The sequence below is a fragment of the Vibrio sp. B183 genome (assembly GCF_000740665.1).
GTDB classification, from domain to species: Bacteria; Pseudomonadota; Gammaproteobacteria; order Enterobacterales; family Vibrionaceae; genus Vibrio; species Vibrio coralliilyticus.
Window position 1 is genome coordinate 57,672 of sequence record NZ_JPQB01000012.1, and the last position, 57,671, is coordinate 115,342.

Annotated in this window: 54 protein-coding genes and 4 tRNA genes (2 of these 58 cut by a window edge); 21 read left to right on the forward strand and 37 right to left on the reverse strand. The window is 45.4% G+C overall.

Annotated elements, in window-relative coordinates; translation table 11 throughout:
- The 4 genes from IX95_RS13190 to treC all read left to right on the forward strand — a co-directional run.
- Positions 1 to 292: the 3' portion of an MliC family protein gene (locus IX95_RS13190; RefSeq protein WP_038160950.1), read on the forward strand. The gene continues 47 nt to the left of window position 1, outside the view; the window shows 292 of its 339 coding nt (coding positions 48-339); the start codon falls outside the window, past its left edge; the stop codon is at positions 290 to 292.
- Between the two features lie 51 nt (positions 293 to 343).
- Positions 344 to 1,291 (forward strand): trehalose operon repressor TreR, encoded by a 948-nt coding sequence (gene treR, locus IX95_RS13195; RefSeq protein ID WP_038160797.1) that lies wholly within the window; start codon positions 344 to 346, stop codon positions 1,289 to 1,291.
- Between the two features lie 194 nt (positions 1,292 to 1,485).
- Positions 1,486 to 2,910, forward strand: a complete 1,425-nt coding sequence (gene treB / locus IX95_RS13200; protein ID WP_038160799.1) for a PTS trehalose transporter subunit IIBC — start codon at positions 1,486 to 1,488, stop codon at positions 2,908 to 2,910.
- Positions 2,911 to 2,995: 85 nt separating this feature from the next.
- Entirely contained in the window at positions 2,996 to 4,675 is a 1,680-nt protein-coding gene (gene treC, locus IX95_RS13205) for an alpha,alpha-phosphotrehalase (protein ID WP_038160801.1), read from the forward strand.
- Between the two features lie 114 nt (positions 4,676 to 4,789).
- Here the strand turns inward: treC and IX95_RS13210 are convergent.
- The 4 genes from IX95_RS13210 to IX95_RS13225 all read right to left on the reverse strand — a co-directional run bounded on the left by IX95_RS13210 (position 4,790) and on the right by IX95_RS13225 (position 5,296).
- Positions 4,790 to 4,874 (reverse strand) — tRNA-Tyr (locus IX95_RS13210).
- A 56-nt stretch (positions 4,875 to 4,930) separates the two neighbouring features.
- Positions 4,931 to 5,015 (reverse strand) — tRNA-Tyr (locus IX95_RS13215).
- A 56-nt stretch (positions 5,016 to 5,071) separates the two neighbouring features.
- Positions 5,072 to 5,156 (reverse strand) — tRNA-Tyr (locus IX95_RS13220).
- Positions 5,157 to 5,211: 55 nt separating this feature from the next.
- Positions 5,212 to 5,296: transfer RNA gene (locus IX95_RS13225), tRNA-Tyr, on the reverse strand.
- Positions 5,297 to 5,564: 268 nt separating this feature from the next.
- Here IX95_RS13225 and IX95_RS13230 point away from each other — a divergent pair.
- Positions 5,565 to 6,629 (forward strand): efflux RND transporter periplasmic adaptor subunit, encoded by a 1,065-nt coding sequence (locus tag IX95_RS13230; RefSeq protein WP_038160804.1) that lies wholly within the window; start codon positions 5,565 to 5,567, stop codon positions 6,627 to 6,629.
- Positions 6,629 to 9,739: a vibriobactin export RND transporter permease subunit VexH gene (gene vexH, locus IX95_RS13235; RefSeq protein ID WP_038160808.1), complete on the forward strand. Its 3,111-nt coding sequence runs from the start codon at positions 6,629 to 6,631 to the stop codon at positions 9,737 to 9,739. Before IX95_RS13230 ends, vexH begins: the two co-directional genes overlap by 1 nt.
- Before the next feature lie 59 nt (positions 9,740 to 9,798).
- Here the strand turns inward: vexH and IX95_RS13240 are convergent, their stop codons facing one another.
- The gene (locus IX95_RS13240; RefSeq protein ID WP_006957346.1) at positions 9,799 to 10,398 is read right to left on the reverse strand and encodes a YitT family protein; all 600 of its coding nucleotides are present in this window, start codon (positions 10,396 to 10,398) and stop codon (positions 9,799 to 9,801) included.
- A gap of 366 nt (positions 10,399 to 10,764) precedes the next feature.
- On the opposite strand from IX95_RS13240, the gene glyA reads away from it, so the two are divergent.
- Together glyA and IX95_RS13250 are read left to right on the forward strand one after the other, a co-directional pair.
- Positions 10,765 to 12,015 (forward strand): serine hydroxymethyltransferase, encoded by a 1,251-nt coding sequence (gene glyA / locus IX95_RS13245; RefSeq protein WP_038160812.1) that lies wholly within the window; start codon positions 10,765 to 10,767, stop codon positions 12,013 to 12,015.
- 281 nt (positions 12,016 to 12,296) lie between these two features.
- Positions 12,297 to 12,863: a hypothetical protein gene (locus IX95_RS13250; RefSeq protein ID WP_006957348.1), complete on the forward strand. Its 567-nt coding sequence runs from the start codon at positions 12,297 to 12,299 to the stop codon at positions 12,861 to 12,863.
- A 71-nt stretch (positions 12,864 to 12,934) separates the two neighbouring features.
- Here the strand turns inward: IX95_RS13250 and IX95_RS13255 are convergent, their stop codons facing one another.
- The 13 genes from IX95_RS13255 to leuS form a co-directional block, all read right to left on the reverse strand.
- The gene (locus IX95_RS13255; protein WP_019277808.1) at positions 12,935 to 13,261 is read right to left on the reverse strand and encodes a hypothetical protein; all 327 of its coding nucleotides are present in this window, start codon (positions 13,259 to 13,261) and stop codon (positions 12,935 to 12,937) included.
- A 133-nt stretch (positions 13,262 to 13,394) separates the two neighbouring features.
- Complete coding sequence (gene lipA / locus IX95_RS13260; RefSeq protein WP_006957350.1) at positions 13,395 to 14,360, reverse strand: lipoyl synthase; 966 nt, start codon at positions 14,358 to 14,360, stop codon at positions 13,395 to 13,397.
- A gap of 24 nt (positions 14,361 to 14,384) precedes the next feature.
- Positions 14,385 to 15,038: a lipoyl(octanoyl) transferase LipB gene (gene lipB, locus IX95_RS13265; RefSeq protein ID WP_006957351.1), complete on the reverse strand. Its 654-nt coding sequence runs from the start codon at positions 15,036 to 15,038 to the stop codon at positions 14,385 to 14,387.
- Positions 15,039 to 15,216: 178 nt separating this feature from the next.
- Positions 15,217 to 15,495 (reverse strand): DUF493 family protein YbeD, encoded by a 279-nt coding sequence (gene ybeD / locus IX95_RS13270; protein WP_006957352.1) that lies wholly within the window; start codon positions 15,493 to 15,495, stop codon positions 15,217 to 15,219.
- A gap of 143 nt (positions 15,496 to 15,638) precedes the next feature.
- A complete protein-coding gene (locus IX95_RS13275; protein ID WP_006957353.1) occupies positions 15,639 to 16,817 on the reverse strand; it encodes a serine hydrolase in 1,179 nt (392 codons plus the stop codon).
- 89 nt (positions 16,818 to 16,906) lie between these two features.
- On the reverse strand, positions 16,907 to 17,689 hold the full coding sequence (locus IX95_RS13280; protein WP_038160817.1) for a septal ring lytic transglycosylase RlpA family protein: 783 nt from the start codon (positions 17,687 to 17,689) through the stop codon (positions 16,907 to 16,909).
- Positions 17,690 to 18,811 carry a rod shape-determining protein RodA gene (gene rodA / locus IX95_RS13285; RefSeq protein ID WP_038160820.1) on the reverse strand — a complete coding sequence of 374 codons (1,122 nt, stop codon included), beginning with the start codon at positions 18,809 to 18,811 and terminating at the stop codon, positions 17,690 to 17,692.
- A complete protein-coding gene (gene mrdA / locus IX95_RS13290; protein ID WP_038160822.1) occupies positions 18,811 to 20,694 on the reverse strand; it encodes a penicillin-binding protein 2 in 1,884 nt (627 codons plus the stop codon). Before mrdA ends, rodA begins: the two co-directional genes overlap by 1 nt.
- Positions 20,695 to 20,700: 6 nt before the next feature.
- On the reverse strand, positions 20,701 to 21,171 hold the full coding sequence (rlmH, locus tag IX95_RS13295; protein ID WP_006957357.1) for a 23S rRNA (pseudouridine(1915)-N(3))-methyltransferase RlmH: 471 nt from the start codon (positions 21,169 to 21,171) through the stop codon (positions 20,701 to 20,703).
- 3 nt (positions 21,172 to 21,174) lie between these two features.
- Complete coding sequence (gene rsfS, locus IX95_RS13300) at positions 21,175 to 21,492, reverse strand: ribosome silencing factor (RefSeq protein ID WP_006957358.1); 318 nt, start codon at positions 21,490 to 21,492, stop codon at positions 21,175 to 21,177.
- A gap of 60 nt (positions 21,493 to 21,552) precedes the next feature.
- Complete coding sequence (holA, locus tag IX95_RS13305; protein ID WP_038160825.1) at positions 21,553 to 22,566, reverse strand: DNA polymerase III subunit delta; 1,014 nt, start codon at positions 22,564 to 22,566, stop codon at positions 21,553 to 21,555.
- Positions 22,567 to 22,572: 6 nt separating this feature from the next.
- On the reverse strand, positions 22,573 to 23,205 hold the full coding sequence (locus IX95_RS13310; RefSeq protein ID WP_038160828.1) for an LPS-assembly lipoprotein LptE: 633 nt from the start codon (positions 23,203 to 23,205) through the stop codon (positions 22,573 to 22,575).
- Between the two features lie 144 nt (positions 23,206 to 23,349).
- Positions 23,350 to 25,923: a leucine--tRNA ligase gene (leuS, locus tag IX95_RS13315; protein WP_038160831.1), complete on the reverse strand. Its 2,574-nt coding sequence runs from the start codon at positions 25,921 to 25,923 to the stop codon at positions 23,350 to 23,352.
- A gap of 138 nt (positions 25,924 to 26,061) precedes the next feature.
- Between leuS and IX95_RS13320 the strand changes: the two genes are divergently transcribed.
- Positions 26,062 to 26,532 (forward strand): zinc ribbon-containing protein, encoded by a 471-nt coding sequence (locus IX95_RS13320; RefSeq protein ID WP_006957362.1) that lies wholly within the window; start codon positions 26,062 to 26,064, stop codon positions 26,530 to 26,532.
- Positions 26,533 to 26,600: 68 nt separating this feature from the next.
- Here IX95_RS13320 and lnt read toward each other — a convergent pair whose 3' ends face one another.
- The 5 genes from lnt to miaB form a co-directional block, all read right to left on the reverse strand.
- Positions 26,601 to 28,109, reverse strand: a complete 1,509-nt coding sequence (gene lnt / locus IX95_RS13325) for an apolipoprotein N-acyltransferase (RefSeq protein WP_038160833.1) — start codon at positions 28,107 to 28,109, stop codon at positions 26,601 to 26,603.
- A gap of 38 nt (positions 28,110 to 28,147) precedes the next feature.
- On the reverse strand, positions 28,148 to 29,047 hold the full coding sequence (gene corC / locus IX95_RS13330) for a CNNM family magnesium/cobalt transport protein CorC (RefSeq protein ID WP_006957364.1): 900 nt from the start codon (positions 29,045 to 29,047) through the stop codon (positions 28,148 to 28,150).
- 100 nt (positions 29,048 to 29,147) lie between these two features.
- Positions 29,148 to 29,618 (reverse strand): rRNA maturation RNase YbeY, encoded by a 471-nt coding sequence (gene ybeY, locus IX95_RS13335; RefSeq protein ID WP_038160837.1) that lies wholly within the window; start codon positions 29,616 to 29,618, stop codon positions 29,148 to 29,150.
- Positions 29,615 to 30,712, reverse strand: a complete 1,098-nt coding sequence (locus IX95_RS13340; protein ID WP_038160840.1) for a PhoH family protein — start codon at positions 30,710 to 30,712, stop codon at positions 29,615 to 29,617. Before IX95_RS13340 ends, ybeY begins: the two co-directional genes overlap by 4 nt.
- A 108-nt stretch (positions 30,713 to 30,820) precedes the next feature.
- Positions 30,821 to 32,245, reverse strand: coding sequence for a tRNA (N6-isopentenyl adenosine(37)-C2)-methylthiotransferase MiaB (gene miaB, locus IX95_RS13345; protein ID WP_038160843.1), 1,425 nt, complete (start codon positions 32,243 to 32,245; stop codon positions 30,821 to 30,823).
- A 288-nt stretch (positions 32,246 to 32,533) separates the two neighbouring features.
- Between miaB and IX95_RS13350 the strand changes: the two genes are divergently transcribed.
- The gene (locus IX95_RS13350; RefSeq protein WP_038160846.1) at positions 32,534 to 33,688 is read left to right on the forward strand and encodes a 2-octaprenyl-3-methyl-6-methoxy-1,4-benzoquinol hydroxylase; all 1,155 of its coding nucleotides are present in this window, start codon (positions 32,534 to 32,536) and stop codon (positions 33,686 to 33,688) included.
- A gap of 67 nt (positions 33,689 to 33,755) precedes the next feature.
- Here IX95_RS13350 and crr read toward each other — a convergent pair whose 3' ends face one another.
- The 5 genes from crr to cysZ form a co-directional block, all read right to left on the reverse strand.
- Positions 33,756 to 34,265 (reverse strand): PTS glucose transporter subunit IIA, encoded by a 510-nt coding sequence (gene crr, locus IX95_RS13355; RefSeq protein WP_006957369.1) that lies wholly within the window; start codon positions 34,263 to 34,265, stop codon positions 33,756 to 33,758.
- 105 nt (positions 34,266 to 34,370) lie between these two features.
- Complete coding sequence (gene ptsI / locus IX95_RS13360) at positions 34,371 to 36,095, reverse strand: phosphoenolpyruvate-protein phosphotransferase PtsI (protein WP_038160849.1); 1,725 nt, start codon at positions 36,093 to 36,095, stop codon at positions 34,371 to 34,373.
- Positions 36,096 to 36,232: 137 nt separating this feature from the next.
- Positions 36,233 to 36,490: an HPr family phosphocarrier protein gene (locus IX95_RS13365; RefSeq protein ID WP_006957371.1), complete on the reverse strand. Its 258-nt coding sequence runs from the start codon at positions 36,488 to 36,490 to the stop codon at positions 36,233 to 36,235.
- A 299-nt stretch (positions 36,491 to 36,789) separates the two neighbouring features.
- Positions 36,790 to 37,758, reverse strand: a complete 969-nt coding sequence (gene cysK, locus IX95_RS13370) for a cysteine synthase A (protein WP_006957372.1) — start codon at positions 37,756 to 37,758, stop codon at positions 36,790 to 36,792.
- Between the two features lie 198 nt (positions 37,759 to 37,956).
- Positions 37,957 to 38,694 (reverse strand): sulfate transporter CysZ, encoded by a 738-nt coding sequence (gene cysZ / locus IX95_RS13375; protein ID WP_038160852.1) that lies wholly within the window; start codon positions 38,692 to 38,694, stop codon positions 37,957 to 37,959.
- A 208-nt stretch (positions 38,695 to 38,902) separates the two neighbouring features.
- On the opposite strand from cysZ, the gene zipA reads away from it, so the two are divergent.
- The 4 genes from zipA to IX95_RS13395 all read left to right on the forward strand — a co-directional run bounded on the left by zipA (position 38,903) and on the right by IX95_RS13395 (position 44,482).
- Positions 38,903 to 39,829, forward strand: coding sequence for a cell division protein ZipA (gene zipA / locus IX95_RS13380; protein ID WP_038160855.1), 927 nt, complete (start codon positions 38,903 to 38,905; stop codon positions 39,827 to 39,829).
- Positions 39,830 to 39,987: 158 nt separating this feature from the next.
- Positions 39,988 to 41,997, forward strand: coding sequence for an NAD-dependent DNA ligase LigA (ligA, locus tag IX95_RS13385; RefSeq protein ID WP_038160858.1), 2,010 nt, complete (start codon positions 39,988 to 39,990; stop codon positions 41,995 to 41,997).
- 496 nt (positions 41,998 to 42,493) lie between these two features.
- Entirely contained in the window at positions 42,494 to 43,549 is a 1,056-nt protein-coding gene (locus IX95_RS13390; RefSeq protein ID WP_038160862.1) for a porin, read from the forward strand.
- Between the two features lie 132 nt (positions 43,550 to 43,681).
- Complete coding sequence (locus IX95_RS13395) at positions 43,682 to 44,482, forward strand: VvgS protein (protein ID WP_038160865.1); 801 nt, start codon at positions 43,682 to 43,684, stop codon at positions 44,480 to 44,482.
- A gap of 544 nt (positions 44,483 to 45,026) precedes the next feature.
- Here IX95_RS13395 and IX95_RS13400 read toward each other — a convergent pair.
- The 5 genes from IX95_RS13400 to IX95_RS13420 form a co-directional block, all read right to left on the reverse strand.
- Positions 45,027 to 45,479, reverse strand: coding sequence for an NfeD family protein (locus tag IX95_RS13400; RefSeq protein ID WP_006957378.1), 453 nt, complete (start codon positions 45,477 to 45,479; stop codon positions 45,027 to 45,029).
- Between the two features lie 8 nt (positions 45,480 to 45,487).
- Positions 45,488 to 46,411: an SPFH domain-containing protein gene (locus IX95_RS13405; RefSeq protein ID WP_019274732.1), complete on the reverse strand. Its 924-nt coding sequence runs from the start codon at positions 46,409 to 46,411 to the stop codon at positions 45,488 to 45,490.
- Between the two features lie 139 nt (positions 46,412 to 46,550).
- A complete protein-coding gene (locus IX95_RS13410; RefSeq protein ID WP_038160870.1) occupies positions 46,551 to 47,405 on the reverse strand; it encodes a co-chaperone YbbN in 855 nt (284 codons plus the stop codon).
- 302 nt (positions 47,406 to 47,707) lie between these two features.
- The gene (locus IX95_RS13415) at positions 47,708 to 48,535 is read right to left on the reverse strand and encodes an SDR family oxidoreductase (RefSeq protein ID WP_038160874.1); all 828 of its coding nucleotides are present in this window, start codon (positions 48,533 to 48,535) and stop codon (positions 47,708 to 47,710) included.
- A 45-nt stretch (positions 48,536 to 48,580) separates the two neighbouring features.
- Positions 48,581 to 49,495, reverse strand: a complete 915-nt coding sequence (locus tag IX95_RS13420; RefSeq protein WP_038160877.1) for a TIGR01777 family oxidoreductase — start codon at positions 49,493 to 49,495, stop codon at positions 48,581 to 48,583.
- Between the two features lie 231 nt (positions 49,496 to 49,726).
- Between IX95_RS13420 and IX95_RS13425 the strand changes: the two genes are divergently transcribed.
- From IX95_RS13425 to yfcE, 5 genes are read left to right on the forward strand one after another with little or no spacing between them, the layout of a single operon-like run.
- On the forward strand, positions 49,727 to 50,461 hold the full coding sequence (locus IX95_RS13425) for a DUF1538 domain-containing protein (RefSeq protein WP_021457029.1): 735 nt from the start codon (positions 49,727 to 49,729) through the stop codon (positions 50,459 to 50,461).
- Positions 50,458 to 51,252 (forward strand): DUF1538 domain-containing protein, encoded by a 795-nt coding sequence (locus IX95_RS13430; protein ID WP_019274737.1) that lies wholly within the window; start codon positions 50,458 to 50,460, stop codon positions 51,250 to 51,252. The genes IX95_RS13425 and IX95_RS13430 overlap by 4 nt, the downstream gene beginning before the upstream one ends.
- Positions 51,242 to 51,592 carry a P-II family nitrogen regulator gene (locus IX95_RS13435; protein WP_019274738.1) on the forward strand — a complete coding sequence of 117 codons (351 nt, stop codon included), beginning with the start codon at positions 51,242 to 51,244 and terminating at the stop codon, positions 51,590 to 51,592. Before IX95_RS13430 ends, IX95_RS13435 begins: the two co-directional genes overlap by 11 nt.
- A complete protein-coding gene (locus IX95_RS13440) occupies positions 51,589 to 51,993 on the forward strand; it encodes a CBS domain-containing protein (protein ID WP_021457030.1) in 405 nt (134 codons plus the stop codon). The genes IX95_RS13435 and IX95_RS13440 overlap by 4 nt, the downstream gene beginning before the upstream one ends.
- A 50-nt stretch (positions 51,994 to 52,043) precedes the next feature.
- Entirely contained in the window at positions 52,044 to 52,589 is a 546-nt protein-coding gene (yfcE, locus tag IX95_RS13445) for a phosphodiesterase (protein WP_038160880.1), read from the forward strand.
- 26 nt (positions 52,590 to 52,615) lie between these two features.
- Here the strand turns inward: yfcE and IX95_RS13450 are convergent, their stop codons facing one another.
- Genes IX95_RS13450 through IX95_RS13465 form a run of 4 tightly spaced genes read right to left on the reverse strand, consistent with a single transcriptional unit; the run spans position 52,616 to position 55,086 of the window.
- On the reverse strand, positions 52,616 to 52,894 hold the full coding sequence (locus IX95_RS13450) for a SelT/SelW/SelH family protein (protein WP_019274741.1): 279 nt from the start codon (positions 52,892 to 52,894) through the stop codon (positions 52,616 to 52,618).
- A gap of 6 nt (positions 52,895 to 52,900) precedes the next feature.
- Positions 52,901 to 53,656 (reverse strand): sulfite exporter TauE/SafE family protein, encoded by a 756-nt coding sequence (locus IX95_RS13455; protein ID WP_038160883.1) that lies wholly within the window; start codon positions 53,654 to 53,656, stop codon positions 52,901 to 52,903.
- A 49-nt stretch (positions 53,657 to 53,705) separates the two neighbouring features.
- The gene (locus IX95_RS13460; protein ID WP_006957388.1) at positions 53,706 to 54,221 is read right to left on the reverse strand and encodes a regulatory protein ToxS; all 516 of its coding nucleotides are present in this window, start codon (positions 54,219 to 54,221) and stop codon (positions 53,706 to 53,708) included.
- A 10-nt stretch (positions 54,222 to 54,231) separates the two neighbouring features.
- On the reverse strand, positions 54,232 to 55,086 hold the full coding sequence (locus tag IX95_RS13465) for a winged helix-turn-helix domain-containing protein (RefSeq protein WP_038160885.1): 855 nt from the start codon (positions 55,084 to 55,086) through the stop codon (positions 54,232 to 54,234).
- Between the two features lie 252 nt (positions 55,087 to 55,338).
- On the opposite strand from IX95_RS13465, the gene htpG reads away from it, so the two are divergent.
- Both htpG and adk read left to right on the forward strand, forming a co-directional pair.
- Positions 55,339 to 57,243 carry a molecular chaperone HtpG gene (gene htpG, locus IX95_RS13470; RefSeq protein WP_006957390.1) on the forward strand — a complete coding sequence of 635 codons (1,905 nt, stop codon included), beginning with the start codon at positions 55,339 to 55,341 and terminating at the stop codon, positions 57,241 to 57,243.
- 317 nt (positions 57,244 to 57,560) lie between these two features.
- Positions 57,561 to 57,671: the 5' portion of an adenylate kinase gene (gene adk / locus IX95_RS13475; RefSeq protein ID WP_006957391.1), read on the forward strand. Its footprint extends 534 nt past the window's final position; only the first 111 of its 645 coding nucleotides appear in the window; its start codon is at positions 57,561 to 57,563; the stop codon falls past the right edge of the window.

A 57,671-nucleotide genomic window follows, 5' to 3' on the forward strand; every position in this document is an offset into this window, starting at 1 on the left:
CAGCCACTCAGCGATTGAGCGCGAAGCAGATGACACTTATCAATTCGTGACCTACCAGTGTGAATCAAACAAGCAGTTTGAGGTCGCCTATCTGATTGAAGAGCAAGCAGCGCTTTTACGTTTGCCTAAACATGACTACCGCCTCACTCAGGTCCCATCTGGTTCTGGTGCAAAATACATCCTAGATAATGGAACAAAACCGATTCTAAATCCGGTAACTTTACACACCAAAGGCGATGATGCGCGGTTAGAATTAGGCAGAGTCGTTTACAAAAACTGTAAAACCCAATAGCGTTAATCTTCTGTACACTCTGCTTTGTCAATTGAGCGAATCCACAGCATTATGAATAAAAAACTGACCATCCTTGATATTGCGAAACTTTCTGGCGTTGGTAAATCTACGGTTTCCCGTGTGTTAACTAATGATCCTAAAGTCAAACCGGAAACTCGTGCCAAAGTTGAGCGTGTGATTGAAGAGTCTGGCTATGTGCCTTCTAAGTCGGCGCAAGCGATGCGTGGCGGCAGTCAGAAAGTGGTTGGGGTTATCATTTCGCGTCTTGATTCGCCATCGGAAAACAAAGCTGTCAGCAGCATGCTGCAAGTTCTCTACAGTAACGGCTATGATGCGGTGATCATGGAAAGCCAATTTGACCGCAAGATGACCAATGAGCATCTCGACGTCCTACGCAGACGCAATGTTGACGGCGTGATTGTGTTTGGCTTTAGTGATTTTGACATTGAACGTCTCTCTAGTTGGCAACATCGTTCACTGGTGATTGCTATGGATACCGACGCAACCTCATCGATAAACTACGACAATACAGGCGTCATTCGCTGTGCACTGGAACACCTTCAGCGCCAATCGGTGAATGAGATTGCTTTTATTGGTGTTGATCCTTCAGACCGAACTACTGGGCAGATTCGTCTCAATGCATACTTAGATTGGTGTTCAGAGCAGCGATTATCCCCTAACTACCAAACAGGTCACCTTCATCACGAAAGCGCTTATCAGCTGGTGGATAAAGTGTTGAATCCAACCACCCAGGCAATTGTGTGTGCCAGTGATACTTTGGCACTCGGTGTAATTAAGCGTCTTCAGGAGTTGGATAGGGAAGACGTGATGGTGACTGGTGTCGGTGGTAATGAGCTGCTGTCTTTTCTATTTCCGAGAGTATTCAGTATTGACCCGGGTTATGCTCAGGCTGGAGAAAGAGCTGCCAAGCTATTGATTTCTCAGCTTAATGGAGAGTCTGAACTGGTGCACCTTACTCAGGAACCAATCCTGAGTTAAGCCTCTCTTTTCTCTATGGTTTAAAATTATACTGTGATCTCATTCAATTAATGGGATTGTTCCCATTTATCTGTTTCGATAGATTTGACAATATAATAAATACAAATTGGGAATGTTCCCAAATTAATTATAACTAACCTTTTGATCAGAGAGTTCTGATCTGAACGAGAAACCAATTTAGGGTGGACAAGGATATGAGTAAGATTGCGAAACAAGAGGTTGAGCGTCTGATAGAACTGGTTGGCGGTCGCGATAACATCGCCAGTGTAAGCCACTGTCTGACGCGCCTTCGCTTTGTATTAAATGACACAAATAAAGCCGATACCAAAGCACTGGAAGCACTGCCGCTCGTGAAAGGCTGTTTCACTAATGCGGGTCAGTTTCAAGTTGTTGTCGGTACTGAAGTTGATGAAGTGTATAAAGTTCTGATTGAACTGTCGGGTAAGTCTGAAGCGTCGAAAGATGAATCCAAACAGGCTGCACGTCAGAATATGAACATTTTGGAACGTGGTATCTCCCATCTTGCTGAAATCTTTGTACCACTGTTACCAGCAATCATTACAGGTGGTTTGATCTTGGGCTTCCGCAACGTGATTGGCGACATCAAGATGTTTGATGGTCAATCATTGACGGAAATCAGCCAGTTCTGGGAGACCGTTCACAGCTTCCTATGGTTAATTGGTGAAGCTATTTTCTTCTTCCTGCCTGTTGGCGTCTGTTGGTCAACAGTGAAGAAACTCGGTGGTACACCGATTCTCGGCATTACACTTGGTGTCACTTTGGTCTCCCCTCAACTGATGAATGCGTATCTGATTGGTAAGCAAGTGCCAGAAGTGTGGGACTTCGGCTTATTTGCTATCGAGAAGGTGGGCTATCAGGCTCAGGTTATTCCAGCCATGTTAGCGGGTATCGCGTTGGCGTTTATCGAAACGAACCTTAAGCGTATTGTTCCTTCTTACCTATATTTGGTTGTTGTTCCTTTCGTTTCTATCATCGTTTCTGTTGTATTGGCGCACTCTCTGATTGGCCCGTTCGGTCGCGTATTGGGTGATGGTGTGGCGTTTGCCGCGAAAGCAGCAATGACGGGTGATTTCGCTGTGATTGGTTCAATGGTGTTTGGCTTCCTGTATGCACCTTTGGTGATTACCGGTATTCACCATACAACCAACGCTGTTGATCTGCAGTTGATGCAAGACCTAGGTGGTACTCCAATCTGGCCTTTGATTGCACTGTCTAACATTGCTCAGGCATCAGCGGTTGTCGGTATCATCATCATCAGTAAGAAACACGGTGAGCGTGATATCTCAGTACCTGCGGCTATCTCTGCTTATCTAGGTGTCACCGAGCCAGCGATGTACGGTATTAACCTTAAATACAAATTCCCAATGCTGAGTGCGATGATCGGTAGTGCTATTGCTGCAGCGATCTGTGGTAGTGCAGGTGTGATGGCTAATGGCATCGGTGTGGGTGGCCTGCCGGGCATTTTGTCTATCCAACCACAATTCTGGGGCATCTACGCGATTGCAATGCTGGTGGCGATTGCACTGCCAGCAGTACTGACCCTGTTCTTCTACAAGCGTGCACAAATGAAAGGCGAGCTAGAGCCTGCAAACGCTTAAGCTCAAACAAAAAGGAGCGATCGCAATTCGGCGATCGCTTCTGCTATTTTTTCGATTTTTTATTTTTTGGTAAGTGAGTTTAGCAATGACAACAATCACAAATGATGCGAACTGGTGGAAAACGGCTTCGATATATCAGATTTACCCGAAGAGCTTCTGTGATAGCGGCAGTAAAGGAACAGGAGATATTAAGGGCATCATTTCTAAGCTCGATTACTTAAAATTGCTCGGTATTGATGCCATTTGGCTAACACCAGTCTATCAGTCTCCGATGATTGATAATGGTTATGACATCTCAGACTACTACGCTATTAACCCTCAGTTTGGCAGCATGGAGGATTTTGATTGTCTACTGAGTGAAGCGCACCAGCGCGGTATTCGCATCATCATGGACATTGTCGTTAACCACACTTCTACCGAGCACGCTTGGTTCCAATCTGCGCTGGGGGATAAGAGTAGCCCATACCGTGATTACTACATTTGGAAAGATCCGGTTGCAGGTGACGTTCCAAACAACTGGCAGTCCAAGTTTGGCGGAAGTGCTTGGGAAATGGATGAGCAAACGGGCCAGTATTTTCTGCACCTCTTTGCCAAAGAGCAAGCGGATCTTAATTGGGAGAGCCCGACAGTTCGTGAGGAAGTGAAAAAGGTCATCAGCTTCTGGGCTGAGAAAGGAGTGGATGGCTTCCGTCTTGATGTGATTAACCTAATTTCTAAGCAGCAAGATTTCCCGAATGATGATATTGGTGACGGTCGCTGCTTTTACACAGATGGCCCTCGTGTACATGAATACTTGCAGGAAATCAGCGAAGCTGTGTTCCAAAAATATGGCAGCGTTACGGTTGGCGAAATGTCGTCTACCACATTGGAACACTGCCAGCAGTATTCCAATGTGGATAACAAAGAACTGTCGATGGTGTTTAACTTCCACCATCTCAAAGTGGATTACCCAAATGGCGAGAAATGGACCAAAGCGCCTTTTGATTTCTCACAACTAAAACAGATCTTTAACCATTGGCAAACAGGATTGAACGGCAAAGGTTGGGGAGCACTGTTCTGGTGTAATCATGATCAGCCACGTGTTGTTAGCCGCTTAGGCGATGACAAAAATTATCGAGTGGAATCCGCCAAAATGTTGGGAGCCTCTGTCCATATGATGCAAGGCACACCATACATTTATCAAGGGGAAGAGATTGGGATGACCAATCCCGGCTATAGCTCGATAGAGCAATACCGTGATGTGGAAAGCACCAATATGTATGACATCATGGTCAACCAGCAAGGTGTCAGTAACGAAGAGATGATAGATATTCTGGCTCAGAAGTCCCGTGACAACTCACGTACACCAATGCAATGGAATGACGAGCAGTATGCTGGTTTCTCTCAGGCTCAACCTTGGTTGGCGGTGGCAGAAAATTATCCTCAAGTGAACGCAGCTAAAGCCGTTGATGACAGTGACTCGGTTTTTTACTTCTATCAGAAGTTAATTCAATTGCGCAAAGAGATTGAAGTGATCACGACAGGGGACTATCAAGATCTGTATCCGAATCACGACCAGATCTTTGGCTATCAACGTAAGAGCGCCAAACAGACGCTGATTTGTCTCAACAACTATTATGGCGTGGAAGCACAATGTGCACTACCAGAGTCCTTCAAGGTGGACTGTGCTAAATATGTATTAGGCAACTACGCTTTGCCTGAATCCGTTGCTCAAACTCAAACTCTACGTCCTTACGAGACACGCATTATTTTGATTGAAGAGTAAACACACCCCCTATAGTGTTTTCTTCATTGCCTCGCTTGTGCGGGGCATTTTTTATGCGTAACTGGAAAGTAGAAACGAAAAAAGCCAGCTCAATGAGCTGGCTTTTTGCTGATATGGTGGAGGGGGACGGATTCGAACCATCGAAGGCAGTGCCAGCAGATTTACAGTCTGATCCCTTTGGCCACTCGGGAACCCCTCCAGGGTATTTTTATCCTTAACTGATGTTTTCCCAACACAACAATCAAGCGTTCAATATGGTGGAGGGGGACGGATTCGAACCATCGAAGGCAGTGCCAGCAGATTTACAGTCTGATCCCTTTGGCCACTCGGGAACCCCTCCAGGGTATTTTTATCCTTAACTGATGTTCTCCCAACACAACAATCAAGCGTTCAATATGGTGGAGGGGGACGGATTCGAACCATCGAAGGCAGTGCCAGCAGATTTACAGTCTGATCCCTTTGGCCACTCGGGAACCCCTCCAGGGCTTTTTATCCTTAACTGACGTTTTCCCAACGCATCAATCAAGCATTTAATATGGTGGAGGGGGACGGATTCGAACCATCGAAGGCAGTGCCAGCAGATTTACAGTCTGATCCCTTTGGCCACTCGGGAACCCCTCCAGGGTATTTTTATACTTAAGAAATGATTTCCCAACACATCACTCAAGTGCGGAGCGCATCATAGCAAACTCGCTAAACCTGTAAAGCCTTTTCTTATGATTTTGAATTGAATGCTGGCTTTTTGGGCAAAGATGCCAGTAATTAACCTAAAAGCTCACGTAATCAACGTCTAAACTTACAGTTTATTGCTCTCTCTTTACATTACTTGACGTTTCCAGCGCGGTTTAACGAGTACAATGTACGGAGTTTTTTGAGGCAGAATTTAAACATGAAAAATAAAATTATTCTGAGCGTTTTGTCGTTGTCTATTCTAGCCGCAGCACCTGCAGTGCAAGCTAAACGACAAGGTCCACAGACAGTTACTGTGGTGACTGAACAGGTCCAGGTTCATCAAGTTTCTCAGTCCCTGTCTTTAGTTGGAAAGCTGGAAGCTGAGCAATCTGTTGTGGTCTCTTCGGAAGTGACCGGAAAGGTGGATGTCATTGCCGTTAAGGCGAATCAGGAAGTCAAACAAGGCCAGATGCTGATTCAGCTTAATGACGATAAAGCCCGAGCCAGTGTAGCGGAGGCTCAAGCGTACCTTAAAGATGAAGAGCGTAAGTTGCGAGAATTTGAACGTCTGGTGGCACGCAATGCGATTACTCAGACAGAAATAGACGCGCAGAAAACCAGTGTAGAAATCGCGAAAGCACGTCTTGATGCCGCGAATGCTAACTTGAGTGACTTACATATTACAGCACCGTTTTCCGGCACCGTGGGCTTCGTGGATTTCAGCTTAGGCAAAATGGTCAGTGCTGGTGATGAGTTAGTGGCACTGGATGATCTTTCAGTAATGCAGTTAGATTTACAAGTGCCGGAGCGCTATCTATCTCAGATCTCTAAAGGCATGAAAGTGACAGCAAAGACGGCAGCATGGAATGATGCTGTCTTCAGTGGTGAAGTTGTTGGTATCGATTCACGAATCAATGAAGAAACCCTTAACTTGAGGGTTCGTATCCACTTTGACAATCCGAAACAAAGCCTCAAACCAGGTATGTTAGTGGCTGCGGATATGGATTTTCCTCCAATGGAAGCGCCGATTATTCCTGTTCAAGCACTCGAATATTCTGGCACCAAACGTTACGTCTACGTAGTTGGAGATGACAACAAAGCGGTTCGCACTGAAGTCTTCTTAGGCGCTCGTATCGGCAACCAGGTCGTGATTGAAAAAGGCTTGGATATCGGCCAGAAAATCGTTGTTCAAGGCATAGTGAATATGCGCGATGGCGTGGCCGTGAATGAACTGGGTGAAGATGGCAAACCACTGAGTAATAAGCAAGAAGGTAATAGCTAATGTGGTTATCTGATGCTTCAGTAAAACGACCTGTTGCGGCGGTTGTTCTCAGCTTGCTGCTGTGTGTATTTGGTATTGTCTCTTTCAGTAAACTGGCGGTACGCGAAATGCCGGATATTGAAAGTCCGGTTGTTTCAATCAGTACTCGTTATGAAGGCGCTTCAGCGACCATTATTGAAAGCCAAATTACGTCTGCACTGGAAGATCAGCTTTCTGGTATCAGCGGTATTGACGAAATTGAATCGACCACGCGTAATGGCAGTTCACGAATCACGATTACTTTTGAGCTCGGGTATGATCTCAATACTGGTGTCAGTGACGTTCGGGATGCGGTTGCACGTGCGCAGCGTTCCTTGCCTGATGAGGCGGATGATCCGATTGTTTATAAGAATAATGGCTCCGGTGAAGCGTCTCTCTACATCAATCTGAGTTCTTCAGAAATGGATCGGACGCAGTTGACGGATTATGTTGACCGAGTCCTACTCGACAGATTCAGTTTGATCTCAGGTGTAAGTTCGGTGGACGTGTCTGGTGGCTTGTACAAAGTCATGTACGTTAAGCTGAAACCTGCTCAGATGGCGGGGCGTGGAGTCACAACGTCTGACATTACTGCGGCACTCAACAACGAAAATATTGAAAGCCCGGGCGGCGAGGTACGTAACGATCAGATCGTAATGTCGGTTCGTACTGCTCGCAGCTACAGCGTGGCTGAAGATTTTGAATATTTGGTGGTCAAGCGCGCCAGTGACAATACCCCCATCTACCTGAAAGATGTGGCTGATGTCTATATTGGCGCGGAGAACGAAAACTCGACCTTTAAGAGTGATGGTGTTGTTAACGTCAGCATGGGTATTGTGCCTCAATCGGACGCTAACCCGCTTGAAGTGGCGGACTTAGTGCATGATGAAGTGGAAAAAATCCAGCAGTTCCTTCCATCAGGAACTCGTCTTGCCATCGACTATGATTCAACCGTTTTTATTGAGCGTTCGATAGCGGAAGTGTATAGCACTCTGTTTATTACCGGTGGTCTGGTCATTCTCGTGCTGTACATATTCATTGGTCAGGCACGAGCCACGCTGATCCCAGCAGTAACGGTGCCTGTTTCTTTGATTTCATCCTTCATGGCCGCTTACTACTTCGGTTTTTCCATCAACCTTATCACGCTGATGGCGCTGATATTGTCGATTGGATTGGTGGTCGATGACGCCATCGTGGTGGTGGAGAACATCTTCCACCATATCGAGCGGGGTGAAAAACCGCTGTTGGCGGCATACAAAGGGACACGTGAAGTTGGCTTTGCCGTTGTGGCGACAACTCTGGTACTGGTCATGGTTTTCCTGCCCATCTCGTTTATGGATGGTATGGTCGGCCTGCTGTTTACCGAGTTTTCGGTACTGTTGGCGATGTCGGTGATTTTCTCATCACTGATTGCATTGACTCTGACTCCAGTACTGGGCAGCCAACTATTAAAGGCTAACGTGAAACCAAACCGCTTTAACCGTTTCATCGATCGCATGTTTGGTCGTCTGGAAAACGGTTACCGTAAAGTATTGCGTGGAGCCTTGAAATGGAAATGGGCGGCGCCTCTGATCATTTTGACCTGTATCGGCGGAAGTTGGGGCTTGATGAAGCAAGTGCCTTCTCAGCTCACGCCATCTGAAGACCGCGGGGTGATCTTTGCCTTTGTTCGTGGCGCTGATGCTACCAGTTACAACCGCATGGCTGCGAACATGGATATCGTCGAGGAGCGCTTGTTGCCGCTACTGGGCGAAGGTTTTCTTAAGTCCTTCAGTATTCAATCGCCAGCCTTTGGCGGTAACGCCGGTGACCAGACGGGTTTTGTCATCATGATTCTGGATGACTGGAATGATCGTGATGTAACGGCTCAGCAGGCACTAGGAGAAGTGAGAAAGGCACTGGTTGGTATTCCTGATGTTCGTGTTTTCCCATTTATGCCGGGCTTCAGAGGTGGCTCTAGTGAGCCCGTCCAGTTCGTGTTAGGTGGTTCTGATTACCCTGAGCTGAAACAGTGGGCCGAAAAGCTTGAGCAGTTAGCAGAAGAGTCTCCGATCATGGAAGGGGCGGACATCAACTATTCTGAGCGAACCCCTGAGCTGGTGGTGACGGTTGATAAACAACGTGCGGCAGAGTTGGGTATCAGCGTATCAGAGATTTCTGAGACCTTAGAAATTATGCTTGGCGGTAAGAGTGAAACGACTTTTGTCGAGCGTGGTGAAGAATATGATGTTTATTTGCGCGGTGATGAGAACAGCTTCAATAACGCGACGGATCTGAGCCAGATTTATCTGCGAACCAGTTCTGGCGAGTTGGTGACACTGGATGCGGTCACCAAGATTGAAGAAGTGGCTTCGTCGATTCGTTTGTCGCACTACAACAAACAGAAATCGATTACCGTAACGGCAAACTTGTCTGACGGGTATACCTTAGGTCAGGCACTGGACTTCCTAGATCAACAAGCGGTGGACATTCTGCCGGGCGATATCTCAGTCAGCTACTCTGGTGAATCGAAAGATTATAAAGAGAACCAATCCAGTATTCTGGTGGTGTTTGGCTTAGCACTTTTGGTCGCGTACTTGGTCTTGGCAGCGCAGTTTGAAAGTTTCATTAACCCACTGGTGGTGATGTTCACTGTCCCTATGGGGGTATTTGGCGGCTTCTTGGGCTTGTTCTTTATGAGTCAGGGGCTGAATATCTACAGCCAGATTGGCATGATCATGTTGATTGGTATGGTGACCAAGAACGGTATCCTGATCGTTGAGTTTGCGAACCAGCTTCGTGATCGCGGCTTCGAATTTGAGAAAGCGATTGTCGATGCCGCAGCACGTCGTCTGCGCCCAATCATGATGACGGCATTCACCACGCTTGCTGGTGCAATTCCGTTGATCTTATCGACAGGGGCAGGTTATGAAAGCCGAGTTGCGGTAGGTACGGTGATCTTCTTCGGTATGGGTTTCGCAACGCTGGTGACTTTGTTTGTTATCCCTGCGATGTACCGACTGATTTCAGCAAGTACGCAGTCACCGGGTCATGTGGAAGCTGAACTGAACAAAGAGCTAAGCCATGATGTGAAGGCCAGAACCTCACACTAATCGCAGCGACCAATAACGTAAAAGCCCGCAATTCGCGGGCTTTTTTTATCTAGTGGTTCTCAACCGTAATTGACGGAATAACGGGTTGGTTTGTGATTCATAGCTAACACAACATTGAGCAGGATAGCGCCCAGAATGGATAACCCGATGACTTCAGGAGAGACAAAAAAGAATGAAGCGAACAAGATGCAACAATCGATGGCTAGCTGAGATTTGCCCACTGAAATGCCGAACTTATCCTGAATAAACAGGCAAAGTACGTTGAAACCGCCGAGACTTGAGCGATGACGGAACAGTATAAGCATACCCAAACCCATCAGTAACCCACCGGCAACCGCGCAATACACAACGTTGACCGTTTCAAGGCTGACGACCAGAGATAGGTGGTCTGCAAACACAGAAACCAAGGCACCAGAAATAGCACTGTTGAAGGCAAATCTTGAGCCAAAACGCTTCCACGCGAGTAAATAAAAAGGACTGTTGGCCAAAAAGTAAAGCGTACCGAAGGAAAGCGACACAAACTGGCTCATAAGCAGGGCCAAACCTGTGGTGCCTCCGGTTAACAGATTTGCAGATTGGAGGAAGAAAACGCCCTGAGCGACCAGAAATGTTCCTGTTAAAATAGCAATCCAATCTTCTTTGCGTGAGTGTTTTTCCATCAATTTGAAACTTTTACAGTAGATAATGGCGCGCATACTATTTAAAAAATGAGGTTTTCGGTAGCTTGAGAAGCAAATTTAAGGTAAACCTATGTAATTATCGTTTTACGGGGTGTAAAGGGAAAAATTGACACTTTTCATATTTATACGTTTTAGAAAGGTGACAATATGACAATCCTTGTAGAACCACATGAAGAATCTGCATGAGAAAAAGTAAAACTTTCTCTTTATGGCCAAGATCAAATTATGTAGAATGCGCGCTATTAACGTGATGCAAACGTTTGCGTGAGTCAATTTACGTAGATTAATAGGGTCATTGGTAGGTTTTTTGCAAATTTCAGTTTAAATCTGAGTCAGGAGATACAGATGCTAAAGCGTGATATGAACATCGCAGATTACGATGCGGAACTGTTCGCAGCAATCCAAGAAGAAACTCTTCGCCAGGAAGAACATATTGAACTAATCGCTTCTGAAAACTACACGAGTCCACGTGTAATGGAAGCTCAAGGTTCTCAGCTAACAAACAAATACGCTGAAGGCTACCCTGGTAAGCGTTACTACGGCGGTTGTGAATACGTTGATAAAGCGGAAGCTTTAGCAATTGATCGTGCATGTCTGCTATTCGGCTGTGAGTACGCTAACGTTCAACCTCACTCGGGCTCACAAGCAAACAGCGCTGTGTACATGGCATTGCTAAATCCAGGTGATACTGTTCTAGGTATGAGCCTAGCGCATGGTGGTCACTTGACTCATGGCTCACCAGTAAACTTCTCTGGTAAACATTACAACGTGATTCCTTACGGTATCGACAAAGCGGGTCAAATCAACTACGACGAAATGGAGCAACTTGCTCTAGAGCACAAGCCTAAGATGATTATCGGCGGCTTCTCGGCTTACTCTCAAATCGTTGACTGGGCTCGCATGCGTGAAATCGCAGACAAAGCCGGCGCGTACCTGTTCGTAGACATGGCGCACGTTGCGGGTCTAATCGCAGCAGGCGAATACCCAACGCCAGTCCCTCACGCTCACGTAGTGACGACGACAACGCACAAGACACTAGCAGGTCCACGTGGTGGTCTAATCCTGTCTAACGCTGGCGAAGATATGTACAAGAAGTTGAACTCAGCGGTATTCCCTGGTGGTCAGGGTGGTCCTCTGATGCATGTTATTGCAGGTAAAGCGGTAGCGTTCAAAGAAGCAATGGAGCCGGAATTCAAAGCATACCAAGCGCGCGTAGTGAAGAACGCTAAAGCGATGGTTGCCCAGTTCCAAGAGCGTGGTTACAAGATCGTTTCTAACGGTACAGAGAACCACCTGTTCCTAGTTGACCTCATCGACAAAGACATCACAGGTAAAGATGCAGATGCAGCACTTGGCGCTGCAAACATCACGGTAAACAAGAACTCAGTACCAAACGATCCACGTAGCCCGTTTGTGACTTCTGGTATCCGTGTAGGCTCTCCAGCAATCACTCGTCGTGGTTTCACTGAAGAAGATGCAAAAGAGCTAGCGAACTGGATGTGTGACGTTCTAGATAACATCGGAAATGAGGATGTTATCTCGGCAACTAAAGCCAAGGTTCTAGAGATCTGTAAGCGTCTACCTGTTTACGCTTAAACAGCACTCATCATAGAACCATAAATCTTCCAGTTTTTGGTTTCACTAACTGTATGCTGCAATAGCCTCCTTCGGGAGGCTTTTTATTTTTTGCGAGTTTACTTCATAAAGATCAACTGGATAAACCAGTCTTCCTCTAACTTCCCCTATCATACATATTGCTCATTTATTAACGATTAAAAACGAAAACATAATCACAATGTTTCATATCTATAATTGATTGGCATTGAGTTTAAACCTATATACTTAGTCTTAATTGGTAATTCATAAGGGAGAGTTGAATGCGTCCAACGAAAGAAAATCTGACCGCTTTAGTAGGCAAAAATATTGAAATGGATATACGCCTATCATGCCGGCCAGAGAACAGCGAAAATGGCTATTTGGAAAAGCAATATGGCGTCACTTTGCTGGAGCGCGATGGTAAAGTTGTTTTGACTCGTGATGATTCATCAGTCGATGCCGGCGTATGGGTACCTTATGCTGAAACGAAAGCGGTGGTAGGGCGTTACACGGGCAGCGGTGTTGGTTGGTTGGCATCTGGCCCTTTCAGCGGCTGTGAAATGGCTATTGGTGTGGATAAGGACCAGAATCGTGTCTTTGCTGCGCATATTGCTAAGCAGAGTGGTTCTACGGCTCCAGCCGATTACCGTAAATTCCGGACTGATGCGAAAGCAAGCGAGTTCTACTGGAACCGTATTCCTATGCCTTTTGAAGACAAATTTTCGTGCGCCTATGTCTTCGTGATCTGTTCAACGGATGGCATTATCTCGATGAACTCGCTAGAAGTTGAAGTGACCAGCATGGGGGGCAGCAACGGTAAGGTGTTGTCGGTAAGAACGTTTAAGTAGCTTAATCCACGGATGAGATGAAATAAAAAAGGTTGATATCATATCAACCTTTTTTTGATTCTAGCTTGAGCTTATTTTGAAATGCTCAGCAGAGTGCCTGACTTACATTTGAAAGAGTAGTACTTGCGGCTTTCGCTGAACTTACCTAGGCCTTCACCATCACAGTAATCGATGTTGATGTCACGCATGGTTTCTAGAGTAGCTTCACTAGTTAGAGCAAATTTAGAACCGTCAGCACAAACGATACGTACGCGACCATCATCGCTTACAGAGTAAAGCTCAACCTCTGTATTACACAGCTCAAAAGAAGCTTCACGGAAATTGTCTTGCTGTGTATTAGAAGCGCAACCTGCTGTCAGTGCGGCAAGAGCGACAGCAACAAAACCTAATTTTTTCATAATAATTCCTTGGAAGATGTACTTTTTAGTGTTGTTAGGGGTAAGCCTATAGAAGAGTTGTGTCTCATTCAAGAAACGAAATTAAAAAGGGCTGACTTATGTAGTCAGCCCTTTCTATTAACTAAAAGAGCACTTAGCTTACTTCCACACCTTGTGCCTGAAGGTCAGCGTGGTAAGAAGAACGGACAAATGGTCCACACGCAGCATGGGTAAAGCCGAGCTCCAAAGCAATCTCTTTGAGCTCATCAAATTCTGAAGGTGGTACGTAACGCTCCACTGGAAGATGGTGGCGACTTGGTGCCAAATACTGGCCTAGAGTCAGCATCGTCACACCGTGCGCACGCAGGTCTTTCAAGACTTCGACGATCTCTTCTTTGGTTTCACCTAGGCCCATCATCAAGCCTGATTTAGTCGGTACATCTGGATGCTGCTCTTTGAATTTCTTAAGCAGTTGCAGCGACCATTTGTAGTTTGCACCAGGACGAGCTTTGCGATACAGACGAGGGGCCGTTTCCAAATTATGGTTGAAGACATCTGGTGGATTGTCTTTCATTAATTCAAGTGCTACATCCATACGGCCGCGGAAATCTGGAACCAGAGTCTCGATGCGGATGTTTGGATTTTTGGCACGAATCTCACGGTTACAATCGGCGAAGTGCTTGGCACCACCGTCACGAAGGTCGTCGCGGTCTACGGAAGTGATAACCACGTATTTTAGCTTCATGTCGGAGATAGTCTGAGCCAGCTTTTGTGGTTCATTCTCTTCTGGAGCAACCGGGCGGCCATGTGCGACATCACAGAATGGACAGCGGCGAGTACAGATTGCGCCAAGAATCATAAAGGTCGCCGTGCCGTGGTTAAAACACTCAGCCAAGTTTGGACAAGAGGCTTCTTCACATACCGAGTGAAGGTTGTTTTTACGCATTGCCGATTTGATATCTTGAATACGTTGGCTGTCAGCAGGCAGCTTGATCTTCATCCAGTCTGGTTTGCGCAGAATTTCTTTTTGCTCAGTTGGCATGTTCTTGACTGGAATCAGTGCCATCTTGTCGGCGTCACGGTATTTAACGCCTTTTTCCATTTGGATTGGTTTACTCATGCTTTCTTTACTTCTCTTTGCTTCTCATCGCGTAGGAGAGGCCTCTTTGCTGAATTCCACTTGCTCGTAGTTAAGCAAAGTGACAAGTTCTTCGACTAGTGTCTTCTCAACCTGGGTAAGATCATCCGGTCCGCCAAGCTGGCTAACCTGAACCATTTCCATGCCAGCATAGCCGCATGGATTGATACGTAGAAATGGTGACAAGTCCATATTTACGTTGAGTGCTAAACCGTGGAAAGAGCATCCCTTACGAATTCTCAATCCTAGTGAGCAGATCTTTTTACCATCAACATAGACGCCTGGTGCATCCGGTCGTGCCGCTGACTCAATATTGTAATTTTTAAGTGTGTTGATCACGAGATTCTCAATATGAGTGACGAGATCTCTAACACCGAGTTTTTTACGACGTAAATTTATCAGGAAATAAGCCACAAGTTGACCTGGACCGTGGTAGGTAACCTGACCCCCTCGGTCGCTTTGAACAACTGGGATGTCGCCCGTATTGATCAGGTGCTCTTCTTTACCTGCTTGCCCCTGTGTAAACACTGGGTTGTGTTCAACTAGCCAAACTTCGTCACAGGTGTCCTCTGTACGAGTGTCTGTGAAGTCATGCATGGCTTGCCAGATAGGTTCATAATCTTGCCTACCTAAGTGTTTAACAACAAGCTGGTTGTGCATCCCTAATCCTATTGCCCGTAAATAAAGTTTGTGGATTATAAACTGGTTCTGGTCAATGAACTATATACCAGTAACACATTTTTAACCCTTGATAAAATACAGGATTATTATCTGTTTGATATCTAAAAAGAAAGCAGCTTACGCTGCTTTCAAAATAATTTTACTTTATCAAATAAAATTATAGAACCATGCGCACGATATCAATCTCGCCCAATTCTTTGTATAACGTTTCTACCTGTTCAATGGAAGTCGCTGTGATTGTCACAGACACTGAGTGGTAGTTGCCTTTCGCACTAGGTTTTACACTAGGGCTGTAATCACCTGGAGCGTGGCGTTGGATCACCTCTAGAACCTTCTCTGGCAGTTCAGGTTTCGCATAGCCCATCACCTTGTAAGTAAATGAGCAAGGGAACTCAAGCAGGTCTTTCAGTTTTGCATCTGAGTTGATAGTCAACATGTTGAAACTCCAAGTTGGAAAGTCGTTTTAGCAGCGCGGAATAGTACTGCCATTAATTTTAAATCTCAAGATCCTGCCGACTTGCGTTTGGCAGGAACAAAAAAAGCCGCATTATGCGGCTTTCGATGAATGTGTGGTTTGAATTACAGGAAGCTCTTAAACAGCATCACGATGTAATCCCACAGACGGCTGAACAGACTACCTTTATTGACATCTTCTAATGCCAGAAGTGGGTACTCAGCAACATCTTCGCCTTCTAGTTGATAGTATAGCTTACCAACTACGTCACCTTTCTTAATTGGGGCTTCCAGCTCTTTTTCAAGTACGAAGCTCGCCTGAAGGTTTTTGGCCTGTCCACGAGGAAGGGTAACGTAAGTGTCCTGATCTAGACCCAGTGCAACGGTATCTTTGTCGCCCATCCAGATTTTTTCTTCAACGAAGGTTTCACCAGCTTTATGTGGAGCAACAGTTTCAAAGAAGCGGAAGCCGTAACTCAGTAGCTTTTTGCTTTCTGATTTACGTGCGTTTGCATTCTTAGTGCCCATGACGACCGCAACAAGGCGCATTTTACCTTCAGTGGCCGAGCTCACTAGGCTATATCCCGCATTGCTTGTGTGACCGGTTTTAATACCGTCAACGTTCATGCTCTTGTCCCAAAGTAAGCCGTTGCGGTTGTATTGGGTAATGCCGTTGTAGGTGAATTTCTTCTCTGAGTAAATTCGGTACTCGTCTGGGACATCACGAATTAATGCTTGGCCAAGTAGCGCCATATCGTAAGGCGTCGAGTACAGGTTAGGGTTGTCTAAGCCGTGAACGTTAGCAAAGTGAGTGTCTTTCATGCCGAGCGTATCCGCCCAAGCATTCATCAGATCCACGAAGGCATCTTCCGACCCTGCAATATGCTCTGCCATCGCAACACATGCATCGTTACCCGATTGAACAATGATGCCTCGGTTAAGTTCTTCGACTTTAACTGTCGTGCCGACTTCGATAAACATCTTTGAAGAATCTGGGAAGTTTTTAGCCCACGCATTCTTGCTGATGGTTACGTCGTCCTGAAGCGAAATATTACCACGCTCTAGTTCTTGGCCGATCACGTAACTGGTCATCATTTTGGTCAGACTTGCAGGAGACAACTTAGTGTTCATCTCTTTCTCTGCGAGGATCTTGCCTGAGTTATAGTCCATCAAAACGTAGCCTTTCGCGGCGATTTGAGGAGCGTCTGGTACAACAATTGGGGTGGCAAATGAAGATGATGCGAAAGTTGCAGAAAGCGCAATAGAAGACGCAAAAACGGATTTAATTAGCGTTGTTTTTTTCATATTGACTACAGGTTTTTATTAACTGTCCATATATTAACAGAAACAATCGCTCAAACCAGTGTGCGGCGTACCTCACACTGGATTGAGGACTACTGGGATTTTATAAAAGCACTCGAATAGCCCATCAGCTTAACTTGCTCTAAGGCCTTTTGCGTCAGCATATAGTCATCAAACGGGCCTAAAAACACGCGGTGAAGGTTTTTATCCGAGCTGATATAGCTCTTTACCGAAAGTGTTTGACTCAGATCTTGCGCTAAAGTTCGTACTCTATCTTCATGTTGTGAAGACGCAACCTGAACAACGAACTTTGGTAGTGCTTTTTGTTTATGTGCTTCCGTTGGCTTATCGACGGAGATGACCTCTATTGACACATTGGCAGTGCCTGTACGGACCACATCTAATTTGGTGGCGGCTGCAAAGCTGAGGTCGATAATCCGACCTTCATGAAAGGGACCACGATCGTTAACGCGTACAATGGCTGTTTTACCATTATCTTGATTGGTTACTTTGACATAACTCGGTATCGGTAAGGTCTTATGCGCCGCCGTCATGGAATACATATCGTACACTTCGCCGTTGGAAGTTAGGTGACCGTGGAACTTCTTCCCGTACCAAGATGCCTGTCCTTCCTGAGTAAATCCTTTGGGCTCTCTTATGATCTGGTAGCGTTGTCCACGAAGCGTATAGTCGCTATTGCCGCCCAAACTGTAAGGTTCGTACTGAGGGTTTGCATCTTCGATATGATCGACAGAGATCGGGGCATCCGGTGCAATATCATCGTCTATCGTATAACGCTTTGAAGGCGCAGAGGAACAACCTGCTAGAATGGTTACGGCGCATAGCGTGCCTAGCAGAGGTTTATTTATTGTCATTTAAGTTGCCTTCGAAAATGCTTTTCTATGAGTGTGGATCGACATTAATATGCCAAAGCCTGCCATTAAGGTCACCATGGACGTACCGCCATAGCTAATCAGAGGCAGCGGAACACCTACGACTGGCAAGATGCCACTGACCATACCAATGTTTACGAATACATAAACAAAGAAGCTGAGGACGATACTGCCTGCCATCATACGGCCAAAAGCCGTTTGCGCTTTACTTGCTAGCACTAGGCCACGTCCGATGATAAATAGATACAAGCTAAGCAGAATCAGAATACCAATCAGGCCCCATTCTTCGGCTATCACCGCAAAAATAAAGTCGGTGTGACGTTCTGGTAAGAACTCAAGTTGAGACTGAGTACCCTGTAGCCAACCTTTGCCAGCAATACCGCCAGAACCAATGGCAATCTTGCTTTGAATAATGTGGTAACCAGCGCCAAGAGGGTCGGATTCTGGATTAAACAGAGTACGGACTCGGACTTTTTGGTACTCCCTCATCAGGAAGAACCATAAGATTGGCAGAAATGCACCAAGGCTACAGGCCGCAGCGAAGATGATTTTCCAGCTGATGCCGGCAAGGAAGATAACGAAAATTCCTGAGGCGGCAATTAGAATTGAAGTGCCTAAATCGGGCTGTTTCGCGATCAAAATGGTTGGTACAAAGACCATCACCAACGACATCACAAGAGTCTGAAACGTTGGGGGTAGTGAACGCTTACCAATGAAGCGCGCAACCATTAATGGAACAGCAAGTTTGAGTAGCTCTGAAGGCTGGAAACGAACAAAGCCTAGGTTTAACCAACGCTGCGCGCCTTTTGAAGCCTCACCAAAAAACAGAACCCCGAACAGCAGCAGAACGCCGACAATGAACATTAGAGGAGCTAGAGATTCATAGGTTCTGGGAGGTATCTGAGCGAGAATTACCATCACACCGAGTGATAGCCCCATACGCATCGCTTGTCGATCCATCATCGCTAAGCTTTGGCCACTGGCGCTGTACATTACGACCAGGCCGAAGCCCATTAATACCAAAATACCTAGCAGTAAAGGCAAGTCGATATGGAAGCGCTCGAATAGCGCTCGGTTTTGGCCTGTAGCAGGATCAAAATCCATTATTTTTTCGCCTCTTTATCTTCTACTAACACGCGGTCAAAGACCTGTCTGACCACTGGACCGCCTTGTGAAGAGCCTCCGCCCGCATTTTCAAGTACGACCGTCACTACCACTTCAGGTTCTTCTAATGGAGCAAAACCGGTGAATAGAGCGTGATCTCTTAAGTGTTCAGCAATTTCATCCGCGTTGTATTCTTCATCTTCTGCTAAGCCGAATACCTGCGCAGTACCAGATTTACCACCACTGACGTAAGGCGTATTGTAGAAGGATCGTCTTGCTGTACCTTTTTTACCGTGGTTAACCAGTCGCATCCCTTCTATCGACAAGTCCCAGAATTTTTCTTTGACGTCAGTAATTGGCGGGTAAGTCTCGATCTCAGACATCACTTGTTTATCAAATTTCTGACCATTGTCGATGGTAGCTCTCAATAGGTGAGGAGCGATCACTTCGCCTCGGTTAACCAACACAGAGGTCGCTTTCGCAATTTGCATAGGTGTTGCTGTCCAATACCCTTGGCCTACGCCGACAGGAATGGTGTCTCCCTGATACCAAGGTACACGGTGACGAGCCATTTTCCATTCACGAGTGGGCATGTTTGCTTTGCTCTCTTCATAGATATCGATGCCGGTTTTTTCACCAAAACCAAACATCATCATCCAGCGAGAGATTCGATCGATGCCCATGTCGTAGGCTATCTGATAAAAGAAGGTATCTACGGACTCTTCTATCGATTTGACGATATTAACTTTACCGTGTCCCCAACGTAGCCAATCTCGGAAAGGCCTTGTTTTAGAGTTAGGAATCTTCCAGTAACCAGGGTCATTACGCGTGGTGTATGGAGTGATGACGCCTTCTTCCAGAGCCGCTACCGCTAAAAATGGTTTAATTGTCGATGCTGGTGGATAGATGCCGAGAGTGGCCCGGTTAACCAATGGACGGTTCTTATCGTTGAGAAGAGCACTGTAGGCTTTGCCAGAAATGCCATGCACGAAAGCATTGGGGTCGTAGCTTGGGCTCGAGACCATGGCCAACACACCGTTGTCTTTGGGATCGAGCACTACGGCACTACCACGACGTCCAGCGAGTAATTTGTGAATGTATAGCTGCAAATTTATATCGAGATTGAGCACGATGTCTTTGCCGGGAACTGGCGGAATGTACTTCAAGGTACGGATAATACGACCGCGGCTATTGACTTCGACTTCCTGATAACCGGCCGTTCCGTGAAGCAGATCTTCGTAATATCGTTCTATACCGAGCTTACCGATATCACGTGTCGCTTGATAGTTGGCGTCTTTTTCCTCGCGGATTAAACGCTGCATGTCGCGGTCATTAATACGTGACACATAACCAATCACATGGGTCAAAACATCGCCGTATGGGTAATGGCGTTTTAAGCTTGCGTTGACAGCGACACCGGGAAATTTATGCTGATTGACCGAAAACTTGGCGACCTGTTCTTGCGTGAGCTGAGTCAGTATTGGCACTGATTTGAAACGTCGGGTCTGGCGTCTTTCCCTCTCGAAGCGTTCGACTTGCTCTGGAGTTATTTCAATGAATTCTTGAAGACCAGCGATAGTGGCTTCCATATCTTTAATTTTTTCTGGAGTAATTTCCAAATTAAAGACAGGTCGATTTTCAGCAAGTAATTGACCATTGCGGTCATAGATCAACCCGCGGTTTGGTGCGATAGGAACAACTTTGATACGGTTATCGTTTGAGCGGGTTTTGTAATCTTGGTACTGATTGATCTGGATGTTATAGAGGTTGGCCACTAACAGGCCAACCATAGTGACAATACCAATGAAAGCGACAATAGCCCGGCTTTTAAACAGCCGTGCTTCTTCTTGATAATCCCTGATTCGGGTACGCTTCCTTAACATTGACGCTTATTCTCGGTGATATGGGTGATTAGCAGTGATACTCCAGGCTCGATACAGGCTTTCTGCCATCACGATGCGAACCAGAGGGTGGGGCAAGGTGAGTGCAGAGAGCGACCAGCTTTGATCGGCCGCCGCTTTACAAGCTGGAGCTAACCCTTCCGGGCCGCCAATAAGAATGGAAACATCGCGGCCATCTAATTTCCAACTGTCTAGTTGCTGCGCCAGCTGAGGGGTATCCCACTTTTTGCCGGGAATATCTAGGGTAACAATTCGATTGCCTTTTGGCACCGCAGCCAGCATGGCTTCGCCTTCTTTTTGCAGAATCCTTGCAATATCGGCATTTTTTCCCCGTTTTCCGGCTGGAATTTCAACAAGTTCCAGTGGCATATCGTGAGGAAACCGGCGCTTATATTCTTGAAAGCCTTCTTCAACCCATTTGGGCATTTTAGTGCCAACGGCGATCAATTGCAGTTTCATCGCTTAGCCCCAGAGTTTTTCCAGTTGATATAGCTCGCGTTGTTCTTCCTGCATGACATGAACAATGGTCGTGCCCATATCAAGGACGACCCACTCACCTTCACTTTCACCATCGATGCCTAGTGGTTCAAGTCCAGCCATTTTTGATTCTTTTGCTACGTGTTCAGCAATAGAGGCAACGTGGCGTTTTGAAGTGCCTGTGCAGATAATCATGTAGTCTGTGATGCTGGATTTGCCTTGAACATCAAGTGTTTTAATGTCCTGTGCTTTCATGTCGTCGGCTTTATCTACTAGAAAATCATTCAGTTCTTCAAGTTGCAAAGTCAGTTCCTCGTTTGTTTATTCGGTTTAAAATCAAAGCGGCGCAGTATATCACGCTTTTTAAAGCTTCACTTGTGGCAAGCACATCTCAGTACTTAACTGATGCAATAGTGGCCAACTTGAAATCTCATATTGAGTTTTAGAGATAACTTCGGCTTTAGCAATTAACTGGATTAGCTGAGTGATCTTTGTCTGTGAAAGACGGTTTAACGCCGCAGAGTACAGTGGCCGCTTTGATTGCCATATCCGGTAGCGTTCAAATACTTGTCCTATAGTTTGCGATTGCATTTGCTGCTGCATCGAGAGTAACTGAGTCAACTCTTTCTGAATGGTTCGAAGCAAAATTACCGCTTCAACGCCTTCCGCTTCTAGTTGTCTTAATACTCGCTGAGCTCGGTTAGCTTTACCTGCTAGCAGAGCATCTGACCAGTGGAATGCCGTAAAATGATTGTGTCGGCTCAATGATTCTTCGAGTCTGATGAGGTTTAACTGCCCATCGGGGTACAAAAGGGCGAGTTTTTCCAAGCTTTGTGTCAATGCAAACAAGTTGCCTTCATGCCACTGAGCCAACATCTGAATCGCTTCCGCATCCGGATTCAGGTTCAGTGCTCTGCAGCGTGACTGGACAAACTGAGGCAGGCGGCTGAGGTCTGGGGTGAGACAATTTACCCAGCAGCCACGGGAGGACAAGGCTTTAAACCACTTAGCATTTTCTTGTGCTTTGGTGAGCTTAGTGCCAATCACGACTAAAATGATGTCACTGTGCAACACTTCTGAAATGCCTACTAGCTCTTTTGCAATCGCCGCGTTTACTCCTGATTCTGGGAGTTCTAACTCAATCAATTGGCGCGATGAAAACAGGCTTAATGCTTGGCAACTGTCATACACCAAGTTCCAATCAAAGCTGTTGTCTACTGCGAAACGATGTCGTTCTTCAAAGCCCTGAGTGTAAGCGGCTTTTTGAATGGACTGACGAGATTCTTGTAGTAGTAATGGCTCATTGCCAAAAATCAGGTAAGTGGGGTGGAGTTGCTTATTGAGCTGCTCCACCAGTCGATCTGCGAAGATTCGCATAGGATTCTATTGAACCGTTGAGTTACTGTCAGACGCTCCTTGAGGCTCATCTGACGAATAGGTTTTGATTCGGTACTGCTCTTCGTCTGTTTTTAGTTGGATCTCTTGCTCTTCCATATCAAGCTCGTTAGCTTCGATATCTGCCTTTAAACGTGCCATTTGACGAATGATCTGAGTTGCAGCCAGTTTACGCATTTCATCTTCGATCATATCGCGTTCCACTGACTTCGCCAGCGCTGTTAGCGGGTTATCTAAGTAGCTTCGAGTAACACTGGTTGAAAAGGTCTTCGAACCTAGTTCAGGGATAGTTACACGGTAAGACGCTCGGAAGGTAAGTTCCTTCTCTGCCGCACGAGTATTTTGATAAAGAGAAAGTGTACGTTCACCAACACCTTCACTTACTAAATGAAGATTCGGGATATTGTCAGAAGGCGGAACAACTTCAATCTCACTCATACGCAGTTGGGCTTTCATCATTCGGGTAAACGTACTGTACTGGTCATAACTGGTAAGAGACATCGTGTCGAGATCTTCCGGGATAGAGTAATCACCACGGAGATGGAAACCACAGGCAGACAGCAGGCTCGCTGCAAGTACAACGCTGGTGAGCTTAATAGTTGAGATTGAAAATAGGCGCATTAGTTGATGTTTCTCGATTATTTGAATACTTATCTAAGGCTACTCAGTGAATAGGCTTAGATAAGTAAAGCAGGGTAAATATACCCTGCTTAAGACTTTAGTTTAACGAATTAGTTCGCAACAATTTCTTTACTTTGCAAATGCTTAGTTTGCAACGATATTCAGAAGTTTACCTGGTACGTAAATCACTTTACGAACAGTCTTGCCGTCTGTGAACTTAGTTACATTCTCATCGTTTAGACCTAGAGCCTCAATATCGTCTTTAGAAATATCGGCTGGAACAGTCAGTTTCGCACGTAGCTTACCGTTAACTTGAACGATGATTAGCTTCTCGTCTTCAACAAGGGCTTTTTCATCGTGTGTTGGCCATGCTGAATTGTCGATGTCAGCTTCGCCAAGACCTACCCACATTTCGCTAGAGATATGAGGAGTGATTGGGTAAAGCATTGCAACAACTGCTTTTAGCGCTTCATCAAGGATTGCACGATCTTGTGCAGATTCTTGTGGTGCTTTCGCTAGCTTGTTCATTAGTTCCATGATCGCTGCGATTGCTGTGTTGAACGTTTGACGACGAGCAACATCATCCGTCACTTTCGCGATAGTCTTGTGAACGTCACGACGAAGTGCTTTTTGGTCGCTAGACAGTGCCGCGGTATCCACTGCTTCTACCGCGCCTTTCGAAGCGTGCTCGTTTACTAGTTTCCAAACACGTTTCAGGAAGCGGTTAGCGCCTTCAACACCAGACTCTTGCCACTCAAGTGTCATGTCTGCTGGTGAAGCAAACATCATAAATAGACGTACTGTGTCAGCACCGTACTTGTCTACCATCTCTTGCGGGTCGATACCGTTGTTCTTCGACTTAGACATTTTGATCATGCCTGAGTGTTCAACATCACGGCCAGTGTTGTCTTTCGCTGAAGTGATGCGGCCTTTACCGTCACGCTCAACCGTCACGTCAGTAGGTGCAACCCACTCAGTACCGCCTTTCTCGTTCTCGTAAGAGAATGCATCAGCCAGTACCATGCCTTGACATAGTAGGCGCTTGAACGGCTCGTCAGATGTTACGTAACCAGCGTCACGTAGCAGTTTGTGGAAGAAGCGAGAGTACAGTAGGTGCATACAAGCGTGCTCGATACCACCGATGTACTGGTCTACTGGTAGCCAGTAGTTTGCTTTTTCTGGGTCTAGGATGTCGTCAGCTTGTGGTGAACAGTAACGTGCGTAGTACCAAGACGATTCCATGAAGGTATCAAACGTGTCAGTCTCACGTAGAGCTGGTTCACCGTTAAATGTTGTCTTCGCCCACTCTTTATCAGATTTGATAGGGCTAGTTACGCCGTCCATTACCACGTCTTCTGGAAGAATGACCGGTAGTTGGTCTGCTGGTACTGGGTGAACTTCACCATCTTCAGTCGTTACCATTGGGATTGGTGCGCCCCAGTAACGTTGACGAGATACACCCCAGTCACGTAGACGGAAGTTAACTGTCTTAGTGCCTTTGCCTTCAGCTTCTAACTTCGCTGCGATTGCATCGAATGCTGCTTGGAATTCAAGACCGTCGAACTCACCTGAATCGAACAGTACACCTTTCTCTGTGTACGCTTCTTCAGAGATGTTCAGTTCACTGCCGTCAGCAGGCTTGATCACAGGGATGATGTCTAAACCGTACTTAGTCGCGAACTCGTAGTCACGTTGGTCGTGTGCAGGTACTGCCATTACCGCGCCTGTACCGTAGTCCATTAGTACGAAGTTAGCCACGTAAACAGGAACCTCACAGCCGTTCAATGGGTGAATAGCAGTAAGGCCAGTCGCCATACCTTTCTTCTCCATTGTCGCCATTTCAGCTTCTGCTACTTTGTTGTTCTTACACTCTTCAACGAAAGCAGCTAGCTCAGGGTTAGTTTTAGCGGCTTCTGCTGCTAGAGGGTGACCTGCTGCGATACCTACGTAAGTCACACCCATTAGTGTGTCTGGACGCGTTGTATAAACTTCTAGGTCAGCTTGACCTTTTACTTCGAACTTGAGTTCAACACCTTCAGAGCGACCAATCCAATTACGCTGCATGGTTTTAACCATTTCCGGCCAGCCATCTAGCTTGTCTAGGTCATCGATCAGTTCTTGAGCGTATTCAGTAATTTTGATGAACCATTGAGGAATTTCTTTCTGCTCAACGATTGCGCCTGAACGCCAGCCGCGGCCGTCGACAACCTGTTCGTTCGCAAGAACTGTCTGGTCAACTGGATCCCAGTTAACGGTAGACATCTTCTTGTAAACTAGGCCTTTTTCGTAAAGCTTAGTGAAGAACTCTTGTTCCCAACGGTAGTACTCTGGCGTACAAGTTGCGAATTCACGGTTCCAGTCGTAGCCCAGACCAAGCATTTTAAGCTGGTTCTTCATGTACTCAATGTTTTCGTAAGTCCATGGCGCAGGTGCCGTGTTGTTCTTAACCGCTGCGTTTTCTGCTGGTAGACCAAATGCATCCCAACCAATTGGCTGCATTACGTTTTTGCCTTGCAGGCGTTGAAAACGAGATACCACATCACCGATGGTGTAGTTACGCACGTGACCCATGTGCAGTCGGCCACTTGGGTAAGGGAACATAGAGAGACAGTAGAATTTTTCTTTATTTGGGTCTTCACTTACAACAAAGGTCTTGTTGTCATCCCAGTGCTTTTGAACTTTCTGTTCAATATCTTGCGGGTTGTATTGCTCTTGCATCGATGATATCCGGTTATCTTGGAAATTGTGAGTTCAGTTAGAACAGACATAAATAGATCGTCATAGAATACCTAAAGGAGAGGAGCACAACAATAGCCTACGGGCGCAATTCTCCCGAGTCGCTAGAAGGAGGTCACTATGCCAAAACGTAAAGCAGGTTATGAGGAGATGTTTGAGGATGTTGTGGAAGCGCTCAAACATAGCCCAGATGAAGTCAACCACGTTTTTGAAACCTCAGAAAAGGTCGTTGAGGCGGCCAATGATTTGACTAAAGATGAACTGGCTTTGGTGTCAGCGTATGTGAAGTCAGATTTGAAAGAGTTTGCTGATAGCTATGAGGAATCGAAGGGGGGGCCTTTTTATCTTATGGTGGCAGATTCTATCTGGCAGGGGCTATTGGATATTACAGACCGAACAAAGGTCGAATGGGTTGAATTGTTTGCTGACTTAGAACACCAAGGGTTGTATCAAGCCGGTGAAGTGATTGGGTTAGGTATTTTAGTGTGTGACGAATGTGGTCATAAAACGCAATACAACCATCCAACCGTGATCATTCCATGCACGAAATGTGGTGGGAAGGGCTTTAGCCGCCAGCTTCTTAAACCCTAAATGTAAATGCTTCTACTACTGACAAAAAAGGGTGACGTTTGCACGTCACCCTCGCGATTAGTCTACTCTTACTTCCTCAAGCGCCAACCGGCGATCAAACTCAGTAGTACCCAAATGTAGAGTGGCCAAGTACCGAGCTCTCGATAGGGAGTTTGCCCTTGGGTGGAGGTGACCTCTGCGCGCAATACCTCTGTTTCAAATTGAGGGATCTGCGCGGTGATGTTGCCCTTGTAATCGGTCACCGCGGTGACACCATTATTAGTCGAGCGAATGACGGGTTTACCTAACTCAAGTGCTCGCATTCGAGCAATTTCCATATGTTGCAACGGGCCGATTGATTTGCCAAACCAAGCATCGTTAGACAGAGTAAGGATGAAGTCGGTGTCATCTGTGACATTTTCACGTACTTGCTCGTTGAAAATAATCTCATAACACAGTGCTGGTGCCATCTGCTTGCCGTTAGCCTCAATATTGGGCTGTATAAAGTCACCACGACTAAACGAAGACATAGGCAGATTAAAAAATGGCGCTAATGGTCTTAAAATATCCTCAAAAGGCACAAACTCGCCGAAAGGTAATAGGTGATGCTTGTGGTAGCGCTCGCTCATATCAAAACTGTAATCGCCATAAGGTGTTTTGCCGACAGTAAGAATACTGTTGTAAAACTGGCGATCTTCTCCCTGATTGACCACACCTGTAATGACGGCACTATTGTTCATTTTAGCGGCCGAGTCTAAGTTACTCAGATAGGAAGAGATTTCAAACTCAAACGCTGGAATGGCGGCTTCTGGCCATATGATGATGTCAGCATCCCAGTTTTCGCGCGTCAGATCAGTGTATTTCATGATGGTTGGCCAGCGCTCTTGTGGTAACCATTTCTTCGCCTGATCGACGTTGCCCTGAATTAGGGCTATTTTGGTGGTGCTACCTAGGTCTACTGTTACCCAATTGGCTGACTTAAGCCCATAACCAGTAGAAAAAATAACGGCAGGGATGAGAAGGTGAAGCCACTGTCGCTGGCTAAATGCATAGATGATACTGCCAGCACTGATTATCAGCAGCAGAGTCAGTAGTTCAACGCCACCAATCGGGGCAAAATTCGCTAGGGGGCTGTCTATTTGGCTGTAACCAAGCCATAGCCATGGGAACCCTGTCATGACCCAACCGCGCAGCCAGTCACAAATCAGCCAAATCGCTGGAGCGGCAAGCAGAAAACGCGTGCGGTTGCTGTGTGGAAAGTAACGATTAAGGCTCCAAGCAAACAGCGCAGAATAAATTGCAAGATAACCCACCAGTAGCGCCATGAGAAAAACGCTGGCGATTTTCGGCATACCACCAAAATTGTCAATGCTGATGTGTACCCAACTGATCCCAGTTGCAAATTGGCCAATTCCCCACGCATAGCCAATCCATAAAGCACGTTTTGCACTTTGTTGATGAATTAAGGCTAACAATAGCAGTGGGCTGAGGATCGCCAAAGGCCAGAGCTGAAAAGGAGCAAATGCGAAGGTAGTGAGGGCGCCAACAAAAACGGCCGCAAGCGGCCGTTTTAGGCGATGAAAAAGTGTTTTTATCATCGTTATACTTCTGAGTATCCCAGTGTGGGAAATTAGCGTTACTCTTCGGCTGGTTCCGGAAGAGGCTCTTCGTCGGGGATGGTTACTTGAAGCTGTAACACGCGACGATTGTCCGCAGAGGTAACCTTAAAGCTATAATTTTCCAGTTCAACCACTTCACCGCGTGAAGGGAGATGACCGAAAGCTGTCATTACCATGCCACCAACTGTATCGACTTCTTCATCACTGAATGAAGTGTTGAAAGTGTCATTGAATTCTTCAATTGTCGTTAGGGCTTTTACTGCATAGGTGTGTTTGCTGAGTTTACGAATATCCAGTTCTTCTTCATCGTCGAATTCATCTTCGATTTCTCCAACGATTTCTTCGAGAATATCCTCGATAGTCACAAGACCAGAAACTCCACCGAACTCATCTACGACAATGGACATGTGATAACGTTCCTCACGGAACTCTTTTAATAGGCGATCTACTCGCTTACTTTCAGGAACAACGACCGCTGGGCGGATCACCTGTTCGATATCAAATGGCGCACTGCCTGAGCCTAAATATTTAAGTAAGTCCTTCGCTAACAGGATGCCTTCAACATGGTCTTTATCTTCACTGATGACTGGGTAGCGAGAGTGCTGAGCGTCAGTGATAAGGTTAACCAATGCGTCTAAATCGTCGCTACGGTCAACGGTAACCATTTGTGAACGTGGGATCATAATATCGCGCACGCGCATTTCTGCGATTTCCATAACACCTTCAAGCATGTCTCGGGTGTCATGGTCAATCAGGTCATTTTCTTCTGAGTCGCGGAATACTTCCACAAGCTCCTGGCGATCTTTAGGTTCGCCTTGAAATAGTTGACCTAGGCGTCCGAAGAAGGACTTTCTACTCGGACCTTCAGATTTTTCTTTTTTACCTTCTAGAGAAGAGGGCGAATTGTCTTCGTTCATTGTTTCTCAATTAAGTAACGCTATCAGAAGTGTGATAGCTCACGTTGAGGGCCTGAGAGAGGTAAATAATGAACTCTCAAACCCTCACATGCGAGTGACCCTAAGGCGACTCTTTTTCAGCTATATATGGATCTTCAAACCCCATACCCAGCATGATTTCTGTTTCGAGGGACTCCATCTCTTCGGCTTCGTCATCCTCGATATGATCATAACCTAGCAGATGCAGGCTACCATGTACAACCATATGCGCCCAGTGTGCCATCAAGGGCTTAGATTGCTGATCGGCTTCTTGCTCAACCACCTGTTTACAAATGATCAGATCACCCAGCAAATCCATATCAATACCTGGAGGTGCTTCGAAAGGAAAAGACAGCACATTGGTTGGTTTGTCCTTGCCGCGATAGTCATGGTTAAGCTGGTGGCTTTCTTGCTCATCGACAATACGGACAGTAACTTCGGCTTGAGGCTGAAACTTTGCCACAGCCGAAGTTAACCAGAGATGAACATCTTCAAAGCTCGGTAAGCCTTTTTCATCTTCGACTGCTAATTGAAGATCTAGTTCGATGCTCATGACGGTTTAGTCTCCGGAGTCACAGAAGACTGAGCCGCTGGCGCTTCCTGAAGTTTTGCTTCGCGCTCTTCACGACGTCGCTTCTCGTACTCTTTACGCTCTTTTTGATCTTGCGCTTCCCACTTCTCATAGGCATTGACGATACGTGCAACCACTGGATGTCGAACGACATCATCAGACTGGAAGAAGTTAAAGCTGATTTCATCCACTTCATTGAGCACTTCAATCGCATGGCGAAGACCTGATTTTGCTCCGCGTGGTAAATCGATCTGAGTAACGTCACCAGTGATGACCGCACGGGAGTTAAAACCGATACGAGTCAGGAACATCTTCATCTGTTCTACAGTGGTGTTCTGACTTTCATCGAGAATGATGAAAGCGTCATTCAGGGTACGACCGCGCATGTAAGCCAACGGTGCTACTTCAATGACGTTACGTTCAATCAACTTTTCGACTTTTTCAAAGCCAAGCATCTCGAAAAGCGCGTCATAGAGTGGGCGTAGATACGGGTCGACTTTTTGGCTTAGGTCACCTGGGAGAAAGCCCAGCTTTTCGCCCGCTTCAACAGCAGGACGTGTTAGCAGAATACGACGAATTTCTTGACGTTCGAGAGCATCTACGGCGGCAGCAACGGCAAGGTACGTCTTACCTGTACCGGCAGGGCCAATACCGAAAGAGATGTCATGCGTGACCATATTGACCAGATACTGAGCTTGATTCGGTGTACGCGGTTTAATCACGCCCTTCTTGGTCTTGATAAAGACTTCTTTACCATGCTCAAGGTTGGACTCAGTGTCTTGTTCAAGTACACCCGTCTCTTTGATAGCCAGATGAATTTCTTCTGGTTCAATATCCGGAATATTGCCACGAACAGGCGTAGTATTGACGTAAAGGGTTTTGATGATTTCCAGTGCAGCTGCTGAGGTATGAGGTTTACCAACGATGGTAAAGAAGTTGCCTCGGTAGCTGATTTCGACACCTAAACGGCGTTCTAAGTGTTTGATGTTATCATCGAAAGGACCGCACAGGCTCGCTAGACGGCGGTTATCAGAAGGTTCTAGATCAATCTCTAGAGTCACAATTTTATTGCTCAAAGTTGCCTCTCATTATTGGCCATTTCCTAGAAGCCCGATTTAGACCGGGCTTCCAATGGCTTTATATACCTATATCTAAGATGGTCACTCAGATAGGTATTTTCAAGCTTAAGGCGTAAAGGTTGCTACACCTAGCTCATCTTCGCGTTTTGTTTTTGCCATCATCTGAGTTGGCGAAATCACAGTACGCAGATCCATGTCTTTCTCTGTACGCACAATTTCACCACGTAATGAGTTAGCGAAGACATCAGTAATTTTCACATCGACAAACTGACCGATGAGTTCAGCATTACCTTCGAAGTTCACAACGCGGTTGTTCTCAGTACGTGCGCGAAGCTCCATTAGATTCTTTTTCGAAGGGCCTTCAACCAAAACGCGTTGCTCTGTACCAAGCATCAGACGAGAGAAACGCATTGCTTGCGCATTCACGGTTTGCTGAAGTTCGTACAAACGCTCTTTCTTGGTCTGCTCTGACAGATCACATGGATAGTCGGCAGCTGGTGTCCCTGGACGCGGAGAGAAGATAAAGCTGAAGCTCATGTCGAAATCGACATCTTGGATCAGCTTCATTGTTGCTTGGTGGTCCATATCGGATTCACCCGGGAAACCGACGATAAAGTCAGAGCTGATTTGGATATCAGGGCGTGCTTTACGCAGTTTACGGATAATCGACTTGTATTCGATACCTGTGTGCGGACGCTTCATCATTGTTAGGATGCGGTCGCTACCACTTTGTACTGGCAGGTGCAGGAAGCTCACAAGCTCAGGCGTGTCTTCGTAAACGGCAATAATGTCATCCGTGAACTCAAGTGGGTGACTGGTGGTGAAACGAATTCGGTCGATACCATCAATCGAAGCAACAAGGCGAAGCAATTCTGCAAAGCTACAGATATCACCTTCGTGTGTTGAGCCACGGTAAGCGTTCACGTTTTGGCCTAGAAGGTTCACTTCACGAACCCCTTGCTCTGCTAGCTGCGCGATTTCGAACAAGACATCATCCATTGGGCGGCTGACTTCTTCACCACGCGTGTATGGAACAACACAGTAGGTGCAGTATTTAGAGCAACCTTCCATGATGGAAACAAACGCGGTTGCGCCTTCTGCACGAGGTTCTGGTAGACGGTCAAACTTCTCAATCTCAGGGAAAGAGATGTCCATAACAGGCGCTTCATTACTTTGTGACTGCTTGATCATTTCAGGCAGACGGTGCAATGTTTGAGGGCCAAAGATAACGTCAACGAACGGCGCACGCTCGCGAATGTGGTCACCTTCCTGAGTGGCTACACAGCCCCCCACGCCAATGACAACACCTTCTTTTTTATCTTTAAGGGTTTTCCAACGACCTAGCTGGTGGAATACCTTTTCTTGTGCTTTTTCGCGGATAGAACAGGTATTCAGTAGTAGTACGTCTGCTTCTTCTGGTTCTTCCGTCAGCTCATAGCCGTTAGCAGCATTCAGTAGATCGGCCATCTTAGACGAATCGTATTCGTTCATCTGGCAGCCCCAGGTTTTAATTAGCAGTTTTTTACTCATGTTGTTCGCTCGATCGTTAGTTTAAATTAAGGGAGCAAATCGCCCAGTGTGGAACAGTGTCAACGCTGCATATTTCATGTGGTTGACTATATTTTAGCCGCCCTCTCGGCGGTAAGCGGCGTATTGTACTGCTTTAAAAACCTACTGACTAGTTCTGTCACACATTCAGTTAAATCCTATGTAATGCAAGGGATTTGCCCTTATCTGTGTTGAGGTTTTTAGTTACATTTTAGTAATGAAAAAGTACAATGAAAATCAGCCAGATAATCAACAAATAAAGTACAAATTATGACCAAATATGATGTTGCCGTTATCGGTGGCGGTATGGTTGGTGCGGCGATTGCGATCGGTTTCGCCAAGCAAGGCAGGACCGTGGTTGTCGTAGAAGGCACGGCTCCTCAGCCGTTTTCAGCAGAGCAGCCGATGGATATTCGAGTTTCGGCGATCTCAGAGCATTCTGTATCGATATTGGAAGAGCTGGGTGCATGGCAGGCAACATCACAGATGCGAGTTTGTCCTTATCGCAGGCTTGAAACTTGGGAACATCCAGAATGCAGAACCCGTTTTCATGCTGATGCACTGAATATGGATCGACTTGGCTACATTGTCGAAAACCGCCTGATTCAGTTGGGGCTGTGGGGGGAATTTGAACGTTATTCTAATATTACGCTTTGCTGCCCTGACCGATTAGAGCATATTGAGTTTGGTCAACCTTGCTCTGTTAGCTTAAATTCCGGTCAGTCCTTTCAGGCTGACTTAGTTGTTGGGGCTGATGGAGCAAATTCTCAGGTTAGAGCTCTGGCTGGGATTGGCGTGACGGCATGGGATTATCGCCAACATTGCATGTTGATCAATGTTGAGAGAGAACTTCCACAGCAAGACATTACCTGGCAGCAATTTACACCATCAGGACCGCGTTCGTTTCTTCCGTTATGCGGTAATCAGGGCTCTTTGGTCTGGTATGATTCTCCTCAGCGAATCAAACAGCTGTGCTCTATGACCAATGAGCAGCTAAGGCAAGAGGTTCTGAGTCATTTTCCTGCCGAATTAGGTGATATTAAAGTGCTCCAAGCTGGTTCATTCCCTCTAACCAGACGACACGCACAGTCCTATTCAGCGCTTGGTTGTGTGCTTGCCGGCGATTCGGCGCATACAATAAACCCTCTGGCAGGGCAGGGGGTGAATATTGGCTTTAAAGATGTTGAAGCGTTACTTGAAGTGACGGAAGGAAAAACACATTTTTCGCAGGAAGTGCTCAAGCTCTACGAACGTAAACGCCGCCCTGACAACCTGCTTATGCAATCAGGCATGGACTTTTTCTACAAGAGTTTTAGTAACGATCTGGCTCCACTTAAATTTATCCGCAACGCGGCATTGAAAGTGGCTGAGAATGCTGGTCCGTTAAAAAGTCAGGTGTTGAAATATGCGTTGGGGCTAAAATAACCCAAGAGAGAGGTAATAAAAAACGCAGCTGAGTCGCTGCGTTTTTTTGTATTTGGCTAAGTAAAAATTACTTAGTTACGCGTAGGACTGGTGTTTCACCTACGGATACTGAGCCAGATAGTTTGTTCAGCTCTTTGATTTCGTCCATGTTAGAGATAACGACAGGCGTTAGAGTTGATTTTGCTTTCTCTTCTAGAAGCGCTAGATCGAACTCGATGATAGTGTCGCCAGCTTTAACTGTTTGACCTTCTTCTGCAATACGCTTGAAGCCTTCGCCTTTTAGTTCAACAGTATCGATACCGAAGTGAACGAATAGCTCTACGCCGTCATCAGACTCGATTGAGAATGCGTGGTTAGTTTCAAAGATCTTACCGATTGTACCGTTTACAGGAGCTACCATTTTGCTGCCAGCAGGTTTGATAGCAATACCGTCACCAACGATTTTCTCAGCGAAAACGACATCTGGCACATCTTCGATGTTTACGATTTCACCAGACAGAGGCGCGATGATTTCAATTGCACCTGCGTCAGCACTGTCGTCAGATACTAGCTTCTTAAGTTTGTCAAACAGACCCATTGTGTCATGCTCCTAACGTTTTATTTAATTCTGTCGAATTATAGTATACCAATCTCACAAGATAGACGACTATTTTTAGCCGTCTATCTTAATGGTATCAGTCAATTATTGAGTTTTCTCTGCGATGAATTTTTCTACAACGGCTTCAATTTCTGCCGCTGTTGGTAGAGAAAGCGCTTCTTCTGCCATTGCTTTTACTTCTGCAAAGTTCGAGTTACGAATCACTTTCTTCACTTTAGGAATAGAGATGCCGCTCATAGAGAACTCGTCTAGCCCCATACCTAGAAGTAGAAGTGTCGCACGCTCATCACCTGCTAGCTCACCACACATACCAGTCCACTTACCTTCAGCGTGAGAAGCGTCAATCACTTGCTTGATTACAGTAAGTACAGCTGGAGACAGCGGGTTGTATAGGTGTGAGATCATCTCGTTACCACGGTCTACTGCTAGTGTGTACTGAGTAAGATCGTTAGTACCGATAGAGAAGAATGCGACTTCTTTCGCTAGGTGGTGTGCGATAGCAGCGGCTGCTGGAGTCTCAACCATTACACCGATTTCGATGTTTTCGTCAAATGCATGGCCTTCAGCGCGAAGTTCTGCTTTGTATTCTTCGATAGCTTTCTTCAGTTCACGGATCTCTTCAACAGAGATGATCATTGGGAACATGATGCGAAGTTTACCGTGTGCAGATGCACGTAGGATGCCGCGTAGCTGGTCACGAAGGATTTCACGACGGTCTAAGCTGATACGAACTGCGCGCCAGCCTAGGAATGGGTTCATCTCTTGTGGTAGATCCATGTATGGAAGATCTTTGTCACCGCCGATGTCCATTGTACGGATGATCACTGATTCACCGTTCATTGCTTCCGCAACTTCTTTGTACGCTTGGTACTGCTCTTCTTCAGTTGGCAGAGCATCACGGTCCATGAATAGGAATTCAGTACGGTACAGACCGACACCTTCACCGCCATTACGGATAATGCCATCACAGTCTTTAACCGTACCGATGTTACCGCACACTTCTACACGGTGACCGTCAGTAGTCTCTGCGTGGAGATCTTTTAGCTTCGCTAACTCTTCTTTTTCAGCAAGGAATGCTGATTTCACCGACTTCGCTTCTTCTAGTTCAGCTTCCGATGGGTTGATAACGATTTTGTTGTTCATCGCATCAAGAATCAGCATGTCGCCGTTCTTCACTTGCTTAGTGATGTCGTTAGTACCAACGATAGCTGGAAGCTCAAGAGAGCGCGCCATGATTGAAGTGTGAGAAGTACGACCGCCAATGTCACAAGCAAAACCAAGAACGTAATCTAGGTTGATTTGTGCTGTTTCAGATGGCGTTAGGTCATAAGCAACTAGGATAACTTCTTCATTGATATCGCTAAGTGAAACGATATTGATGCCAAGAGCATTCTTAACAAAACGTGTACCGATATCACGGATATCCGTTGCACGTTCCTTTAGGTATTCGTCGTCTAGAGATTCAAGAGCAGTCGCTTGTTCTTCGATAACCGTGTGAATCGCGTTATCGGCGTGCATCTTGTCGTTTTTGATCAGTGCTAGGATTTCTTCTTCTAGCTCTTCATCTTCAAGAAGCATGATGTGACCTTCGAAGATCGCTTCTTTCTCTTCACCGAATGTTTCAAGGGCTTTCTGCTTGATAGTTTCAAGCTGAGCTGCTGATTTGTTACGTGCGTCAAAAAAGCGAGCTACTTCTGCTTCTACTTGAGCATCAGTAATTGAGTGAGTGTTTAGGACAATTTCATCTTCTTGAAGTAGTAGTGCTTTACCAATAGCAATACCTGGAGATGCTAGGATGCCTGAAATCATAGCCTTACCTTAAATTGGTCAACTTTAAACGGGAGAAAATATGAGTGCGCTAACGATAATGTGTAGCTTAAATCTTGGCCTATTTCCAACAAAGCCATTTTGCTTTCACAAAATGGCTTTGAAAATAGGAGACCGGATTAGTGTAGTTGATCCATTAGAGCAACTAGGTGGTCAACAGCTTGTTGAGCTTGAGGGCCCTCAGCTGAGATAGTAACCTGCGTACCTTTTACTAGGCCAAGAGTTTGAAGTTTGAACAGGCTTTTCGCGCTAGCGCTTTTACCGTTAGAAGTCACAGTGATGTCTGCATCAAAGCCTTTTGCTTCTTTAACAAACTGTGCAGCTGGACGAGTGTGAAGACCGTTTTCTGCAGTGATTTCTACTTGCTTCTCGTACATGTTATATACCCCAATTGATTTATATTTTGATAGTTTCTAAATCAGATTCAGCTTAACCCCGAATGTCGCTTTGTGCCAAATACACAATATTCATTTAGTGTCATAGTCGATACTGATTGCAAATTTTCCAGTCATGATTCCAATCTGTGCTGGATATCATCACTGGGATAAATTCTTATTTAGCTTTTATTTTGAAGCTAAAAATAAAACTGCCCTGATATTACCAAAGGTGAGGCAGGGATCAACAAAAAAGCCCCATAAAGGGGCTTTTTTAGACTAAAAATTGATTTGGCAACGAATTACTGTTGGTTCTCTTTCTCTGTAAAGATGCCCGCAAACAGTGCTGTACTTAAGTAACGCTCACCTGAACTAGGAAGTACGGTTACGATAGTTTTTCCTTCAAATTCAGGTAGTTCTGCCAGTCTATTAGCAGCGACAACAGCAGCGCCAGAAGAGATACCTGCTAGAATACCTTCCTCTTCCATCAGTCTACGTGCCATTTCGATAGCTTCTTCAGAAGTGACTGACTCAACACGGTCCAAAAGCTCTAAATCTAAGTTACCAGGGATGAAACCAGCGCCGATACCTTGAATTTTGTGTGGTGCAGGTTGGATTTCTTCACCTGCAAGTGCCTGTGCAATGACAGGTGATTCTGCTGGCTCCACGGCAACAGAAACAATGTTCTTACCTTTCTCACCCTTAATGTATCGGCTTGTACCTGTAATAGTACCGCCTGTACCCACACCAGCAACGAATACGTCAACTTCGCCATCAGTTGCTTCCCAGATCTCAGGACCTGTGGTTTTTTCGTGAATCTGAGGGTTGGCTGGGTTGTTGAATTGCTGAAGAAGTAGATATTTGTCTGGGTTAGCCGCAACAATTTCTTCTGCTTTAGCAATTGCGCCCTTCATGCCTTTTGCTGCTTCTGTCAGCTCAAGGTTTGCACCTAGCGCTTTTAGCAGCTTACGGCGTTCTAAGCTCATAGACTCGGGCATGGTTAAAGTAAGTTTGTAACCACGAGCAGCTGCAACGAATGCAAGAGCAATACCTGTATTACCACTGGTTGGTTCAACAAGCTCTACGCCTGGTTTCAACGTACCAGCTTTTTCTGCTTCCCAAATCATGTTTGCACCGATACGGCATTTAACACTGAAGCTTGGGTTACGAGCTTCAATTTTCGCCAATACTTTACCTTTACTGACTTTGTTCAGGCGTACCAGTGGTGTGTTGCCTATGGTAAGAGAGTTATCTTCGTAGATTTTGCTCATGTCGTGATCCTTCATCTGTTAAAAGCTAATTTGCCTCTGAAAAACCGAGAGCGATTAGCTGGTAATCTGTGTGCTCATTATAGAGTTCGTGGATAGAAGAGTAGGCTAGCTAAAAATTCTAGAGAAGGATTAAAAAGTTATAACTTATTAGAATGGGATGAAGTGCATGTTATTCATCTAACATGCACTATTTGTTACTCAACGTTTGAACTCAGCAACCCAAATGGCTGTCGCACCACAGACTGCAACGGGCATCACGATAAGGTTTAAGATCGGGATGGTAGTAAAGATGGCCACTAACGCTCCAAAGCTGTATGCCTTGCCTTGTTTTTGTTTCAAACTGTTACGCATTTCGCTAAAAGGCACTTTGTGATTGTCAAAAGGGTAATCGCAATACTGAACGGCTAGCATCCAAGCGGTGAACCCAAACCAAAGAATTGGCCCAAGCGTCTGACCCAAAGCGGGAATCAGAAGCAAAATGAATAGACCGATGGCTTTTGGCAAAACATAAAGTAGCTTTTTCCATTCGCGAGCAAGAATACGAGGAGTGTCTTTGACTACGGCTAACATCCCATCGTCGTTGACGGCTCTACCTGTCAGATGCTCTTCTACTTTTTCGGCCAATAGACCGTTAAATGGTGCGGCAACGAAATTAGCCAGCGTACTAAAGAAGTAGGAGAAGGTTGCAAGTATGGTCAGGACCAACAAAGGCCACAATATGTAACTTAACCAGGAAAGAAATCCGGGTAGTTGCCCCATTAGCTGCTCTATCCAAACATCTAAGTGTGAAAACAGATAAAACAGTGCACCACCCACAAGCAAGACATTTGCTAATAAAGGAAGCAGAACAAATTGACGGATACCAGGCTTGACTGCGAGTTCAAGTCCGTAGAAGAAGTAACCAAAACCGGATCGTTGTTGTATGTTTGAATTCATAAGCCCTGACTGTTGGTGGTGTAAAATCGAACGCTTTTTATCTTAACAAGAAAAAAGCGTGTTCAAAATCACAACATTGCGTGAACTTCTCACATTAAGTTGTTCTAAAACAGGGGAGAGTTTTGGTAGAGTTACTTATAGAAAGGTTTAACCAAATTCGATAAGTTGGTTTACGGGCTAGGTATATCGAGTAATTTGAGAGCGAAAAATGCAGGAATTGCGATTTGTACTCATAATTGTCGGAGCTTTAGCAATAGCAGCGCTATTGTTCCACGGTTTATGGACAAGCAAAAAAGAAGGAAAGGCCAAGTTTGGCAGTAAGCCTCTTCGTAAATTGGATGCCGATAAAGAGGATGATCCTGAGGCGATGCCAGAACGTGCATTTGCACCCGAAGACGATTTTGAAATCATTCGTAAAGAGCGCAAAGAACCCGATTTCGCTGAAGAGAAACTCACAGCCGATCCATTGATCGATGGTTATGTTGAGCCAGACGTTGCTCTTGAGCCTCAATCTCAGGCTGAGTTGCCTTCTGAGAAAGTTGAGCAAAAGGTAATCGAAGAGCCTGATATAGACGTGCCATCAATTTCTACCAAAGCGCTGGATGAGATTGAAGCGAGCGTGGAAACAGTTGTAGCCTCAGAGCCAGAAAACACAGAACCTTTGCCGGGAATCAACGAGCCAGTTGAGCCTGAAGCCACCGTTGCTGAGCCGGAAATGCAAGTGATTGTGCTTAACGTCCATTGTGCTGGAAGCGAGCCGTTTGTTGGAACTAAGTTGTTTGATAGCATGCAGCAAAATGGCCTGCTTTATGGAGAAATGGACATATTCCATCGTCATTCAGATCTATCCGGAACAGGCAAGGTGCTGTTTAGCGTCGCTAATATGATGCAACCTGGTACGCTTGAGCATGCAGACCCAGCAGAGTTTACAACCAAAGGTATTTCATTCTTTATGACGTTACCTTGTTATGGTGACCCAGAGCAGAACTTTAAGTTGATGCTAAAAACAGCTCAGCAGATTGCAGATGATTTAGGCGCAAACGTACTCGATGACGCTCGTAACTTAATGACGCCAAATCGTCTGGATGCGTACCGAGCGCAAATTCAGAGTTTTAAAACAGCAGAATCTGCGTAAGCTACACATAATTCATTCAAGGCTCCGAATCCGGAGCCTTTCTTTTTTTGAACAAGGTATAGTTGCGAACCAGACCAAGCCTGTTCATACTCCTGAAAACTATGATCCCGACATCGATACGATATCGGTCGTTAAAACGATTAAGTACAGAGTTAGTTATGTCACAAGAGATTCAAGAAAGACTCAATCAATTACGCGAGACGCTCCATTACCACGGAGTTAAGTACTATGTAGAAGACAATCCTGAGGTTCCTGATGCGGAATATGATCGTCTGATGCGTGAGTTATTGGAACTTGAGGCAGAGCATCCAGATTTGGTGAGTATTGATTCTCCAAGTCAGCGAGTCGGTGGGCAGCCACTTGACGGATTTCAATCGGTGGCGCATGAAATTCCGATGCTGTCTCTGGACAACGCTTTCGATGACGAAGAGTTAGAAAGCTTCCATAAGCGTATGTCTGATCGTATTCCAACGGCAGAATTCAATGTATTTTGTTGTGAACCTAAGCTAGATGGCTTAGCCGTTAGCTTATTATATGAAAATGGCATCTTAGTTCAGGCTGCAACTCGTGGTGACGGTACTACTGGTGAGAACATTACTGAGAATGTTCGTACTATCAAATCGATCCCGCTGAAGTTGAGTGGTCAAGGCTGGCCGCAACGTATTGAGGTACGTGGTGAAGTCTTTATGCCAAAAGAAGGCTTCGACAAATTGAACCAACAAGCCCAGAAAAAGGGTGAGAAAGTCTTTGTCAACCCACGTAACGCAGCAGCAGGAAGTCTGCGTCAGTTGGATTCCCGTATTACGGCCACACGTCCTCTTAGCTTCTACGCATACAGCGTTGGTGTTGTGGAAGGAACTGCATTGTCTGAAAGCCACTATGAGCGCTTTCTGCAACTGAAAGGCTGGGGGCTGCCAATGTGTCCTGAAACTCGTCGAGTTGCTAATTTGACCGAAGTAAAAGCCTACTATCAAGATATACTAGAGCGCCGAGAAGCTTTACCGTATGAAATCGATGGGGTTGTGATTAAAGTCGACGATATTGCATTACAAGAACAATTAGGCTTTGTTGCTAGAGCACCACGATGGGCGATTGCTTACAAGTTTCCTGCGCAAGAAGAGATCACCTTGCTTAATGATGTTGAGTTCCAAGTCGGACGGACTGGAGCGATTACACCTGTTGCCAAACTGGAACCCGTGTTTGTTGGCGGTGTGACAGTAAGTAACGCAACTTTGCACAATGCGGATGAAATTGAACGCCTTGGTGTGAAAGTAGGCGATAGCGTGATCATTCGTCGTGCAGGAGATGTAATTCCACAAATTGTTTCTGTGATTGAAGAGCGTCGACCAGATAATGCTCGCGACATCGTATTCCCTGAGCGGTGCCCTGTGTGTAGCTCAGAAGTGGAGCGTGTTGAAGGTGAAGCGGTTGCTCGTTGCTCTGGCGGTTTAGTGTGTCAGGCGCAACGTAAGGAAGCTCTTAAACACTTTGTGTCGCGCAAAGCTCTTGATGTTGACGGACTTGGAGAAAAGGTGATTGAACAGCTAGTGGATCGCGAGATGGTCGAAACACCAGCAGACTTATTCAAGCTATCTGCAGGGGTAATAACTGTCCTAGATCGTATGGGCCCGAAATCGGCGCAGAATGTTGTTGATGCATTAAACCAGGCTAAGTTGACAACACTACCTCGATTCCTCTACTCCCTTGGCATTCGGGAAGTCGGCGAAGCCACAGCAGCGAATCTCGCTCAGCACTTTAAAACTCTGGACTCAGTAAAAGCTGCTAATCACGAACAGCTCATCGAGGTCTCTGATATTGGTGACATTGTTGCGAGCCATGTTATTGCTTTCTTTGCACAGGATAAAAACCAACAAGTCATTCAAGACCTTCTCGACCAAGGGATAGAATGGCCTGAGATTGAAGAGCAGAGCGAAGACACTCCCCAACCGTTAGCTGGAAAAACGGTGGTTCTTACGGGCTCCTTGTCACAGTTATCTAGAAATGATGCGAAATCTGCACTGCAGGCGCTAGGTGCGAAAGTAACGGGTAGTGTGAGCAAAAAAACAGACATTTTATTTGCTGGTGAAAATGCAGGCTCTAAACTAGCAAAAGCACAAGAGCTAGGTATAGAAATCAAAACAGAGCAGGACTTAGTCGATCTGATCTAAATCTAGTTACAATAGTAGAAAGGCCACCCATATGGGTGGTTTTTTTTTGCGGTAAAAATACTGATGTTTTTAACGGTTGTAGAGGCCAAAATTAATGCAGTGATCAAGATCTTATAACTGAGAAAGTTCCCTTTTTCATTATTTTTATGCGAGTCACTTCAAAGTTAATTTATCTGTTTTTATGTTTAAGCTTTTGATTATTAATGATTATATTGTTTTTATCTTGATTGTTATTAGGGTAGGTGGATCTTGATCACTATGTTTAGAAAAATTTGTAGCTGGTCATATTTTTTTATTTAGAAATTAAGTTCTGATTGATGTTTTTTGTCGCGAAGTTAGTCTTAAAGCCATGGATACACCGGGTGTATGCAGAATTAGAAAGTGAGGAATTAATGATTAATCTTTTGCTTTCGTCATAGGAAATGATTCTCCCTTCGGCGGCCAACTTAAGGTGAGAACAACAAAAACAGCTATATCCATTTTTAGGAGTTTTTCCATGGAAAAAATGTTCAAACGCACTCTTCTTGGTGCAGCAGTGGCGATGGTTTCTACAGGTGCATTAGCAGCTGAATCATCTCAGGTTGGTATTATCTCTGACTTCAATGTCCAAGCTTACGGTGTGGCAGCGATCTCGATCGTAAACTACGACTCTGAAGAGACGAAAGCAGGTGTTACTAAAGATACTGGTACCGGCTATGACTACGAAAACGAATCACGTATTGGTTTCCGTGCTAGCAAAGATATGTACGAGAACGTAAATGTTTTCATGCAGATTGAATCTGGCTACGTTGGTGAAAATGGCGATGGCGCATCACTGGGTAACCGTGACACTTTCCTTGGCCTAAAAGGCGATTGGGGTAAAGTGCGCTTTGGTCGTATGCTGACACCTATGTATGAAGTAATTGACTGGCCTTACGCGAACCCTGGTTTAGGTGCTGTATGGGACTGGGGCGGTGATGTTAAATACAACCGTGACCGTCATGGCGATATGGCTCGCTACGATTCAGTTGATTACAACGGTTTCACTTTCAATCTGGCAACTGGTCGTGGCGATGCAAGCGTAAAAGACAACTACTTCTACGGTGCAGCCGCGCACTATCGTCTGAATGACAGCCTAACTTTCCATGCTGCGCTGGAAACTGAAACGGATCGTCAAACTGATGCAGATGCTGGTACGCTGGCTGATACGTTTGGTTACCTAGTCGGCTTTGAAGCATCTCTTCCTGCAGGTTTTGGTATTTCTGGAGCATATAAAGCTGGTGAGTCTGATGAGCAAGGTGGTGCAAAATCAGAACAGGCTTCATATTCTGTTATCGGTCAATATTGGACTGGACCATGGGGCTTTAAGCTAGGTTACGCAGCCAATATGGACTCAGAAACTGGTGGCGTTAAAACAAACAACGAAGACAGTGTTGTATCTGGTCAGTTAATGTATGTTCACAATGGTTTCGTACCATACGTACGTATTGCACAGCGTGATATCCTTTCTTCAGACGGTTTAACAAACACAGAAACATTCGTTGTTCGTGTTGGTCTAGAGTACGGTTTCTAAGAGTTTTACAATTTGTTCTTAATAAAATGCGCTGGCCCTTGTTGGCCAGCGTTTGTTGTATTGAGAGGTAGAGCCTGAAGATAAAGGGTAATTCGAATAGTATATAACGGAGTCATTTCCAGGGTGGTTTATATGAAGAAAATTATTTTAGCGTCACTTCCTTTATTGATGGTAGGTTGTACTACGTTAGATTCAACAAGCGATTTTACCGATGTAGTAAAACGAGTTGAATCGAAACAGAACTATCAAATTATTGTTGGTAAATCACTAACGCCGGATGCACTTGAAGTGAACGGTAGTCAGTTGGTGAAGTCATCATTAGAGCTGAATTATGTAACTCCAACACAGAAAAAAAATGTACCGGATTCCTTTATTAAAATGGAATTGCAGTACTTTAAAAACTATAACGAATTTAAAACAGTAATGGTTGAAGGTAGCAATAAAGAGGTAGCTCTAAAACCTTACGCTGCATCAGCGGAAACCTGTAGTGATGTATGTACTCAAACTCAGTATGTCAGATTTCCAGTGTCTAGCCAGCTTCTCGCACAGCAGCCGTATCAAGATCTTAAATTTGATGTGACCGCTTCGAATGCTAATAACATTACTTTCTCTATCCCTTCAGGTTACATTGAAGCGATTGTGAACAGTGCCAATTCTAATGTAGCTCCGGCTGTGGTAGCTGCTCCTGTTGCTGCCGCGACTCCTGTAGCTCACAGCTCGTCTTCAAAAGCGATAGAGATGACACAATATTGGTTTGAGCAAACGCCAAAAGAACAACGTGATGATCTATTGAGCTGGGCGGTTGAAAATCGCAACTCAACCAAACTGACGCTTACAACTGATTCCAAGCAACAAGAAATGTTTGGTTACTGGTATGGAAAAGCAACGAAAGAAGAAAGAAAAGCAATCATTAAACAACTGCTAGAATTATAAAAAGAGAAGGAGCCGAAAGGCTCCTTTTTTCATCTCATTACCGTACCATCGCTATTTTCACATATAACTATTGGCATACGTTCAACTACCCCTGAGCTTAATTCACATTTCACTATTGGGCCCGAAGCAGTGCTTCCTACGGGTGATTGTGCTGCTACCGAAAAACTAAAAATAAGACTACATGCTAACGCAACGAAATATTTCATAATAAACACCTCACTAAAGATCCCATTAAAGAGATATTTATCAGTATGTCGCTTAACGATAAAAGATCAAAAAAAAGTTTAGTTATTTAAAATTTTCTTTAATAAATAACTCTTACTTTTTGTGAGAAACTAATTAATAACCAAATGATATGGTTAGAATGTTATTTTGTTTGAAATGAGAAGATTGATTTTGATTAATGCTATTTGTCGGTATAAATAGCAACTTAATTCAAGACAATAATACGTTAAGTATTTGAATACTATCACTTGTTACTTCAAGGGAAGTGTTTCTAGAAGAAAAAAGGCTCTTTGTTAAGACAAAGAGCCTGAGATAGAGATTATTTTTTTTCTTCTATAGTGAGAATAATACCGTTCACTTGAGTTATTTCTACGAGTGTACCTGCGGGTATCGCGTGTTCAGTTTGCGCTGACCAAGTGGTATCCCCCACTTTTATGCGATGCTTTCCTGGCGCTAGGTTTTCTTCAACCAGAACTGTCTGGCCAATGAGTTGTTTCTGCTTCTGGTTTAAGTCTCGGTTTAGGTCGTCGGAGGAGTCCTTCTTAAATTGTCGTCTCCACCATAGCCAGGTTGTCATGAGTGAAAATACACTAAAAGCAATCCACTGCAGTTGCCAACTCATCGGAAGTAAAGTAAGTAGTAGGCCGACGATTAAAGCCGACAAACCCAGCCAAAGAAAGTAACCAGCAGTACCAAGCAGCTCCACAGCCAGTAAAGCTAGCCCGAAGGCCAGCCAGTGCCAATAATTGAGAGAATCGAGTAATTCGAACAAGAGCACCTCTATTTATTTTGATCGGATTTATGCTTGAACATTTCTGCGATACCAGCCACGGAACCCATCAGCCCCGATGCCTCAAGTGGTAGCATGATAATCTTGCCATTTTCGGCTTGGCCAATTGCCCGCAATGCGTCCGTATAGCCTTGGGCAATGAAGTAATTCACAGCCTGCATGTCGCCTTGGGCAATTGCCTCCGATACCATAGTTGTTGCTCTCGCTTCGGCTTCAGCTGCTCGTTCACGAGCTTCTGCTTGAAGTATAGCGGCTTGCTTATCACCTTCCGCTTTCAAAATTTCAGATTGCTTCTGACCTTCTGCTCTTAAGATTTCTGCCTGACGAATACCTTCAGCTTCTAAGATCTCAGCACGCTTGTTACGTTCTGCTTTCATTTGAGCATTCATGGCGGCGGTTAGATCCGCTGGTGGTTGCACATCTTTGATTTCAATACGTGTTACTTTCACACCCCAAGGGTTGGTTGCTTCATCGACAATAGACAGCAACTTGCTGTTGATCATATCACGTTGACTCAGCATCTCATCAAGTTCCATAGAGCCTAAAACGGTACGGATATTAGTCAGTGTCAGGTTGCGAATGGCGTGCTCTAGGTCGTTAACTTCGTACGCGGCTTTCGCTGCATCGACGACTTGAACAAAACAGACGGCATCAATAGTGACGTTAGCATTGTCTTTAGAAATGACTTCCTGAGCGGGGATGTCTAACACGCGCTCCATCATATTGATTTTATGACCTATACCGTCAATGAAAGGAATGATGATGTTCAAGCCCGGTTTCAGAGTCAGTGTGTAGCGGCCAAAACGTTCGACGGTCCAGTGGTTACCCTGAGGTACAGTCTTGACACCTGCCATGATGAAAGCGATAGCGACAATGAGAAAAATGCCGATAGTAATGAGAGAGTCGATAGCCATATCTGAGTCCTTGTATAAGTTATTATGTCGATTGTTGCTTAATTCATGTGGCAGCACAATGACATAAATGAGAACCAGTGCTAAATTCACGCAAAATTAAAGCCGGGCATGCCGGCTTTAAAGGTGATTTGAGTGAAGGTTAATAGAGTACAGAGTAGAGCTGTCGACGATACTTCGCGGCAATTGGGTTTCCCTGACCTAGTGCTGCGAGAATATCCATAAAGTGCTTTTTCATGTCGCCATCAAGAGCATTTAAATCACTGCGTAAGAAGGTCCATAGTAATTCGAGTGCTTCTTCGTCACGATTAACTTGATGGTAGCTCAGTGCGAGTTCTGCGGCGTTTTTGGCATCCGCTGGATTTTCTTTCAACGCATTCTCAAGAGACTGGATTTCAGGGCTGTTCGCCGCTTGATCGTGTAGCTCCAGTTTTGCCACTAAGCCTTTGTAGTAGTTGTCCTGATATTCCATAGGGATGGTATCTAACAAGGCTTTAGCCTGATCAAAGCTTTGAGTTTCTAGTAAGCAATCCGCTAAAGCGAGCTTTACGTCGCCTTTCTGTTTTAGCTCATCTGGCAATGCCTGAAGAAGTACTAAAGCCTGAGCATGCTGGCCTGATTGAAGACATTCTACAGCTTGTTTTAGATTAAGCTCATCTTGGCTCGGTAGATGTTTGGCAAGCATAGCTTGAATTGTAGGGAGCTCTTGAGGACCGCCTAAGCCATCGACAGGTTGACCATTCACAAATAATGCAATGGTGGGCAGAGCTTGTACACCAAATTGGCTTGCGATCATCTGCTCTTGTTCGCAGTTGAGCAATGCCAGTGTGAACGCTCCATTATATTGTTGAGCAAGATTTTGCAGCTCGGGAATAATTTGAGTGCTTTCTTGGCTCATTGGGGCCCAGAAATGAATAAGTACGGGCGTTTGCATTGAGCCTTCCAGTACTTGACGGAAGTTCTGTTCGCTCAGTTCCACAATAAAAGGAGATTGCATCTGGTGATTCCTTGCAAAGAGTTGGATACAACAAACATATGGGCGGTTGCTATAGATATCAAGGGAATAGCAGATACAAAAACACCGCTTGTGAAAGCGGTGTGATTGCTGCCTAATGCAAGCGAAGGTGTTTATAAAACGATAAACAAAGTTAGCGCAACACCCACACTTAGCCAGTTTAACTGGTTTAATGTCATGTCTTTTACCGAATGTAACGCTTAAATGAGGTCATGAAGTGAACAACTTCAGGGTGTAAGTTAGCGTCTTATTGTTACGAAAAAATTACACTCGGTGTTTTATTTTTAAGCAGCACGTCGCAAAATACCATCCAATAATCGGCTTGGCAGTAACCGTTTTAACACGGCAAACACTTTGGTTGGTGTAGTGACTCTGTAGCGAATCTTAGGTTTGTCTGATTCTAATGCGTGTAGAAGAGGCGCAATACAAGAATCAGCTGGTAAAACGAAGGAGTTGTTAGAAGACTCCTTTTCTAATCGCTGTAATTGATTTTGGTATTGCTGATGATGGACGCTGTCTTTGATATCAATCCACTTTAGAAAAGCTTGGAGTGCATTTTTTCTGAATTCAGTCTCAATTGGCCCCGGCTCTATTAGGCTAATGTGAATGTCGCTGCTATGCAGTTCTAATCGAAGTGTGTCTGTCCAACCTTCAAGCGCAAACTTGGAAGCGTTATACGCACCTCTATATTTCATCGCTGCAAAGCCAAGAACGGAACTGTTCTGAACAATTCTGCCGTGCCCATTCTGGCGCATAACCGGCAAAACTTCGCATACTAGCTGATGCCAGCCAAAGAAATTGGTTTCAAACTGCTCTCTTAAAGCTTGAGTAGGAAGGTCCTCCAAAGCACCCGGCTGACCATAAGCCCCATTGTTAAACAGAGCATCAAGCTTGCCGTTCGTCAGTTCTAGTGTCTGTTTAACGCCGCTTGAAATGCTATCGCTATCAGCCAGATCTAGCTGTATGCACGTTAGTCCTTCGTTGCGTAAGCGCTCAACATCATCGATATGTCGACATGAAGCAATGACTTGATAGCCTTTTTGGTGGAGTGCGTGCGCACAAACGTAACCAATGCCGGTCGAGCAACCGGTGATGAGTATAGATTTAGACATGAGAACCTTTCTTCTAGCGCAACGGAGATGGCTTAGAGTAAAAGATTATTCGTGATGTTGTAATAGATTTTTCAGAGCGGGCTCTAATCGGGAGTAACTGAAACGAAACCCGAGCTCTGTAAGCTTTTTGGGTTTAGCTCGAATACTATCAAACAGCAATACTGAACTTTCCCCCATAGCTAAACGCAGAGCCCATTTTGGGGTAAACAAAAGGTGAGGACGTTTGAGTGACTTCGCCAATGTTTGGCTAAACTGCTTGTTGGTCACAGGGTGAGGTGCACATAAGTTGAATTCTCCATGGGCATGCTCGGTCTCGAGTAAATAGACAATACCGCGAACCATGTCCAGCATGTGTATCCACGGCATGTATTGTCGGCCATTGCCGATGGGCCCTCCTAGGCCAAGCTTGTAAGGCAGCAGCATCTTATCCAGTGCTCCACCGCCTTGCCCTAGCACGACTCCCGTTCTGAGTATGCATACTCGAGTGGATTCGGAACGAGCTCGATTAGCGATCTGCTCCCACTTTGCGCAAACATGATGAGGAAACCCTTCATTATGAACGTGCAGTCCTTCGTCGAAGGGGTGATCCTGCTGGTCGCCATAGTAACCAACTGCAGAACCGCTTATAAACACAGCGGGAGGAGATGTGCTCGCATGGATCAAATCAACGATTTTTTCTGTGGTAGCCCAACGGCTTTTACAAATGGCTTCTTTTTGTTTCTTACTCCAGCGTTTGTCAGCGATGGGCTCGCCCGCTAGATTAACGATGGCATCGAATTCATTGAGGTCATGGTACTGCTCTAAGTCTGATAGGTAGGTGATGTTACCTAAATCAGCATGGTTGACGGCCGCTTTTGCTTTGGCGGGAGAGCGGGTGAGCAGAACGACTTCGTACGTTGTGAAGTGCTTCAGCAATTCCCTGCCAATAAAACCTGTGCCACCAGTGAGTAGTACTTTCATTTCGCTCTCCTTTGCTCCTCCATAAATGCCAGATTACTCAGGTGGTATCTATGGTAATTCTAGTAATTATAGCGAGTTAGCAGCCATTAGGATCATTGATTATGCAAAACTAATGATTATCACAAAATTAACATTTTGTTACTTTTGTTGGCCATCCCGCTATGCGAGTCACATCAACTGTGCAATCCATTTGTCATCATAAACAAGTACTTCACGGATAAAGAGGTTTCTATGCAGGCAATTACTGCGCTGCTAAAAGCGTTCTTGGGCAGCATGCGGGATCTGTTGCCAATTGTTGCCGTAATTGCTTTTTTTCAGCTGGTGGTGCTGCAAGAGCCGCTGCCCAATATGTTATCGATATTGTTCGGTCTAATGCTGGTTGTCATGGGGTTGACGTTTTTTATCTTCGGGTTGGAGATGGGGCTGTTTCCCATTGGTGAGTCCATGGCACAGGCGTTTGCTAGAAAGGGCAGCGTTTTCTGGTTGATGATCTTTGCGTTTTGTTTGGGGTTTGGTACCACGGTAGCTGAACCCGCTCTCACTGCTGTAGCCGATGAAGCAGCAGAAGTTGCGGCCGAAGGGGGGATGATTGCTTCTGGAGAAGTGGCGAAGGACGACTATGCCAATGGTTTGCGCTACACCGTCGCCTTATCGGTAGGGATAGCCATCATGCTGGGCGTACTCCGTATTCTTAAAGGGTGGTCGATTCAGTACATGATCATCGGCGGATACATTGGGGTTGTCGTACTGACCATGTTTGCACCAGATGCCATTATTGGTGTGGCATACGATTCTGGCGGCGTGACCACATCAACTATCACGGTCCCTTTGGTGACAGCTCTCGGCGTTGGGCTTGCATCGGCCATTAAAGGTCGTAACCCGATGATAGATGGTTTCGGGTTAATCGCCTTTGCGTCCTTGTTACCTATGATGTTTGTGATGGTTTATGGAATGGTGGTGGCATGATTGAATGGTCGCACTTTGTTGACACTTTTCTTGGCACTATTAGCGATGTCATCCCTATCGCATCGATTATTTTCGGCTTTCAGTTTGCAGTATTACGCCGCCCAGTAACGAATCTACCCAAAGTATTGCTTGGGTTCGGGTACGTGATTCTTGGCTTATCTTTGTTCCTTATCGGTTTAGAGCTGGCGTTGTTCCCACTCGGGGAAACAATGGCGACTCAATTGACGGCCCCTGCCTTTTTACAAGAATTTAGAACCAGCGTATCGGGCGCTATCGGTTGGCAGGATTACTACTGGGTGTATTTATTTGCCTTCTGTATTGGTTTTAGTACGACAATTGCTGAGCCTTCTCTGATTGCTGTCGCTATTAAGGCTAACCAAGTGTCGGGTGGCTCTATCAGTGTGAACGGCCTACGCATCGCCGTGGCGTTGGGAGTCGCAATTGGCATCTCTTTGGGGAGTTATCGGATCGTTGTTGGCGATCCAATCCATTACTACATTATCGCTGGTTACATTGTGGTCGTTATACAGACCTTTTACGCTCCCAAGTTAATTGTCCCGCTGGCCTACGATTCTGGCGGCGTCACGACATCCACAGTCACCGTGCCTTTGGTCGCCGCCTTAGGGTTAGGGCTTGCTTCTACCGTTCCGGGAAGAAACCCAATGATTGATGGTTTTGGCCTGATTGCCTTTGCCAGTTTGTTCCCGATGATTTCTGTTATGGGTTATGCCCAAATCACTCGTTGGCTCAACAAAGAGTCGACGAAGGAGGATAGTGAAAATGCGCTTTAAATTGATACTGGCTTTTGTCGAAGACAGTAAAACTGAAACGGTACTGGATGCGGCCAGGAATGCAGGTGCAACAGGCGCTACCGTGATCAATCACGCCAGAGGGGAAGGCCTAAATAAGAAGCGCACCTTTTTTGGTCTGACCCTAGAAGTGCAAAAAGACGTATTGCTGTTCGTTGTCGAAGAGCACCTTTCTCGTCATATTCTTGAAACCATCAGTGAGGTTGGAGAATTTGATCAGGAGTCGGGGCAGGGAATAGCGGTACAGATCGACATTGAAGATGCAGTAGGCGTTGCTCATCAGGTGGAAAAACTAACCAAAGTAGTAGAGGACGAATTATGAGCAGTCATGAAAAAATCCGTGTACGTGATGTGATGGCGAGTACTTACGTCATGATTGATGGCCTGACAACCGTCAGAGAAGGTATTCAGCTAGCTCGCAGCCATGAAGTGAAAGCTTTGGTTGTGAACAAACGGAATGAAGACGATGAGTTCGGTCTGGTGCTAATGAATGACATTGCGAAAAAAGTGCTGGCAAAGAATCGCTCGCCTGATCGGATCAATATTTATGAGATCATGACAAAACCAGCTTTGTCGGTGGATCCTGACATGAACGTGAAATATTGCGCACGTTTGTTCGAGCGCTTTGGTATCAGTCGAGCACCTGTGATTGAAAACGGTCAGGTTATAGGGATGGTGAGCTACAACAATATTGTGATTAATGGCATGGCAAGAGATGACTAAACATAGTTGAACCCGTAAAATAGCCTCAGTTTCTTTGAGGAAATGATGTCATGAAATTGTTTTTTGCCTCAGACTTGCATGGCAGTTTGCCTGCAACCGAGAAAGTACTTGCGCAGTTCGACCAATCTGGCGCTGAGGCTTTAGTTTTACTGGGCGATATTCTTAACCACGGGCCACGTAATCCGGTACCTGAAGGTTACAACCCTCCAGCAGCCGCGGAACGACTTAATCAATATGTGCAGAAGATTATTGCTGTTAGAGGTAATTGTGACAGCGAAGTAGATCAGATGCTGCTCTCTTTTCCGATGATGATGGATTACGCATGGGTGTTGCTTGAGAGCGGCCATCGCTTGTTTGTTACTCATGGTCATCTGTATAACACGGACAAACGTCCTCCTTTAAAGCGTGGGGACGTGATTGCACATGGTCATACCCATGTGCCTGTTGCGCAGTGGCAAGGGGAACAAGTCATCTTTAACCCAGGCTCAGTGACGTTCCCACGTAATGGTTTTGAACCTAGTTTCGGTGTTTATGAAGAAGGGGAGCTAAAAGTGGTGACCTTCGATAATCAGGTGCTAGCCTCGATTCGACTATAAAAAATGCCCGCTAAAGCGGGCATTTTTTACTTAGTATCAGAATGGCCAAGGTCCCTTTCTGGATCTATGATATCTCGAACTTTCTGTTTCAGTACTTTCGCTTCTGGGAAGCCACCATCACGCTTTCTTTCCCAAATAAGAAGACCATTGCAATGAATCTCAAAACGACCGCCTGTATCGGGATGTAAAGAGACGGTTTCGATCTCTTCACTAAAAGTATGTAGCAGCTCCTGAGATAACCATGTAGATCGCAACATCCAATTGCATTGGCGACAGTAATAAATATCGATTTTTGCTTTGTCCATAAAAACTCACAGTAATAACTTGATGCCGACTGCAAAGGTCAGCAATTCAAAACAAACCTTAATAACCTGATTACTATAGCGAGTGCTCAGGTAAGCTCCTAGTCCTCCGCCAAGGAAGGAACCGAGCAATAAGATAGGTAGCCATGGCCAGTAAATTGGGGCGCCTGCTTGTGCAACCGCTGCACCACCAATGCCGTTCCAAAATAGCCCGACGCAAATCATTGTGAACGCGACAGCCTGCTTATAGCTGTAACCAAACCAGCGAACTAAGAAGATAGTCACTAATAGCCCAGAGCCCGCCGTGAGAGAGCCATTAATTATCCCAATTAGAATCAGGCCTAGCCCGCCGAATATCCAACCTAGCGTATGACGATTTGTTGGCAGTTCTTGCTGGCCCAACTGTCGTTTGAAGCGAGAGTAGATACCGATAGCCAGAATCATCAGCCCCAATAACGTTTCGGCCAGCTTCTCGGGAATCATCAACACGATATTGGCGCCGATGATGACGCCGATACTGCCAACCGCAATCAGATAGAGAGCGACTTTGAAGTCTATCGTTTTTTGCTTAATGTGCGTGAACGCAGCACCAATACCGAGAGCGACGCTGGCGACCTTGTGGGTTGCAAGTGCAACGGAAAATGGTAGGCCGAAGAAAATGAGTAACGGGAATTGCAAAAGTCCAGCACCCCCGCCAGACAAGGAAGCAAGCGTGTTTGAGATAAATGAGCCGATAAATAGCCCAATTGAGTGAATCCAATCCATGATGAGTAAGATAAAATTAGGGGAGCATCATGCTCCCCTTAGGTAGAAATTAGTTAGAGAAAAGTACCGTAGAGCCGTGACTTAAGCTCGTTAGAAGTAATGTTTTCTCATTCACAATGTCGATTCGGCGGCTCTGTTGAGCATCCATCTTAAAGATCTGAGTGATGAGTTTTAGCTGATCGGCAGTGAAGTCTTTGCTTTGTGCTGAAGAAACGTCTTTGAACTCGATAGGTGAGACCAGCAGGTAGTTATCACTGATATCCCATTCGCCCGTTTCAGATATGTTGATGACATTTTCACTTTCTGCATTGTTAGCATACAGACGAACAGTAGCAACTCGAATGTAGCTACCGTTAGGTAGGTACTTCACGTTAGAGGTGACATCCACTTTGCGAAGCGGGCCAACTGACTCTTCTTGAAGGCTATCTGTAATTACTGTCACCATTTTTGACTGCCATTCCTTCGCGGTCAGCACTTGCTCAACTTTTAGATCACTGCCCCAGTATAGCCAGCCACTGAACAGAGCTGACAGAACAAGTAATCCAGCTGCGATTTTCTGATTCATGTCGTTATTCCTATTGGCAAACTTTACTGAGGTCTTGCTGTTCAGCAAAAATACGAACGGTGATGTTTTCACCAGAGTTGTCTAGTGAATGAATGTAGTTCAGTACTAACTGATTGTTCTGGCCACCAGTCGCGATTACTTCGACGGGAGCGACGGTTGCATGAGCGGCATTGTAACGTTTCACACATTGCTCAATTGATGGGTACCACTCACTGAGATCAGGATGATTAATCGGTGTTTTCACCGGAGTATTATCGTAAACCGCAACCTGGCGGAATTTTGATTCTGCTGGGTTGGTAAATAGTACAACGCACAAAGGAATAAGTAGTGCCAGAACCAACATAATACGTATAGCCCATCTAGATTGAGGCTTAACGTTTGGTGTTGATTTTGTTTCCGTAACGGTCGACTTAAGTGAGCTGACTTCGTCTACATGAGAGTCAGTAGGCAGTTCAACCGAAACATCTTCTGCTTCAAGTGCTTCCTCTTCGGCTACTGAAGTGTCTCCACTCATAAATGGGGTTGCACGTTCTACATTACAAATAAGTTGATAGCCGCGCTTAGGCACTGTTTTGACATATTGAGGAGACTTGGTTGAGTCTTGAAGCTGCTTGCGTAATGTCGAAATCGCCTGAGTTAGGCTGGAGTCATCGACTTCAAAGCCTTGTTCTCGCCAGACGAAGTCATGCAGTTCGTTGCGGGATACGATGTCATTGGGTTTTTCTGACAGTAAAAGCAGGATGCGACTTTCATTGCTTCCCAGACGAATGACTTCATTGTCGTTTGACTTGTCCACCAGAGAGTTCGTATTGGGGTCAAAAGTGAATCTGTTAGCAAGATTGAACTTAGTGCCTATGTTACTCATTGGATATGACCATTATTGTTGTATAGATTTCATCAGATGCGCGCAAAAATCCCTATATCAGGGAGGTGACGTTTAGTTTTTTTGATTTTTTGAGGTGCAAGAATAGTCAAAATAAGATCAAAAAAACACTGTTTTTATGATTTTTGACCTTGAATTTACAATTGTCACCCTCATGTTAACTTGCAGATTATCTCAGTATCGCCCCCGTTGACAATGCGGAGGCTTGATAAATATAGATGTTACGGAGCTATCATGAGCGATACAGCAACACAAAACAAAGAAACTCGTGGCTTTCAATCTGAAGTAAAACAGCTACTTCACTTAATGATTCATTCTCTTTATTCCAATAAAGAGATCTTTTTGCGTGAACTGATTTCGAACGCATCTGATGCTTCAGATAAGTTACGTTTTCAGGCGCTGTCTAATCCTAATTTATATCAAGGCGATGCTGAATTAGGTGTAAAACTTTCATTTGATGAAGCCTCAAATACCCTAACTATTTCTGATAACGGCATCGGTATGAGCCGCGATGATGTGATCGAGCATTTGGGTACGATTGCAAAATCAGGTACAGCCGAATTTTTCTCAAAGCTGTCGGAAGACCAATCTAAAGACTCTCAACTGATTGGTCAGTTTGGTGTAGGTTTCTACTCAGCGTTTATCGTTGCCGATGCAGTGACAGTTCGCACTCGTGCTGCTGGCCTGTCAGCTGATGAAGCAGTTCAGTGGCATTCTGCTGGTGAAGGTGAATACACCATCGAGACAATCTCGAAAGAATCTCGTGGTACTGATATCGTTCTTCACATGCGTGATGAAGGTAAAGAGTTCCTAAACGAGTGGCGCTTGCGTGAAGTGATCAGCAAGTACTCGGATCACATTGGCATCCCTGTTGCCATTCAAACTGCCGAGCGCGACGAAGAAGGTAAAGAAACAGGTGAGAAGAAGTGGGAGCAAATCAACAAAGCTCAAGCACTTTGGACACGCAACAAATCTGATATCTCTGAAGAAGAGTATCAAGAGTTCTACAAACACGTTTCTCACGACTTCGCTGATCCACTGGTGTGGAGCCACAACCGTGTTGAAGGTAAGAACGATTACACCAGCTTACTGTATATCCCAGCAAAAGCGCCTTGGGACATGATGAACCGTGACCACAAATCGGGTCTCAAACTGTACGTTCAGCGTGTATTTATCATGGATGATGCTGAGCAATTCATGCCTTCTTACCTACGTTTCGTTCGTGGCTTAATTGATTCAAACGATCTGCCATTGAACGTGTCACGTGAAATTCTACAAGACAACAAAGTGACGCAATCTCTGCGCAACGCTTGTACTAAGCGTGTTCTTACGATGCTTGAGCGCATGGCGAAAAATGACGAAGAGAAGTATCAGTCATTCTGGAAAGAGTTTGGTCTGGTTCTAAAAGAGGGCCCTGCAGAAGACATGAGCAACAAAGAAAAAGTTGCTGGTTTGCTGCGTTTTGCTTCTACAGAAGTGGATTCCTCGGAGCAAACGGTCGGTTTAGCCTCTTACGTTGAGCGTATGAAGGAAGGTCAGGACAAGATTTACTACCTGACAGCAGATAGCTACGCTGCTGCGAAGAACAGCCCTCACTTAGAGCAGTTCAAAGCAAAAGGCATCGAAGTCATTCTGATGTTTGATCGTATCGATGAGTGGTTGATGAACTACCTAACAGAGTTTGATGGTAAGCAGTTCCAGTCGATCACTAAAGCAGGCCTTGACCTGAGCAAGTTTGAGAACGAAGAAGAAAAAGAAAAGCAGAAAGAGACGGAAGAAGAGTTTAAGTCTGTTGTTGAGCGTACGAAGGACTACTTAGGCGAACGCGTAAAAGAAGTACGTACTACGTTCAAGCTAGCTTCAACACCAGCGGTTGTTGTGACCGATGATTTTGAAATGGGTACACAAATGGCGAAGTTGCTTGAAGCCGCTGGTCAGGCTGCACCTGAAGTAAAGTACATCTTCGAAATCAACCCAGAACACCAGCTTGTCAAACGCATGGCGGACGAAGCCGATGAAGAAGCGTTTGGTCGTTGGGTCGAAGTGCTTCTTGGTCAGGCAATGCTAGCTGAGCGTGGTTCGATGGAAGACCCGTCTCAATTTGTCGGCGCCATCAACTCGCTTTTGACTAAGGGCTAATAGTCAAACGGTAACAAAAAGCTCGCATTATGCGGGCTTTTTGATTTATTTGCGCTTATCGTGAATAAAACAACGTAAGTTTGCAGCTTAATGTGAGTGTTTAAGCATTCTTTAGTCGTAAGCTGCGCTACGCGAACAGATTGTGTGATAGAATGCAATCTTGAAACAAAGTGAGCAGGCGTGTAATGTGCACGCCTGTTTTATTGTCAATTGAAAGAACAGTTATACCGAAACTTACCGTGAGCTAAGGCTGTTGTTTGTTATGAACATCATAGTGAGCTTCGGTATAAATCATCATTATCTTAAGAGGATTCAACATGCGCATCATTCTTCTAGGTGCTCCAGGTGCAGGTAAAGGCACACAAGCAAATTTCATCATGGAAAAATACGGTGTTCCGCAAATCTCTACTGGTGACATGCTACGTGCT

Bases quoted from the DNA above. Each gene is read 5' to 3' on its own strand.
- rlmH (WP_006957357.1), bottom strand. From the start codon at position 21,171: ATGAAACTGCAATTGATCGCCGTTGGCACTAAAATGCCCAAATGGGTT.
- IX95_RS13410 (WP_038160870.1), bottom strand. From the start codon at position 47,405: ATGCAATCTCCTTTTATTGTGGAACTGAGCGAACAGAACTTCCGTCAA.
- lnt (WP_038160833.1), bottom strand. From the start codon at position 28,109: ATGATAAAAACACTTTTTCATCGCCTAAAACGGCCGCTTGCGGCCGTT.
- IX95_RS13275 (WP_006957353.1), bottom strand. From the start codon at position 16,817: ATGAAAAAAACAACGCTAATTAAATCCGTTTTTGCGTCTTCTATTGCG.
- IX95_RS13230 (WP_038160804.1), top strand. From the start codon at position 5,565: ATGAAAAATAAAATTATTCTGAGCGTTTTGTCGTTGTCTATTCTAGCC.
- cysZ (WP_038160852.1), bottom strand. From the start codon at position 38,694: ATGAATTCAAACATACAACAACGATCCGGTTTTGGTTACTTCTTCTAC.
- zipA (WP_038160855.1), top strand. From the start codon at position 38,903: ATGCAGGAATTGCGATTTGTACTCATAATTGTCGGAGCTTTAGCAATA.
- IX95_RS13365 (WP_006957371.1), bottom strand. From the start codon at position 36,490: ATGTACGAGAAGCAAGTAGAAATCACTGCAGAAAACGGTCTTCACACT.
- lipB (WP_006957351.1), bottom strand. From the start codon at position 15,038: ATGCACAACCAGCTTGTTGTTAAACACTTAGGTAGGCAAGATTATGAA.
- holA (WP_038160825.1), bottom strand. From the start codon at position 22,566: ATGCGAATCTTCGCAGATCGACTGGTGGAGCAGCTCAATAAGCAACTC.
- IX95_RS13310 (WP_038160828.1), bottom strand. From the start codon at position 23,205: ATGCGCCTATTTTCAATCTCAACTATTAAGCTCACCAGCGTTGTACTT.
- IX95_RS13320 (WP_006957362.1), top strand. From the start codon at position 26,062: ATGCCAAAACGTAAAGCAGGTTATGAGGAGATGTTTGAGGATGTTGTG.
- IX95_RS13255 (WP_019277808.1), bottom strand. From the start codon at position 13,261: ATGAAAAAATTAGGTTTTGTTGCTGTCGCTCTTGCCGCACTGACAGCA.
- rodA (WP_038160820.1), bottom strand. From the start codon at position 18,811: ATGGATTTTGATCCTGCTACAGGCCAAAACCGAGCGCTATTCGAGCGC.
- mrdA (WP_038160822.1), bottom strand. From the start codon at position 20,694: ATGTTAAGGAAGCGTACCCGAATCAGGGATTATCAAGAAGAAGCACGG.
- IX95_RS13350 (WP_038160846.1), top strand. From the start codon at position 32,534: ATGACCAAATATGATGTTGCCGTTATCGGTGGCGGTATGGTTGGTGCG.
- cysK (WP_006957372.1), bottom strand. From the start codon at position 37,758: ATGAGCAAAATCTACGAAGATAACTCTCTTACCATAGGCAACACACCA.
- IX95_RS13415 (WP_038160874.1), bottom strand. From the start codon at position 48,535: ATGTCTAAATCTATACTCATCACCGGTTGCTCGACCGGCATTGGTTAC.
- IX95_RS13435 (WP_019274738.1), top strand. From the start codon at position 51,242: ATGCGCTTTAAATTGATACTGGCTTTTGTCGAAGACAGTAAAACTGAA.
- miaB (WP_038160843.1), bottom strand. From the start codon at position 32,245: ATGAGTAAAAAACTGCTAATTAAAACCTGGGGCTGCCAGATGAACGAA.
- IX95_RS13455 (WP_038160883.1), bottom strand. From the start codon at position 53,656: ATGGATTGGATTCACTCAATTGGGCTATTTATCGGCTCATTTATCTCA.
- IX95_RS13420 (WP_038160877.1), bottom strand. From the start codon at position 49,495: ATGAAAGTACTACTCACTGGTGGCACAGGTTTTATTGGCAGGGAATTG.
- yfcE (WP_038160880.1), top strand. From the start codon at position 52,044: ATGAAATTGTTTTTTGCCTCAGACTTGCATGGCAGTTTGCCTGCAACC.
- ybeD (WP_006957352.1), bottom strand. From the start codon at position 15,495: ATGTTGACTATCAACTCAGATGCAAAACTGAAAGACCTGCTTGAGTTC.
- IX95_RS13250 (WP_006957348.1), top strand. From the start codon at position 12,297: ATGCGTCCAACGAAAGAAAATCTGACCGCTTTAGTAGGCAAAAATATT.
- IX95_RS13240 (WP_006957346.1), bottom strand. From the start codon at position 10,398: ATGGAAAAACACTCACGCAAAGAAGATTGGATTGCTATTTTAACAGGA.
- glyA (WP_038160812.1), top strand. From the start codon at position 10,765: ATGCTAAAGCGTGATATGAACATCGCAGATTACGATGCGGAACTGTTC.
- IX95_RS13460 (WP_006957388.1), bottom strand. From the start codon at position 54,221: ATGAATCAGAAAATCGCAGCTGGATTACTTGTTCTGTCAGCTCTGTTC.
- ybeY (WP_038160837.1), bottom strand. From the start codon at position 29,618: ATGAGCATCGAACTAGATCTTCAATTAGCAGTCGAAGATGAAAAAGGC.
- treB (WP_038160799.1), top strand. From the start codon at position 1,486: ATGAGTAAGATTGCGAAACAAGAGGTTGAGCGTCTGATAGAACTGGTT.
- ptsI (WP_038160849.1), bottom strand. From the start codon at position 36,095: ATGATTTCAGGCATCCTAGCATCTCCAGGTATTGCTATTGGTAAAGCA.
- IX95_RS13465 (WP_038160885.1), bottom strand. From the start codon at position 55,086: ATGAGTAACATAGGCACTAAGTTCAATCTTGCTAACAGATTCACTTTT.
- htpG (WP_006957390.1), top strand. From the start codon at position 55,339: ATGAGCGATACAGCAACACAAAACAAAGAAACTCGTGGCTTTCAATCT.
- IX95_RS13440 (WP_021457030.1), top strand. From the start codon at position 51,589: ATGAGCAGTCATGAAAAAATCCGTGTACGTGATGTGATGGCGAGTACT.
- leuS (WP_038160831.1), bottom strand. From the start codon at position 25,923: ATGCAAGAGCAATACAACCCGCAAGATATTGAACAGAAAGTTCAAAAG.
- IX95_RS13390 (WP_038160862.1), top strand. From the start codon at position 42,494: ATGGAAAAAATGTTCAAACGCACTCTTCTTGGTGCAGCAGTGGCGATG.
- crr (WP_006957369.1), bottom strand. From the start codon at position 34,265: ATGGGTCTGTTTGACAAACTTAAGAAGCTAGTATCTGACGACAGTGCT.
- vexH (WP_038160808.1), top strand. From the start codon at position 6,629: ATGTGGTTATCTGATGCTTCAGTAAAACGACCTGTTGCGGCGGTTGTT.
- ligA (WP_038160858.1), top strand. From the start codon at position 39,988: ATGTCACAAGAGATTCAAGAAAGACTCAATCAATTACGCGAGACGCTC.
- IX95_RS13280 (WP_038160817.1), bottom strand. From the start codon at position 17,689: ATGACAATAAATAAACCTCTGCTAGGCACGCTATGCGCCGTAACCATT.
- IX95_RS13395 (WP_038160865.1), top strand. From the start codon at position 43,682: ATGAAGAAAATTATTTTAGCGTCACTTCCTTTATTGATGGTAGGTTGT.
- IX95_RS13450 (WP_019274741.1), bottom strand. From the start codon at position 52,894: ATGGACAAAGCAAAAATCGATATTTATTACTGTCGCCAATGCAATTGG.
- corC (WP_006957364.1), bottom strand. From the start codon at position 29,047: ATGAACGAAGACAATTCGCCCTCTTCTCTAGAAGGTAAAAAAGAAAAA.
- lipA (WP_006957350.1), bottom strand. From the start codon at position 14,360: ATGAGTAAACCAATCCAAATGGAAAAAGGCGTTAAATACCGTGACGCC.
- treR (WP_038160797.1), top strand. From the start codon at position 344: ATGAATAAAAAACTGACCATCCTTGATATTGCGAAACTTTCTGGCGTT.
- IX95_RS13405 (WP_019274732.1), bottom strand. From the start codon at position 46,411: ATGGCTATCGACTCTCTCATTACTATCGGCATTTTTCTCATTGTCGCT.
- treC (WP_038160801.1), top strand. From the start codon at position 2,996: ATGACAACAATCACAAATGATGCGAACTGGTGGAAAACGGCTTCGATA.
- IX95_RS13425 (WP_021457029.1), top strand. From the start codon at position 49,727: ATGCAGGCAATTACTGCGCTGCTAAAAGCGTTCTTGGGCAGCATGCGG.
- IX95_RS13430 (WP_019274737.1), top strand. From the start codon at position 50,458: ATGATTGAATGGTCGCACTTTGTTGACACTTTTCTTGGCACTATTAGC.